Origin of the sequence: Micromonospora sp. NPDC051141, from assembly GCF_044455765.1 — a bacterium.
Lineage (GTDB): Bacteria > Actinomycetota > Actinomycetes > Mycobacteriales > Micromonosporaceae > Micromonospora.
Genome location: NZ_JBITFD010000004.1, coordinates 438,975 through 493,806 on the forward strand (window position 1 = coordinate 438,975; position 54,832 = coordinate 493,806).

At 73.6% G+C, this 54,832-nt stretch carries 58 protein-coding genes and 1 pseudogene; 22 read left to right on the top strand and 37 right to left on the bottom strand.

Going from position 1 to position 54,832, the window contains the following annotated elements; translation table 11 throughout:
* Positions 1–628 precede the first annotated feature (628 nt).
* The 4 genes from moaC to ACIA6B_RS10390 are packed head-to-tail and all read left to right on the top strand — an operon-like array spanning position 629 to position 3,309.
* Positions 629–1,120 carry a cyclic pyranopterin monophosphate synthase MoaC gene (moaC, locus tag ACIA6B_RS10375; RefSeq protein WP_107156418.1) on the top strand — a complete coding sequence of 164 codons (492 nt, stop codon included), beginning with the start codon at positions 629–631 and terminating at the stop codon, positions 1,118–1,120.
* Positions 1,117–1,587: a molybdenum cofactor biosynthesis protein B gene (locus ACIA6B_RS10380; RefSeq protein ID WP_396772432.1), complete on the top strand. Its 471-nt coding sequence runs from the start codon at positions 1,117–1,119 to the stop codon at positions 1,585–1,587. Before moaC ends, ACIA6B_RS10380 begins: the two co-directional genes overlap by 4 nt.
* A 37-nt stretch (positions 1,588–1,624) precedes the next feature.
* Complete coding sequence (locus ACIA6B_RS10385; RefSeq protein WP_396772433.1) at positions 1,625–2,881, top strand: molybdopterin molybdotransferase MoeA; 1,257 nt, start codon at positions 1,625–1,627, stop codon at positions 2,879–2,881.
* 8 nt (positions 2,882–2,889) lie between these two features.
* Positions 2,890–3,309, top strand: a complete 420-nt coding sequence (locus ACIA6B_RS10390) for a molybdenum cofactor biosynthesis protein MoaE (protein ID WP_396772574.1) — start codon at positions 2,890–2,892, stop codon at positions 3,307–3,309.
* Between the two features lie 9 nt (positions 3,310–3,318).
* On the opposite strand, the gene ACIA6B_RS10395 is transcribed toward ACIA6B_RS10390, so the two are convergent.
* On the bottom strand, positions 3,319–4,755 hold the full coding sequence (locus tag ACIA6B_RS10395) for a glycosyltransferase 87 family protein (protein ID WP_396772434.1): 1,437 nt from the start codon (positions 4,753–4,755) through the stop codon (positions 3,319–3,321).
* Positions 4,756–4,958: 203 nt separating this feature from the next.
* A complete protein-coding gene (locus ACIA6B_RS10400) occupies positions 4,959–5,504 on the bottom strand; it encodes a DoxX family protein (protein WP_396772435.1) in 546 nt (181 codons plus the stop codon).
* A gap of 126 nt (positions 5,505–5,630) precedes the next feature.
* Here ACIA6B_RS10400 and ACIA6B_RS10405 point away from each other — a divergent pair, with 126 nt between their 5' ends.
* Positions 5,631–6,176, top strand: coding sequence for a GNAT family N-acetyltransferase (locus ACIA6B_RS10405; protein WP_396772436.1), 546 nt, complete (start codon positions 5,631–5,633; stop codon positions 6,174–6,176).
* A gap of 81 nt (positions 6,177–6,257) precedes the next feature.
* Here the strand turns inward: ACIA6B_RS10405 and ACIA6B_RS10410 are convergent, their stop codons facing one another.
* Positions 6,258–7,493: an ATP-binding protein gene (locus ACIA6B_RS10410; protein ID WP_396772437.1), complete on the bottom strand. Its 1,236-nt coding sequence runs from the start codon at positions 7,491–7,493 to the stop codon at positions 6,258–6,260.
* A gap of 130 nt (positions 7,494–7,623) precedes the next feature.
* Positions 7,624–8,541 carry a flagellar basal body protein FliL gene (locus ACIA6B_RS10415; protein WP_396772438.1) on the bottom strand — a complete coding sequence of 306 codons (918 nt, stop codon included), beginning with the start codon at positions 8,539–8,541 and terminating at the stop codon, positions 7,624–7,626.
* Positions 8,542–8,625: 84 nt separating this feature from the next.
* On the opposite strand from ACIA6B_RS10415, the gene ACIA6B_RS10420 reads away from it, so the two are divergent.
* Complete coding sequence (locus ACIA6B_RS10420) at positions 8,626–9,705, top strand: EamA family transporter (RefSeq protein ID WP_396772439.1); 1,080 nt, start codon at positions 8,626–8,628, stop codon at positions 9,703–9,705.
* Positions 9,706–9,716: 11 nt separating this feature from the next.
* Complete coding sequence (locus tag ACIA6B_RS10425; RefSeq protein ID WP_396772440.1) at positions 9,717–10,397, top strand: prepilin peptidase; 681 nt, start codon at positions 9,717–9,719, stop codon at positions 10,395–10,397.
* Positions 10,398–10,458: 61 nt separating this feature from the next.
* Here the strand turns inward: ACIA6B_RS10425 and ACIA6B_RS10430 are convergent, their stop codons facing one another.
* The 5 genes from ACIA6B_RS10430 to ACIA6B_RS10450 form a co-directional block, all read right to left on the bottom strand.
* A complete protein-coding gene (locus tag ACIA6B_RS10430) occupies positions 10,459–13,647 on the bottom strand; it encodes a UvrD-helicase domain-containing protein (protein WP_396772441.1) in 3,189 nt (1,062 codons plus the stop codon).
* 94 nt (positions 13,648–13,741) lie between these two features.
* Positions 13,742–15,124 (bottom strand): metallophosphoesterase, encoded by a 1,383-nt coding sequence (locus tag ACIA6B_RS10435; protein WP_396772442.1) that lies wholly within the window; start codon positions 15,122–15,124, stop codon positions 13,742–13,744.
* Between the two features lie 11 nt (positions 15,125–15,135).
* Complete coding sequence (locus ACIA6B_RS10440; RefSeq protein WP_396772443.1) at positions 15,136–15,381, bottom strand: MoaD/ThiS family protein; 246 nt, start codon at positions 15,379–15,381, stop codon at positions 15,136–15,138.
* Between the two features lie 2 nt (positions 15,382–15,383).
* Entirely contained in the window at positions 15,384–16,400 is a 1,017-nt protein-coding gene (gene moaA, locus ACIA6B_RS10445; RefSeq protein ID WP_396772444.1) for a GTP 3',8-cyclase MoaA, read from the bottom strand.
* A complete protein-coding gene (locus ACIA6B_RS10450) occupies positions 16,397–17,311 on the bottom strand; it encodes a fructosamine kinase family protein (protein ID WP_396772445.1) in 915 nt (304 codons plus the stop codon). The genes moaA and ACIA6B_RS10450 overlap by 4 nt, the downstream gene beginning before the upstream one ends.
* Positions 17,312–17,483: 172 nt before the next feature.
* Between ACIA6B_RS10450 and ACIA6B_RS10455 the strand changes: the two genes are divergently transcribed.
* A complete protein-coding gene (locus ACIA6B_RS10455; protein ID WP_396772446.1) occupies positions 17,484–18,725 on the top strand; it encodes a DUF4192 domain-containing protein in 1,242 nt (413 codons plus the stop codon).
* Positions 18,726–18,890: 165 nt separating this feature from the next.
* Here the strand turns inward: ACIA6B_RS10455 and fdhD are convergent, their stop codons facing one another.
* Positions 18,891–19,745 (bottom strand): formate dehydrogenase accessory sulfurtransferase FdhD, encoded by an 855-nt coding sequence (gene fdhD, locus ACIA6B_RS10460; RefSeq protein ID WP_396772447.1) that lies wholly within the window; start codon positions 19,743–19,745, stop codon positions 18,891–18,893.
* A gap of 117 nt (positions 19,746–19,862) precedes the next feature.
* On the opposite strand from fdhD, the gene ACIA6B_RS10465 reads away from it, so the two are divergent.
* The 3 genes from ACIA6B_RS10465 to ACIA6B_RS10475 all read left to right on the top strand — a co-directional run bounded on the left by ACIA6B_RS10465 (position 19,863) and on the right by ACIA6B_RS10475 (position 21,893).
* Positions 19,863–20,462, top strand: coding sequence for a molybdenum cofactor guanylyltransferase (locus ACIA6B_RS10465; RefSeq protein ID WP_396772448.1), 600 nt, complete (start codon positions 19,863–19,865; stop codon positions 20,460–20,462).
* Positions 20,459–20,716 carry a DUF6457 domain-containing protein gene (locus tag ACIA6B_RS10470; RefSeq protein WP_396772449.1) on the top strand — a complete coding sequence of 86 codons (258 nt, stop codon included), beginning with the start codon at positions 20,459–20,461 and terminating at the stop codon, positions 20,714–20,716. Before ACIA6B_RS10465 ends, ACIA6B_RS10470 begins: the two co-directional genes overlap by 4 nt.
* Positions 20,717–20,795: 79 nt before the next feature.
* Positions 20,796–21,893: a T3SS (YopN, CesT) and YbjN peptide-binding chaperone 1 gene (locus tag ACIA6B_RS10475; protein ID WP_396772450.1), complete on the top strand. Its 1,098-nt coding sequence runs from the start codon at positions 20,796–20,798 to the stop codon at positions 21,891–21,893.
* Positions 21,894–21,915: 22 nt separating this feature from the next.
* Here the strand turns inward: ACIA6B_RS10475 and ACIA6B_RS10480 are convergent, their stop codons facing one another.
* Positions 21,916–22,374, bottom strand: coding sequence for an Lrp/AsnC family transcriptional regulator (locus ACIA6B_RS10480; RefSeq protein WP_396772451.1), 459 nt, complete (start codon positions 22,372–22,374; stop codon positions 21,916–21,918).
* Between the two features lie 59 nt (positions 22,375–22,433).
* Between ACIA6B_RS10480 and ddaH the strand changes: the two genes are divergently transcribed.
* A complete protein-coding gene (ddaH, locus tag ACIA6B_RS10485) occupies positions 22,434–23,267 on the top strand; it encodes a dimethylargininase (protein ID WP_396772452.1) in 834 nt (277 codons plus the stop codon).
* Between the two features lie 108 nt (positions 23,268–23,375).
* On the opposite strand, the gene ACIA6B_RS10490 is transcribed toward ddaH, so the two are convergent.
* Together ACIA6B_RS10490 and ACIA6B_RS10495 are read right to left on the bottom strand one after the other, a co-directional pair.
* Positions 23,376–24,596, bottom strand: a complete 1,221-nt coding sequence (locus ACIA6B_RS10490) for an ABC transporter substrate-binding protein (RefSeq protein ID WP_396772453.1) — start codon at positions 24,594–24,596, stop codon at positions 23,376–23,378.
* A gap of 48 nt (positions 24,597–24,644) precedes the next feature.
* Positions 24,645–25,472, bottom strand: coding sequence for an alpha/beta hydrolase family protein (locus ACIA6B_RS10495; protein WP_396772454.1), 828 nt, complete (start codon positions 25,470–25,472; stop codon positions 24,645–24,647).
* Positions 25,473–25,528: 56 nt separating this feature from the next.
* Between ACIA6B_RS10495 and ACIA6B_RS10500 the strand changes: the two genes are divergently transcribed.
* Positions 25,529–26,119 (top strand): bacterial proteasome activator family protein, encoded by a 591-nt coding sequence (locus ACIA6B_RS10500; RefSeq protein WP_281934029.1) that lies wholly within the window; start codon positions 25,529–25,531, stop codon positions 26,117–26,119.
* 37 nt (positions 26,120–26,156) lie between these two features.
* On the opposite strand, the gene ACIA6B_RS10505 is transcribed toward ACIA6B_RS10500, so the two are convergent.
* From ACIA6B_RS10505 to ACIA6B_RS10515, 3 genes are all read right to left on the bottom strand, one after another.
* Positions 26,157–26,969, bottom strand: coding sequence for an HAD family hydrolase (locus tag ACIA6B_RS10505; RefSeq protein WP_396772455.1), 813 nt, complete (start codon positions 26,967–26,969; stop codon positions 26,157–26,159).
* Complete coding sequence (locus ACIA6B_RS10510) at positions 26,969–27,790, bottom strand: HAD family hydrolase (protein ID WP_396772456.1); 822 nt, start codon at positions 27,788–27,790, stop codon at positions 26,969–26,971. Before ACIA6B_RS10510 ends, ACIA6B_RS10505 begins: the two co-directional genes overlap by 1 nt.
* Before the next feature lie 210 nt (positions 27,791–28,000).
* Complete coding sequence (locus tag ACIA6B_RS10515; RefSeq protein WP_396772457.1) at positions 28,001–28,735, bottom strand: hypothetical protein; 735 nt, start codon at positions 28,733–28,735, stop codon at positions 28,001–28,003.
* A gap of 126 nt (positions 28,736–28,861) precedes the next feature.
* On the opposite strand from ACIA6B_RS10515, the gene ACIA6B_RS10520 reads away from it, so the two are divergent.
* The 3 genes from ACIA6B_RS10520 to ACIA6B_RS10530 all read left to right on the top strand — a co-directional run bounded on the left by ACIA6B_RS10520 (position 28,862) and on the right by ACIA6B_RS10530 (position 30,538).
* Entirely contained in the window at positions 28,862–29,290 is a 429-nt protein-coding gene (locus tag ACIA6B_RS10520) for an OsmC family protein (protein WP_396772458.1), read from the top strand.
* An 85-nt stretch (positions 29,291–29,375) separates the two neighbouring features.
* Complete coding sequence (locus ACIA6B_RS10525; RefSeq protein WP_199199675.1) at positions 29,376–29,720, top strand: metallopeptidase family protein; 345 nt, start codon at positions 29,376–29,378, stop codon at positions 29,718–29,720.
* A 95-nt stretch (positions 29,721–29,815) separates the two neighbouring features.
* Positions 29,816–30,538, top strand: coding sequence for an AIM24 family protein (locus ACIA6B_RS10530; RefSeq protein ID WP_107156446.1), 723 nt, complete (start codon positions 29,816–29,818; stop codon positions 30,536–30,538).
* Between the two features lie 44 nt (positions 30,539–30,582).
* On the opposite strand, the gene pheA is transcribed toward ACIA6B_RS10530, so the two are convergent.
* The 4 genes from pheA to ACIA6B_RS10550 form a co-directional block, all read right to left on the bottom strand.
* Positions 30,583–31,539 (bottom strand): prephenate dehydratase, encoded by a 957-nt coding sequence (pheA, locus tag ACIA6B_RS10535; RefSeq protein WP_396772459.1) that lies wholly within the window; start codon positions 31,537–31,539, stop codon positions 30,583–30,585.
* Positions 31,540–31,549: 10 nt separating this feature from the next.
* Positions 31,550–32,077, bottom strand: a complete 528-nt coding sequence (locus ACIA6B_RS10540) for a hypothetical protein (protein ID WP_396772460.1) — start codon at positions 32,075–32,077, stop codon at positions 31,550–31,552.
* Positions 32,078–32,107: 30 nt separating this feature from the next.
* On the bottom strand, positions 32,108–32,563 hold the full coding sequence (locus tag ACIA6B_RS10545; protein WP_107156449.1) for a hypothetical protein: 456 nt from the start codon (positions 32,561–32,563) through the stop codon (positions 32,108–32,110).
* Between the two features lie 231 nt (positions 32,564–32,794).
* On the bottom strand, positions 32,795–33,529 hold the full coding sequence (locus ACIA6B_RS10550; protein WP_396772461.1) for a hypothetical protein: 735 nt from the start codon (positions 33,527–33,529) through the stop codon (positions 32,795–32,797).
* Positions 33,530–33,691: 162 nt separating this feature from the next.
* Here ACIA6B_RS10550 and ACIA6B_RS10555 point away from each other — a divergent pair, with 162 nt between their 5' ends.
* Positions 33,692–34,918, top strand: a complete 1,227-nt coding sequence (locus tag ACIA6B_RS10555) for an arginine deiminase (RefSeq protein WP_396772462.1) — start codon at positions 33,692–33,694, stop codon at positions 34,916–34,918.
* A gap of 58 nt (positions 34,919–34,976) precedes the next feature.
* Here the strand turns inward: ACIA6B_RS10555 and ACIA6B_RS10560 are convergent, their stop codons facing one another.
* The 11 genes from ACIA6B_RS10560 to ACIA6B_RS10610 form a co-directional block, all read right to left on the bottom strand.
* Positions 34,977–35,861, bottom strand: a complete 885-nt coding sequence (locus ACIA6B_RS10560; protein WP_396772463.1) for a DUF5926 family protein — start codon at positions 35,859–35,861, stop codon at positions 34,977–34,979.
* Positions 35,862–35,909: 48 nt separating this feature from the next.
* Positions 35,910–36,326, bottom strand: a complete 417-nt coding sequence (locus ACIA6B_RS10565; RefSeq protein ID WP_396772575.1) for an ATP-binding protein — start codon at positions 36,324–36,326, stop codon at positions 35,910–35,912.
* Between the two features lie 64 nt (positions 36,327–36,390).
* The gene (locus tag ACIA6B_RS10570) at positions 36,391–37,845 is read right to left on the bottom strand and encodes an ATP-binding protein (RefSeq protein WP_396772464.1); all 1,455 of its coding nucleotides are present in this window, start codon (positions 37,843–37,845) and stop codon (positions 36,391–36,393) included.
* A gap of 76 nt (positions 37,846–37,921) precedes the next feature.
* Positions 37,922–38,713, bottom strand: coding sequence for a glycerophosphodiester phosphodiesterase (locus ACIA6B_RS10575; RefSeq protein WP_396772465.1), 792 nt, complete (start codon positions 38,711–38,713; stop codon positions 37,922–37,924).
* A 13-nt stretch (positions 38,714–38,726) separates the two neighbouring features.
* On the bottom strand, positions 38,727–39,062 hold the full coding sequence (locus ACIA6B_RS10580) for a rhodanese-like domain-containing protein (RefSeq protein ID WP_281934052.1): 336 nt from the start codon (positions 39,060–39,062) through the stop codon (positions 38,727–38,729).
* 28 nt (positions 39,063–39,090) lie between these two features.
* Positions 39,091–40,008, bottom strand: coding sequence for an LCP family protein (locus tag ACIA6B_RS10585; RefSeq protein ID WP_396772466.1), 918 nt, complete (start codon positions 40,006–40,008; stop codon positions 39,091–39,093).
* A gap of 185 nt (positions 40,009–40,193) precedes the next feature.
* A complete protein-coding gene (locus ACIA6B_RS10590) occupies positions 40,194–41,411 on the bottom strand; it encodes an LCP family protein (protein WP_396772467.1) in 1,218 nt (405 codons plus the stop codon).
* A 140-nt stretch (positions 41,412–41,551) separates the two neighbouring features.
* Positions 41,552–42,796: an LCP family protein gene (locus ACIA6B_RS10595; protein WP_396772468.1), complete on the bottom strand. Its 1,245-nt coding sequence runs from the start codon at positions 42,794–42,796 to the stop codon at positions 41,552–41,554.
* A 74-nt stretch (positions 42,797–42,870) separates the two neighbouring features.
* Positions 42,871–43,851, bottom strand: coding sequence for an NAD-dependent epimerase/dehydratase family protein (locus tag ACIA6B_RS10600; protein ID WP_396772469.1), 981 nt, complete (start codon positions 43,849–43,851; stop codon positions 42,871–42,873).
* An 81-nt stretch (positions 43,852–43,932) separates the two neighbouring features.
* A complete protein-coding gene (locus ACIA6B_RS10605; protein ID WP_396772470.1) occupies positions 43,933–45,606 on the bottom strand; it encodes a cation acetate symporter in 1,674 nt (557 codons plus the stop codon).
* Positions 45,584–45,952, bottom strand: a complete 369-nt coding sequence (locus ACIA6B_RS10610) for a DUF485 domain-containing protein (protein WP_181570913.1) — start codon at positions 45,950–45,952, stop codon at positions 45,584–45,586. The genes ACIA6B_RS10605 and ACIA6B_RS10610 overlap by 23 nt, the downstream gene beginning before the upstream one ends.
* A 224-nt stretch (positions 45,953–46,176) precedes the next feature.
* On the opposite strand from ACIA6B_RS10610, the gene ACIA6B_RS10615 reads away from it, so the two are divergent.
* Complete coding sequence (locus tag ACIA6B_RS10615) at positions 46,177–47,160, top strand: hypothetical protein (RefSeq protein WP_396772471.1); 984 nt, start codon at positions 46,177–46,179, stop codon at positions 47,158–47,160.
* Positions 47,161–47,204: 44 nt separating this feature from the next.
* On the opposite strand, the gene ACIA6B_RS10620 is transcribed toward ACIA6B_RS10615, so the two are convergent.
* Positions 47,205–47,948 carry a flavin reductase family protein gene (locus tag ACIA6B_RS10620; protein ID WP_396772576.1) on the bottom strand — a complete coding sequence of 248 codons (744 nt, stop codon included), beginning with the start codon at positions 47,946–47,948 and terminating at the stop codon, positions 47,205–47,207.
* A gap of 251 nt (positions 47,949–48,199) precedes the next feature.
* On the opposite strand from ACIA6B_RS10620, the pseudogene ACIA6B_RS10625 reads away from it, so the two are divergent.
* The 4 genes and pseudogenes from ACIA6B_RS10625 to ACIA6B_RS10640 all read left to right on the top strand — a co-directional run.
* Positions 48,200–48,328, top strand: a pseudogene (locus ACIA6B_RS10625) (helix-turn-helix domain-containing protein); the annotation flags it as partial.
* A gap of 157 nt (positions 48,329–48,485) precedes the next feature.
* The gene (locus ACIA6B_RS10630; protein WP_396772577.1) at positions 48,486–48,974 is read left to right on the top strand and encodes a DUF5753 domain-containing protein; all 489 of its coding nucleotides are present in this window, start codon (positions 48,486–48,488) and stop codon (positions 48,972–48,974) included.
* Positions 48,971–49,159: a DUF397 domain-containing protein gene (locus tag ACIA6B_RS10635; RefSeq protein WP_396772578.1), complete on the top strand. Its 189-nt coding sequence runs from the start codon at positions 48,971–48,973 to the stop codon at positions 49,157–49,159. Before ACIA6B_RS10630 ends, ACIA6B_RS10635 begins: the two co-directional genes overlap by 4 nt.
* A gap of 18 nt (positions 49,160–49,177) precedes the next feature.
* On the top strand, positions 49,178–49,435 hold the full coding sequence (locus ACIA6B_RS10640) for a hypothetical protein (protein ID WP_396772472.1): 258 nt from the start codon (positions 49,178–49,180) through the stop codon (positions 49,433–49,435).
* Positions 49,436–49,666: 231 nt separating this feature from the next.
* On the opposite strand, the gene ACIA6B_RS10645 is transcribed toward ACIA6B_RS10640, so the two are convergent.
* From ACIA6B_RS10645 to ACIA6B_RS10665, 5 genes are all read right to left on the bottom strand, one after another.
* The gene (locus ACIA6B_RS10645) at positions 49,667–50,155 is read right to left on the bottom strand and encodes a type II toxin-antitoxin system RatA family toxin (protein ID WP_396772473.1); all 489 of its coding nucleotides are present in this window, start codon (positions 50,153–50,155) and stop codon (positions 49,667–49,669) included.
* Complete coding sequence (locus ACIA6B_RS10650; protein WP_396772474.1) at positions 50,155–51,849, bottom strand: ABC transporter permease; 1,695 nt, start codon at positions 51,847–51,849, stop codon at positions 50,155–50,157. The genes ACIA6B_RS10645 and ACIA6B_RS10650 overlap by 1 nt, the downstream gene beginning before the upstream one ends.
* Positions 51,834–52,598: an ABC transporter ATP-binding protein gene (locus ACIA6B_RS10655; RefSeq protein ID WP_107156465.1), complete on the bottom strand. Its 765-nt coding sequence runs from the start codon at positions 52,596–52,598 to the stop codon at positions 51,834–51,836. Before ACIA6B_RS10655 ends, ACIA6B_RS10650 begins: the two co-directional genes overlap by 16 nt.
* Positions 52,599–52,676: 78 nt before the next feature.
* Positions 52,677–54,317 (bottom strand): cation acetate symporter, encoded by a 1,641-nt coding sequence (locus ACIA6B_RS10660; protein ID WP_396772475.1) that lies wholly within the window; start codon positions 54,315–54,317, stop codon positions 52,677–52,679.
* On the bottom strand, positions 54,317–54,754 hold the full coding sequence (locus ACIA6B_RS10665) for a hypothetical protein (protein ID WP_396772476.1): 438 nt from the start codon (positions 54,752–54,754) through the stop codon (positions 54,317–54,319). Before ACIA6B_RS10665 ends, ACIA6B_RS10660 begins: the two co-directional genes overlap by 1 nt.
* Positions 54,755–54,832: the final 78 nt, after the last annotated feature.

Here is a 54,832-nt window from a genome sequence, read left to right on the forward strand (position 1 = left end):
ATTGGCACGACCCGCCGCAGACATCGCCTGTGCGTGTATCCGCGCCTTGTTGACTGGAAGGAAGGTTAGAGGGAGGAAGGGGCAGTAAGGAAGAATTAATGTCGGTATGCGCAATATAAGCAACTCTCGTCGCTTAAATGACGTTCTGTCCACAAGTTATGTGCGGAGCGGAGCCGACCTTCTGCCTCGCGTACTCACGTGGTCGCTCAGTGCCATCCAGAATGTTTCGGCGCGAGCGGCAGTTGTAGCGTCGTCTCGGCCGAGGAACATTACAACCGGACTCGGCCGGCTTGACCAGTCGGGTCGGACCGTTCGGGTGGACGGCTTGCGCCGCCGGACACCGCCGGGAGAACGATTTTGTGATAACTGGATTAAGCTGGCGTTTCGACTTGACCAGCGTCAACCGGGGCTGGAACAGCAGCGCGGAAATCCGAGTAGTCGGGGTCTTACGGTCCGGCGGGGAAAGGCCGATCTCCCGTCGGTAACGCCAAAGCGGCAGATGGTGTTCGCGCTACTCGCCGTTCGGGTCAACCGACTCGTAACCGCGTCGTCGGCAGCCGCCGTGTCGTCCCCTCCCACCGACGGCTCAGGCGCGTCGGGCGTCGTACCCGGCGGATAGGCTCGGGCGGTGACCGAACCCGCGCAGCTCACCCACGTCGATCCGGCTGGCGCCGCCCGGATGGTCGACGTCTCCGCCAAGCCGGTCTCCGGCCGGCTCGCGGTGGCCGCCGGCCGGCTCCGCACCACCGCCGAGGTGGTGGAGCTGCTCCGCCGCGACGACCTGCCCAAGGGCGACGCGCTCGCGGTCGGCCGACTCGCCGGGATCATGGGGGCCAAGCGGACCCCCGACCTGATCCCGCTCTGCCACCCGATCGCCCTGCACGGCGTCACCGTCGACCTGCGCCTCACCGCCGACACCGTGGAGATCACCGCCACCGCGCGGACGGCCGACCGCACCGGCGTGGAGATGGAGGCGCTCACCGCGGTGGCGGTCGCCGGGCTCGCCCTGGTCGACATGGTGAAGGCGGTCGACCCGGCCGCGTCGGTGGACGCCGTCCGGGTGCTCCGGAAAGAGGGCGGGAAGACCGGCGAGTGGGTCCGGCCGGAGGACCGGTCGTGATCCGGGCCCGGGTGATCGTGGCCTCCAACCGGGCCGCCGCCGGGGTCTACACCGACACCAGCGGCCCCCTGCTCGTCGCCGGCCTGCGGGAGCTGGGCTGCACGGTCGACGCGCCGGTGGTGGTGCCCGACGGCGACCCGGTCGGCGACGCGCTGCGCGCCGCCCGCGACGAGGGCGTCGACGTGGTGCTGACCAGTGGCGGCACCGGCATCACCCCGACCGACCGCACGCCCGAGGTGACCGGCGCGCTGCTCGACTACGAGATCCCCGGCATCGCCGAGGCGATCCGCGCGCACAGCCGCGACGCGGTGCCCACGGCCGCGCTGTCCCGGGGCCGGGCCGGCGTCACCGGCCGGACGCTGGTGGTGAACCTGCCGGGCTCGCGCGGAGGCGCGCGGGACGGCCTGGCCGTGCTCGGGCCGATCCTGCGGCACGCGGTCGACCAGCTCCGCGGCGGCGACCACTGAGCCCGCGGGCCGCGCACACCGGCGCTAGGCTCGCCGGATGAGCACGGAAACCGAAGCCGCCGCCGTCGAGGTGGGCACGCCTCCGCCGGCCGGGTGGGAGGAGGCCCGCTCCCGGGTGTACGCGGTCGGGCTCTCCGCCGCGCTTCCCGCGGTCAACCGGCCGCTGGCCGACACCGACGGGCACACCCTGGCCGAGCCGCTGACCACCCGCACCGACCTGCCGGCGTTCCCCACCTCCAGCGTGGACGGCTGGGCGGTGCGCGGCCCGGGGCCGTGGCGGGTGGTGGGCCGGCTGCTGGCCGGGCACACCGCGTCGCCGCTGGACGCCGACGGCACCACCGTGGAGATCGCCACCGGCGCGATGGTGCCGGCGGGCACCACTGCGATCCTCCGGATCGAGGATTCGACCCGGGCGGTGGACGGTCGGGTGACCGGCACGCCCCGGCCGCAGCCGGAGTGGCGCGAGCCGGGCGAGGAGGCGCACCGTGGGGAGGAGTTGCTGCCCGCCGGCACGCCGGTGGACCCGGCGGTGATCGGTCTGGCCGCCTCCTGCGGGCACGACACGCTGCGGGTCCGCCGCGCGCCGCGGGCCGCGCTGCTGGTCTTCGGCGACGAGCTGCTCACCTCCGGCCCGCCCGGCGCCGGCCGGGTGCGGGACGCGCTCGGCCCCTCGGTGCCGGCCTGGCTGCGCCGCTACGGCTGCCAGGTGCGGGGCGGCGACGTCGTCGGGCCGGTCGCCGACACGCTGCCCGCGCACGTCGCGGCCCTGCGCGGTGCGCTCGCCAACGCCGATCTGGTCTGCACGACCGGTGGCACCATGCACGGCCCGGTGGACCACCTGCACCCGACGCTGGAGGCGCTCGGCGCCGACTACGTGGTCAACACCGTGGCGGTGCGCCCCGGCTTCCCGATGCTGCTCGCCCGGCTGGTCGACGGCGACGGCCGGGTGCGCTTCGTGGCCGGCCTGCCGGGCAATCCGCAGTCCGCGGTGGTGGCGCTGGTCTCGCTCGTCGCTCCCCTGCTCGCCGGTCTCACCGGCCGGCCGATGCCGGTGCTGCCGCAGGTCACCCTCGCCGAGCCGGTGCCCGGGCGCGGGGACCACACCCACCTGGCGCTGGCCCGCTGGGACCGGGTCGCCGGCACCGCGCACCCGGTGCGGCACGTCGGCTCGGCGATGCTGCGCGGGCTGGCCGGCGCGGACGGCTTCGCGGTGATCCGGCCCGGCACCAGCGGCGCCGCCGGTGATCGGGTTCCGCTCGTGCCGCTGCCCCTGACTCCGGGAGAACGCTCTTGAGCACGGAGATGCGGGTGGTGCTCGGCGCGGTGACGGACCAACCGCTCGACCTGGCCGCGCACGAGGCGGCGGTCGCCGACCGGCGGGCCGGTGCGGTGGTCTCCTTCCAGGGCGTGGTCCGTGACCACGACCACGGGCGGACGGTCACCCGGCTGGAGTACGAGGGTCACCCCACCGCCGAGGCGGTGCTGCGCGAGGTGGCGGCCGACATCGCCGCCGACCCGGCGGTGCACGCGGTGGCGGTCTCGCACCGGATCGGCCCGCTGGACATCGGTGACGTCGCGCTGGTCGCCGCCGTCAGCACCGCGCACCGCGCGGCGGCGTTCGCGGCGTGCGCCCGGCTGGTCGACGAGGTGAAGGCGCGGCTGCCGATCTGGAAGCGACAGGTCTTCGACGACGGCACCGAGGAGTGGGTGAACTGCCCCTGAGCCGGCCGGTCAACGCCGGGCGGTGAGCGGGGCCGGACGACCCAACCGGTCGTGGTAGAACGCCGGCTCGGCACCGGGCCGCCAGGGCAGCGCCGCGACCAGCACGATCAACGCGATGGCCAGCGAGTTCTCCATCAGCGCGCCGAACAGACCGTCCTGGTAGTGGGAGACCTCGGGGAGCTGGTGCTCGTACGGCCAGATCGGTGAGATCAGGAACAGGAGATAGAGGCCGAGCGCGCCGGCCGCGTGCCGGAACCCGGTCAACGTCGGGTACCAGATCGGCGGGCGCAGCGCGGGCACGCCGGTCGCCGGGGTCGGCCCGTTGTTCCGCGGCGGCAGCCCGCGGCTGGCCTCGCGGCGGCGTACCGCGGCGTCGGCCAGCACCACGATCGCCGGGATGACCCAGACCAGGTGGTGCGACCAGGAGATCGGGCTGATCACGTTGGCGGTGAGCCCGACAAGCGTGAACGCGGTCAGCTCGTCGCCGTCGGTGCGGGCGCTGATCGCCCGGGACAACCCCAGCGCCAGCACCAGCACCGAGAACGCGAGCCAGAGCAGCCCGGGCGTCTCGATCGAGTCGTAGAGCCGGGCCAGCAGCCCGGCGAGGGACTGGTTGGCGGTCATGTCGGCCGCCCCGACCCGCTCGGTCTGCCACAGCACGCTGGTGAAGTACGCGCGGGACTCCTCGCCGACCGCACCGAACGTCGCGAGCGTCACCCCGATCGTGGTGCCGACCGCGATCCAGGCGGCCCGCCACTGCCGGGTGAGCATCAGGTAGCCGATGAACAGCGCCGGGGTGAGCTTGACGGCGGTGGCGAGCCCGATGCCGACGCCGGCCCAGGCGCCGCCGTAGAGGAAGCGGGCCAGCGGCGACTCGGCGGTCTCGTGGTGGGTGCCCCGCCTGGCGCGCCACCGCAGGCCCACCAGATCCGCCATGATCAGCGCGAAGAGCAGCAGGTTGACCTGGCCGTAGCCGAGCGTCTCGCGGGACGGCTCGATCGCCACGGCGAGCGGGGTGGCGATGCCGACGGTGAACCAGAGCGACCAGCCGAGCCGGTCCACGATGGGACGCAGCAACGCCGCCAGCACCACCGCGAGCGCAGCGATGCTGGCCAGCGCGTTGACGAACCCGGCGGCGTCCACCGGCAGCCAGGACATCGGCAGCATGACCAGGCCGGCGAAGGGTGGATAGGTGAAGCCGAGGGTCGTCGAAGGGGCGACGAAGTCGTACAGCTCGTTGCCGTTGGCCCACCACAGCACCGCGCCGTGGTAGATCTTCATGTCGAAGAAGTTGTACGGCCGGCCGAAGGCCCCGATCGCGAGCCAGGCCGCGTACGAGACGGCGGCCACGATGCCGAGGCGCACCACGAGCCGCTGGTCGACCCCGAGGACGACGCGGGGCGCCGGTGGGAGGCGGTTGGTCCGTCTACCGACTGTCGTCGGCATGGCGTGGCCACCCCCGTACCAAGGTCGTCGTGCCCGTCCAGGTCCAGAACGGAGCCTAGAACGGTGCCTCACGATGATGCCTCCCGCGTTACGCGACCGTGTCCGATCCCACACGTGTTTGCGACATTTCCACCGCGTTAACGGGTGTCGGACGGTTCAGGTGATTGGTGGCCTTGCGGGGGTGGGGGCCGTGTGGATGCAGGTCAGCCGGGCATCCGGCGAGCGGTCGCCGCGGAGCGTACGGCGATCTTCGCCTCCCGGCGGGCGGTGCGGACCGCGCGCTTCACCGACCGGCGTGAGTGGTCGATCCGGTGGCCGGCGCGCCAGCGCAGGCCCGGCCTGCCCTCGGTGTCCGCGGCGGCGAGCAGGAGCCCACCGAGCAGCCCGAGGTTCTTCAGGAAGTGGACCTGGTTGTTGTTGCGCGCCTCCGGGTCGTCGTTGTTCCAGAAGGGATGACCGGCGGCGGTCGTCGGGAGCAGCGTGCCGGCCAGGACGAGCGCGGCCGGGCGGGTGAACCGGCCGGTGGCCAGCATCAGACCGCCGACCAGTTGGGTGGCGGCGTTGGCCCGGATCAGCGTCTCGGTGTCGGTCGGGATGCGCGGGTGCAGGCTCTGGATCAGCGGGGCGACCCGGTCGGTGACCGGCTGCGCGGCGGGCACCAGCCGTTCCACGTTGCGCAGGTTGCGGGCGCCGCTGACCACGAAGATGCCGCTCAACATGACTCGGGCGAGGGAGCGCACGGGCTTCATGGTTTCAGTCTTACCCCGTCCGGGAGCCGGTCACCCCTGCAACACACGAAAGGTATCGACGTCCGTCCGGTATCGATTTCAGCGACCGTCGCGGATGGACCGGCTGCGTTCGGTAAGGTCGCGCGGGTGACGACGCTGCGACTGCGCCCGGAGGACCCGGCCGACGAAGCGCCGGTGGCCCGGGTGCTCGCCGCCGCGTTCGCCCGACCCGACGTGGCCACCCCGCCCGAGGTCGGCCTGGTCGAGGAGTTGCGGCACAGCGCCGCGTGGATCCCGGAACTGGCCATGGTCGCCGAGTACGGCGGCGAGGTGGTGGGCTTCGCGCTGCTCACCCGCGTGCGGGTCCGCGCCGACGGCGGCGGCTGGCCGGCGCTGGCGCTCGGTCCGGTGGCGGTGGCCCCGCACCGGCAGCGCGTCGGGCACGGCACGGCGGTGGTGCAGGCGGCGCTCGACGCCGCCACCGAGCTGGGGGAACGGCTCGTGGTGGTGCTGGGCGACCCGGCGTACTACCGGCGCTTCGGGTTCGGCCCGGCGGACCGGTTGGGGTTGACCAGCCCGTGGTCCGGGCTGGGGGAGCCGTGGCAGGCGCTGGTGCTGCCGCCGTCCACCGGCGAGGAGCCGCCACCACCGGCCGGCGAGGTGGTCTTCCCGTCGCCCTGGTCACGGGTCTGACCGGCCACGCGAGGAGTGAGCTTGCGAGCCCCGCGGTCGTGGCCGAGGTGGGCACCGCTCACCCGCCGGCCCGGCCGCCGCTCAGGCCGGCTGGGTGCGCAGGTAGCGGCCGAAGTGCGGGACGGTGAACGCGACCGTTCCCCGCTCACCTGAGTAGATGAGCCCCTTCTTGATCAGCGCGTCCCGGGCCGGGGAGAGGCTGGCCGGCTTGCGGCCGAGCGATCGGGCGATCTCCGCGGTGGGCACCGCGGCGTCCATGTCGTCCCGGGCGCCCTCCTCGCCGTCCACCAGCGCCAGCGTGGCCATGGCCCGCATGTACTCCCGTTCGGCCGGGGTGGCCCGCTCGAACCGGGAGCCGAAGAAGCCCACCGCCAGTTCCGCCTCCGCCTCGGGCGCGGCGACCCGCACGTCGGCGGCGGTGATCGGCGAGCGGGGCGCGTGGTCCCAGGTCGCCTTCCCGTACGCCTGGACGAAGTAGGGGTAGCCGCCGGACTTCTCGTAGAGCAGGTCGAGCGCCTTCTGCTCGTACTCGACCTCCTCCCGCTCGGCCGGCGCGCAGAGCGCCTGGTCGGCGGCGATCCGGTCCAGCCGGTCGATCCGCTGGTAGCGGTAGAGCCGTTCGGAGTACGACTTGGCGGCGCTGAGCACGGCCGGCAGGTGCGGCAGCCCGGCGCCCACCACGATGAGCGGCGCGCCGAGCTGGGACAGCTCGTGGCAGGCGGCGCAGAGCGCGGAGACGTCATCGGCGCCCACGTCCTGCATCTCGTCGATGAAGATCGCGATGCCGGTGCCCACGTCGGTGGCGACCGCCGCCGCGTCGCTGAGCAGCTCGACCAGGTCGATCTCGATGTCGCCCGAGTCGGCCCGGCCGCTACTGGCCGGCACGTCGATGCCCGGTTGCCACCTGTCGCGCAGCTTCGGCGCCGCGCCGCCCCGCCCGGCCGGCGCGGACCGTTGCGCGAACGCCTTGAGCACGCCGAGGAAGCCGTCGATCCGGTCCGGCGCGCGGTGCCGGGGAGCCAGCTCGCGGACCGCCATGTGCAGCGCGGCGGCGATTGGCCGGCGCAGCGACTGGTCCGGCCGGGCCTCGATCTTGCCGGTGCCCCAGAGATGGTTGATCGCTTCCGACCGGAGCGTGTTGAGCAGCACCGTCTTGCCGACCCCGCGCAGGCCGGTGAGCATCAGGCTGCGTTCCGGCCGACCCCGGGCGATGCGTTCCAGCACCACGTCGAAGACGTCCAGCTCCCGCCCCCGGCCGGCGAGTTCGGGCGGGCGCTGACCGGCGCCGGGAGCGTACGGGTTGCGGACCGGATCCACGCTCGCACAGTATCCGGTCGTCTAGTGACCAGGCTAGACGCGCGTAGAGGCGGCTACCGCGTGTCGGCGTCGAGTTGAATCTAGGTCTGTCTAGCGTCCACCCCAGACAGCCCTAGAGTCGGTTAGCGGCCTATCGACGCTTCAGGCAGAGCACGAAGTCGAGCGTGTCCAGCTCGCTGTCGAAGAAGTACCAGTCGGTGTAGCCGGCCACCTTGCCGCACTTGGCCTCGGCGTCCTTCTTCCCGCTGGTGGCGCCGTCGATCCGGCGCAGCACCTCGTACGTCTTCGGGGCGCAGTCGGCGATCACCAGCTTCGGCTGGGCGCCGCCGCCCTGGTTGGCGACGCACTGACCCGCCTTCACGAACCGCGGGTCGGTCGAGGAGGCCGGGGCCGCCGTGGTGGGCGCCGCCTCCGCCGGATCGCTCGGCGCCGCCGAGGTGGCCGCCGGTGCCGGCGCGGTGGAGGCCGTCGTCCCGACCGTCGGCTCGTCCGCGTCCCGGCCGAGCAGCCAGTACGCCCCGCCGCCGCCCAGCAGCAGCACCGCCAGCACGATCACCACCACCAGCAACGGGCCCCTGCCCCGCTTCGGTGGCGTCGGCTCGTCGTAGGGCTGTTGTCCCGCGCCGTACGGCGGTGGCCCGCCGGCGTAGGGCTGCCCCGCACCGTACGACGGCTGCCCGCCGGCGTAGGGCTGCTGCCCCGGATAGGGCACCTGGCCGGGGTAACCGGGGCCGGCCGGATAGCCGGGCCGGGGCGCGGCACCCGGGCCGTACTGCTCCTGCGGTGGCCCGTACTGCTCGGCGGGCGGCCCGTACTGCTCGGGCGGTGGCCCGTACTGGTGGGCGGGCGGGCCGTACTGCTCGGGCGGTGGCCCGTACTGCTGGGGCGGGCCGTACTGCTCCGGCGGTGGGCCGTACTGCGCGGGCGGACCGTACTGCGGGCCGCCGGGCCCCGGGTCGTGGTGCGGATCGGGGGCGTAGCCGTCGTCCGGGCGTCGCCCCCGCCACGGCTCGGGTGCGCCGCCGCCGGGCGGTCCGAAGTTCGACATGAACGCCTCCTGTGTAGCCGGTGCTGAGAGGCCGGCCACCAACACGGGACGCCGACGCCGTGGCCACCGTAGCGTGGTCCCACGATGAGCTCACGCCCCCCGAGTACGACGGACGCCTCCGGCTCCCCGGCGCCGCCGGTCCGCGCCGCCCTGGTCTGGACCGCATTGGCGCTGGTCTACCTGCTGTGGGGCTCGACCTACCTGGGCATCCGGATCGCCGTCGAATCCCTGCCGCCACTCACCTCCGCCGCGATGCGGTTCGCCGCCGCCGCCGTGGTGCTCGCGCTCGTGCTGCGGCTCCGTCGCGGGCCCGGGGCGCTTCGCGTGTCACCGCGTCGTCTCGGCTCGGCCGCGCTGGTCGGGGTGCTGCTGCTGGCCGGTGGCAACGGGCTGGTGGTGCTCGCCGAGTCCGGCCCGGCCGGCGACGCGGTGCCCTCCGGGGTCGCCGCCCTGCTGATCGCCACCGTGCCGCTGCTGGTGGTGGTGCTGCGTACGGCCGGCGGGGACCGGCCCCGCCCGTGGACGTTCGCCGGTGTCGCGCTGGGCTTCGGCGGGCTCGTCCTGCTCGTCCTGCCCCGCGACGGCGTGGACGGGGTGCCGCTGGCGGGCGCGCTGACCGTGGTCGCCGCCGCCGCGAGCTGGTCGATCGGTTCCTTTCTGTCCGGGCGGATCCGGATGCCGGCCGACCCGTTCGTGGCGACCGTCTACGAGATGGTGGCCGGCGCGCTGGCGCTCCTGCTGATCGGGGCCGGACGCGGCGAGCTGGCCGACTTCGACCCCGCCGAGGTGACCGGACGGTCCTGGGCGGCGTTGGCGTACCTGATGGTGGCCGGCTCGCTGGTCGCCTTCACCGCGTACGTCTGGTTGCTCGCCCACGCGCCGATCTCGCTGGTCTCCACGTACGCGTACGTGAACCCGGCGGTCGCGGTGGCGCTCGGCGCGCTGCTCGCCGCCGAGCCGGTCACCACGCAGGTGCTGCTCGGCGGCGCGGTGCTCGTGGCCGGCGTCGCCGTGGTGGTGAGCACCGAGCGGCCGAGCCGCACCCGGCCGGCTGCCGGCGGCGACGGGAGGGTCCGGACCCCGCCGGCTGCCGGCGGCGACGGGGCGGTCCGGACCCCGCCGGCTGCCGGCGACGGGGCGGCCCGGAGACGCGCCGGTCGGTAGCGTCCCGGCCCGTGTCGGCGGCAACGGTGGCGGGAACGGCGGTGCTCGGCGCGTTGGCCGGTCTGGCCGCGGTGCCGGTCGGCCGCCGCGCCGTCGGTGTCGGCCGCGCCGCACCAAGCCGGTCCACCGGGGTCGGGGCGGTGGGGTGCGGCGGTCCGCCCGTCGGGCCACGGCGGTGCACCGTGGCCGTGGCCGGGGCGGTGGTGTACGGCACCCTGGCCGTCACGCGCGGGGACGAGCGCACGTTGCCGGCGCTGCTGCTGGTCGCCGCCGTCGGGCTGGTGCTCGCGGTGACCGACCTGAGCGCGTTGCGGCTGCCCGACCCGCTGGTCGGCGCGGTGGCGCTCGGCGGTGGGCTCGGCCTGCCGGCGACCGCGTCGGTGGCCGGCGAGCCGGGGCGCCTGCCGACCGCCCTGCTCGGGGTCGGTCTCTCCCTGGGCGGCTATCTGCTGCTCGCCCTGCTGCCCGGCGCCCGGCTCGGCTTCGGCGACGTGAAGCTGGCCGCCGCGCTCGGGTTCCCCCTGGGGTGGCTCGGCTGGCCGGCGCTCCGGCTCGGGCTGCTCCTCCCGCACCTGCTCGCCGGCGTGGTCGTCCTCGTCCTGCTCGCCGCCGGCCGGATCCGCCGGGACACACCGCTGCCGTTCGGCCCGGCGATCCTGGCCGGCGCCTGGCTCGCCGCCGTGCTCACCTGACCGTCGGTTGTTGAGAAGGGGCCCCTTCTCTACCGGAGGCGTTAAGAAGGGGCCCGGCCTTTCAGATCAGGCGGAGTTGGTGGTCCTTGGGGCGGCGGGGCTCCGCCACGCCCAGCCGGTCGAACAGCGCCGGGTCGATCGCGTCGAGGAACGGGGTCGGGCGGGCGTCCCGCTCCGCACCGTGCCGGGTACGCCGGGCCGCGTGACTCACGTAGAGCCGGTCCTGCGCCCGGGTCAGGCCGACGAAGAAGAGCCGGCGCTCCTCGGCGACCGCGTCGTCGTCCGGCTCGGTGCCCGGCCACCGCAGCGGCAGCAGGCGGTCCTCGGCGCCGACCAGGAACACCACCGGGAACTCCAGGCCCTTGGCCGCGTGCAGCGTGAGCAGCGTGACCGCCTCGGCGCGCGGGTCGAGCGCGTCCACCTCCGCGCCGGTGGCGAGCTGGCTGAGGAAGAGCCCGAGGTCGTCGTCGCAGCGTTGGGCCAGCGGCGTGAGCAGGTCCACGGCACTGCGGACGTCGTCGGGGCGTACCGCGCCGGAACCGTCGAGCGTGGGTACGGCGAAGCGCTCGGCCACCAGCCGGCCGGCCTCGCGTACCCGGGCGGTCAGGGAGCCGTCCAGGCCGGCGTGCCGCAGCTCGCGGGCGATGGCCGCCACGCCCGGACGATCCCGCAGCCGGTTGTGTGAGCGCTTCTGCACCGGGATGTTCGCCCGGGTCAACGCGTCCACGATCGGCGCCGCCTGCGAGTCGGTGCGGTACAGCACGGCGATGTCGGAGAAGGAGAGCGTGGTCGTCCGCCCGTCGATCCGCCCCGAGTCGAGCGACCGGTGGGACAGGCCGCCGACCAGCTCGTCGACGGTGCGGGCCACGAAGTCGGCCTCGTCGGCCACCGAGGTCGCGGCGTACCGGCCGACCAGCGGCGCCTCCGGGTCGAGCCGGGCCGGGTCGAGCCGACGGCCCCGGACCAGCGACGACGGCGCGATGGCCTGCACGGCGGCGGCCAGGATCGGCGCGGAGGACCGGTAGTTGCGGTTCAGCCGCACCAGCCGGGCGTCGGTGAAGTCCTGCGAGAAGCGCAGGAAGTAGCCCACGTCGGCGCCCCGGAACGAGTAGATCGCCTGGTCCGGGTCGCCGATCGCGCACAGGTTGCCGTCCGCCGGGCTGAGTAGCCGTAACAGCTCGTACTGCACGGCGTCGACGTCCTGGTACTCGTCGACGAAGATCCACTTCCACCGTTCGCGGTACTCCCGGACCAGCTTCCGGTCACCCTTCAGCACCGCGACCGGCAACGTGAGCAGCTCGTCCAGGTCGACCAGGTCCCGCTTGCGCAGCAGCGCGACGTACCGCTCGTCGTCCTCGCCGGCCTCCGCCCGGGCCGCCGTCCGGTCCGCGTCGTCGGCGATCCGGAAGTCCGCCGGCAGGCCGGCCGCCGCCGCGTTCTCCCGCAGGATGGTCAGCCCGAGCGCGTGGAACGTGCCCACCGTGACGTCCTCGGCGACCGGTCCGAGTAGCGCGTCGAGGCGGTGCCGCAGCTCCTCGGCCGCCCGGCGGGTGAACGTGATCGCCAGGCACTGGTCCGGGAAGACGTTCAGCTCCGCGCAGAGGTAGGCGATCCGGTGGGTCAGCGTGCGCGTCTTGCCGGTGCCCGGACCGGCCACGATCAGCAGCGGGCCACCCGGCGCGGAGGCGGCCACCCGCTGCATCGCGTCCAGCCGGTCCAGCAGGCCGGTGCCGACCTCCTCCATGCCGGCGAGCATCGGCTCGAACGGCTCGTGCGGGGAGGGCGGCGGCGCCAGCGGTGGCGCGGGCGGTTTGCGCTTCGGCTCCGGGCGGGCCGCCGCCGGGCGCTTGGCCTTCGGCTTCGGCGCCGGCTCCGCGGGCCGCCGCTGCGCGGGCACGGGTACGGGTACGTCGAAGAGCGTCTCCTGCCCGGCCCCGCCGCCCGGAGCGCCCAGTTCCGCCGGGTCGAAGAGCGTGATCACGCCGTACTCGCCGTCGTAGCCCGGCACCCGGCGGACCTCGCCGCGACGCAGCCGGCCGATGCCCTCCGCGAGCAGTTCGCCGCCGACCCGGCCGATCTCCTCCACCGGGGTACGCGTCAGGATCTCCAACTCCGGGCCGAGCGCCGCGACCAGCTCGTTGAGCTTGCCCTCGACCTTCTTCGACCGGGCGCCCACCTTGTTGATCTCGCCCAGGATCTCGGCCAACGGCACCAGGTGGGCCACCTCGCGGGCGTGCGCCGGCCGGTGCCCCGCCGGCCGGTCGGCCAACGCCTCCACGCGGCTGAGCACACCCACGGTCAGCGGCTTGCCGCACTCCGGGCAGCGTCCGCCCGCCTCGCGGGTCCGCTCCGGCGACCAGTTCACGCCGCAGAGCCGGTGCCCGTCGGCGTGGTACTTGCCCTCCTCCGGGAAGAACTCGACGGTGCCGGCCAGCCCGTCCCCGGTGCGCAGCGCCTCCCGGATCGCGAAGTAGTCGCGGTCGGCGGTCAGGACGGTGGCCTCCCGGGCCAGCGCCGGCGGCGAGTGGGCGTCCGAGTTGGACACCAACTGGTAGCGGTCCAGGCTGCCGACCCGCCAGTTCATCTCCGGGTCGGACGACAGCCCGGTCTCCACCGCGAAGATGTGCTCGGCCAGGTCGGCGTAGCAGTCGGCGATCGCGTCGAAGCCGGACTTCGAGCCGAGCGCGGAGAACCAGGGCGTCCAGATGTGCGCCGGCACCAGGAAGCCGTCTCCGCTGGCCTCCAGCGTGATCTCCAGCAGGTCGCGGGAGTCCAGCCCGAGGATCGGCCGGCCGTCCGAGCCGAGGTTGCCGATCCGGCCCAGCGCGGTGTTGAACCGGCCCACCGCGTCCAGGTCCGGCAGGTAGATCAGGTGGTGCACCTTACGGGTCCGGTCGTCCCGCTTGTAGATCGTGGAGATCTCCACGCTCAGCATGAACCGGACCGGGTCCGCCTCCGCCTCGCTGGCCAGCCGGGGCGGCAGCCGCCGGGCGATGTCCCGCTCCGCCTCCGGCGACAGCCGGTAGAGGCCGGGCTCGGCCGGGTGCAGGGTCTCGCGCAGGTGGTCGTACCAGGCGGGATGGGTGAAGTCACCGGTGCCGAGCACCCCGATGCCCTTGCGTCGGGCCCACCAACCGAGGTTGGGCAGGGTCAGGTCACGGCTGCACGCGCGGGAGTACTTCGAGTGGATGTGCAGATCCGCGACGTAGGGCGGGAGGCCACCGGGGGGTGCGGCACTGAACGGAGGCACGCCGCATCCTGTCACGTCCGCTTGCCTACCCGCCCGCCGCCACGCGTACGCGTGACCTGAGCAATGCGGTGCTGGACGACGCGCCCCCGACCCGCTAGGGGGCACGCAGCTCGACGAGCGTCACCTGCGGCGGGGCGCCGACCCGCGCCGGCGGCCCCCAGAAGCCGGCCCCGTTGGTGACGTAGACCTTGGTGCCGTCCACCTCGCCCAGACCGGAGACCACCGGCTGCTGGAGCTTCACCGCCAGGTTGAACGGCACCATCTGACCGCCGTGGGTGTGCCCGGAGAGCTGGAGGTCGACGCCGAACTTCGCCGCCTCGTGCGCGGCCACCGGCTGGTGCGCCAGCAGCACCACCGGGCGGCTCGGGTCACGGTCGCCGAGCGCGGCGGCGTAGTCGGCGGGCGCGGCCAGCCCGGTGCCGTCGGCCGTCACGTCGTTGACGCCGGCCAGGTCCAGCACGCCACCCCGGGCCCGGATCTCCTGCCGTTCGTTCTGCAGCACCCGCAGGCCCAGCCGGTCCACCTCGCGGACCCACTCCTCCACGCCGGAGTAGTACTCGTGGTTGCCGGTCACGAAGAAGCTGCCGTAACGGGAGCGCAGGTCACGCAGCGGCTCGGCCGCCCGGCCCAGCTCGGCCACCGAGCCGTCGACCAGGTCGCCGACCACGGCCACCAGGTCGGCGTCCAGTCGGTTGATCATGGCGACGATGCGCTCGGTGTGCGCCCGGCCGCGCAGCGGCCCGAGATGGATGTCGGAGACGGTGGCGATCCGCAGCCCGTCCATGCTCCGCGGCAGCTTCGCCAGCGGGATGCGTACCCGGTCGAGCCGGGGCGGCCCCATCGCGGTGCGGACGCCGTACCCGGTGACGCCGGCGGCGGTGAGCCCGGCGAAGATCGCCGCGCCACGCGCGAGCAGCAGCCGGCGGGACGGGTCGTGGTCGGCGGGCGCGCCGCCGGCGACCGGTCGGCCGGTCGCCCCGGGCGAAGTGTCACCGGGATGGCCGGGCGGAGTGTCACCGGGCTGGCCGGGCGAAGTGTCACCCGGCTGGCCGGGCGGGGTGTCACCGGCGTCGCCGACCGGCGGCGGGTCACCGGCCTCGGTGGGCGCCGCGGTGGAGGTGCCGGCGCCGACCAGCGCCGGCTCGGCCGCCGGCCCCGGGGACGGGACCGACCGGGCCCGGCGGCGCAGGACGAGCCGCGTCACCGCGGTCGGCACCTCCAGCACCAGCAGCAGCACCAGCAGGTAGAACATCAGGGCCAACCACACGTAGCCCGGCCAGGCCAGCCAGTAGAAGCCGCTCTGGGTGCCGGCCATGGTGGCCGGCACGAGCAGCGCGAGCAGGACCGCCACCGCCGCCCCGACCCGGCGGGCCCGCCCCGGACGGGTGGTGTCCCGGACCAGTCGCCGCCACAGGTAGTAGTGGATCAGCCCGATCACGAGCACGACGAAACCCACGAATGTCGCCATCGCCAGCACGTCGGCCTCCCTCAGCCGCCCGCGAAGGGTGGCAGCACGTCCACCGTGACCCCGGCCGGCAACGGTGCCTGACGATCATGACAGGCGACGCCGTCGACCAGGAAACTCGCCGCCTTGAGCACCACGGCCAGTCGGTCACCGTGGCGGACGGAGAGGTCGTCGAGGAGTTCGTCGAGCGACCGGCCGGCGGATGCGGTCTCCTCGGCCCGGCCGGCGGCGGCCCGTGCGCCGGCGAAATAACGGACGGTCAACTCCACCGTCAACCCCCGATCGCGGACATCGGCCGGACCGGCTGGAGGAAGGTCGGATCGTCGATGCCGTGCCCGGCCCGCTTGCCCCACATCGCGGCCCGCCAGCGCCGGGCCAACTCCTCGTCGTCGGCGCCGGCCCGCAGCGCGGCCCGCAGATCCGACTCGTCGGTGGCGAAGAGGCAGTTGCGCACCTGACCGTCGGCGGTGAGCCGGGTGCGGTCGCAGTCGCCACAGAACGGCCGGGTCACACTGGCGATCACCCCGACCTTGGCCGGGCCGTCGTCCACCAGCCAGGTCTCGGCCGGCGCGGCGCCCCGCTCGGTCGGGTCGGGCCGCAACGCGAACTCGGCGCGCAGGGCGGCCAGGATCTCGTCGGCGGTGACCATGGTCGACCGGTCCCAGCCGTGCTGGGCATCCAGCGGCATCTGCTCGATGAACCGCAGCTCGTAGCCGTGCGCCAGGGCGAACCGGAGCAGTGCCGGGGCCTCGTCGTCGTTGACGCCGCGCATCAGCACCGCATTGATCTTGACGGGGGTCAGCCCGGCCTCCGCCGCGCCGGCCAACCCGGCGAGCACGTCGGCGTGCCGGTCGCGCCGGGTCAACGCGGCGAACCGGGCCGGGTCGAGCGTGTCGAGCGAGACGTTGACCCGGTCCAGCCCGGCCGCGCGCAGTGCCGGCGCGAGTCGGGCCAGACCGATGCCGTTGGTGGTCAGCGAGATGCGCGGCCGGGGCGACAGCGCGGCCACGGCCGCCACGATGCCGGGCAGGCCGGGCCGGATGAGCGGCTCACCGCCGGTGAAGCGCACCTCGGTGACGCCGAGCCGGCGCACCGCGACTCCGACCAGCCGGACGATCTCGTCGTCGGTGAGCAGTTGCGGGCCGGCCAGCCAGGTCAGCCCCTCGGCCGGCATGCAGTAGGTGCAGCGCAGGTTGCACTTGTCGGTCAGCGAGACCCGCAGGTCCCGGGCGACCCGGCCGAACCGGTCGGTGAGGACCCCGTCTGCCGTCGTCCGGGGGGCGGTCATCCGTCGACCGTAGCGCGTCGGACGCCGCCGAGCGCGGCACGGGCGGCGGAGACCACCGACTCCGCGTACGCCGCCCCGAACAGCGCGGTGTGCACCAGCAGCAGGTGTAGTTGGTGCAGCGGCACCCGCTCCCGCCAGCCGTCGGCCAACGGCCAGGACTCCTGGTAGGCGGACAGGATCCGCTCGAACTGCGGCGGACCACCGAAGAGCGCGAGCTGCGCCAGGTCGGTCTCGCGGTGGCCGCCGTGCGCGGCCGGGTCGACCAGCCAGACCCGGCCGTCGGCGCCCCAGAGCAGGTTGCCGGGCCAGAGGTCGCCGTGCAGCCGGGCCGGCGGCTCGTCACCGCCCCACTCGCCGACCCGGTCGACGACCTGCTCGACAAGCGCCGCCGCGGCGCCGGTGAGCGCGCCCCCGTCGACCGACATTCGAAGGTACGGCAGCAGCCGGCACCGGGCGAACCACTCCGGCCACGGCCCCGGGTCGGGCGTGTTGTCCTGCGGCAGCGCGCCGATGAACCCGGTCCACTCTGCGCCGAACGCGGGCGCGCCGGCCCGGTGCAGCCCGGCCAGCCCGTGGCCGAACGCCTCCGCCGCCTCCGGGCCCGGCTCGCCCGGCTCCACCCAGTCCAGCGCCAGCAGCCCTGGCAGCGCGACCAGCACCTCCGGCACCGGAACCGCGTCGGCCTCGCGCAGCCACCGCAGACCGGCCGCCTCGGTGGCGAAGAAGCCCTCCGGCGCCGGCCGCGTCGCCCGCTCCGGCCAGGTCTTCGCGAAGACGGAGTGGCCGTCGTCGAGCGTGAGTCGCGAGGCGGCGCAGATGTCACCGCCGGAGACCGGCGTCTCCCGGATCCGCTGGTGGGTCAGGAAGGTCGGCAGGTGCTCCGGGTGTGCCCGCAGGTACGCCAGGTCCATGAGCGCAAGGTAGCCGGTACCTGGGACAGGCGTCGGCCCTGTCGTACCGTGGCGGGTGGCGGACGCCGCCCACCTGGGCCGATACGTTCGGTGGTTGTGGATGAGCCGCGTGTCGTCAACAGGGCGCGGCGCGGGCCTGTCGCGGCGGCGGCACCCCCCGCACGCTCCCGGCATGAACTCCACCGAGCCTCCCCGCCTCTCCGTCCGCTCCCCGGCCGACCTCGTCGCCGCCGTGCCCTACCTGCTCGGCTTCCACCCGGAGGACAGCGTGGTGGTGGTCGCGGTGCGGGGCCGGCGGGTGGTCTTCGCGGCCCGCGGCGACCTCCCCGAGCCGGGTGTCGACCCCGGTCCGGCGGCCCGGCACCTGGCGCAGGTGGTGGCCCGGCAGGACGCCGACGCCGCGACGGTCATCGGCTTCGGTCCGGCCACCCGCGTCACCGGCGTGGTGGGCGCGGTGGGCGCGGCGCTGGACGACGTCGGGCTGACCGTCCTCGACGCGCTCCGGGTGGCGGACGGTCGCTGGTGGTCGTACCTCTGCGACGAGCCCACCTGCTGCCCGGTGGAGGGCACGCCGTACGACCCGGCCGCGAGCCGGGTCAGCGCGGCGGCCGTCTTCGCCGGTCAGGTCGCCCTGCCCGACCGCGCCGCCCTGGCCGCCCAGGTGTCGCCGTTCGGCGGTCCGGTCCGGCTCGCCATGCGCCAGGCCACCCTGCGGGCCCGCCGCCGGCTGGCCGCACTCACCGGGGAGCCGCCCGACGGCCAATCACCGGGCGGTGCGGGGCCCGGTGGTCCCTCGCCCGGCGGTGCGGGGCCCGGTGGTCCCTCGCCCGGCGGTGCGGAGTCCGGTGGCCTCCGGTCCGACGGGACGCGGGCCGGCGCCGCCCCGCCCGTGGACGTTCCGGTTGGCGACCGGGCCGTGGACGTTCCGGCGGGCTACCGGACCGCCGGCGGACCGGCCGGTCGGGGCGGGGCGACGCGGGCCGTGCGGGCGGCCGGCACGGCGGCGGTACGGGTCGCGTTCCGCCGGCAGCGGAACGGTGAGCGACTCACCGACGACGAGGTGGCCTGGCTGACCGTGCTCCTCACCCACCCGGTGGTGCGCGACCACGCCTGGTCCCGCACCGACGGCCGGGACACCGACATCAGCCTCTGGACCGACGTGCTCCGACGGGCCGAACCCGAACTGACCGCGGCCCCCGGAACGCTGCTCGCATTCGCCGCCTGGCGGTCCGGGCACGGCGCGCTGGCCGCCGTCGCCCTGGAGCGGGTGCTCGCGGCGGACCCCGCCTACTCCCTCGCGGTGCTCCTCGACGACGCGCTCCGCCGTGGCGTGGCCCCCTCCGAGCTGGACGGCTGGCCGGGTGTCGCCGGCCCGGCGGTCCTCCGCCGCCGCCGGCGTCGCCCGCGCCGCTGAACCGGAGGCAGCGGTGCCGTCCGCGCTCGTTGGGCCGGAGGCAGCCGGTTGGGCCGGAGGCAGCCGTTGGGCCGGAGGCAGCCGGTTGGGCCGGAGGCAGCCGGTTGGGCCGGAGGCAGCGGTGCCGTCCGCGCCGACGCGCGGCCGGGTCGCCGTGCCGCCGCCTCAGCGAGGCACGCGCTGCGCCCCGGTGTAGACGTTCATGGTCGGGCCGCGGAGGAATCCGACAAGCGTCATCCCGGCCTCCTCGGCCAGTTCGGCGGCGAGCGTGCTGGGCGCGGATACCGCCGCGAGCAGCGGCACCCCGGCCATCCACGCCTTCTGGGTGAGTTCGAAGCTGGCCCGGCCGGAGACCAGCAGGACGTGACCGGCCAGCGGCAGGCGGTCCGACCGGGTGGCCCAGCCGATCACCTTGTCCACCGCGTTGTGCCGGCCCACGTCCTCGCGGAGCGCCAGCAGTTCGCCGTCCGGGGTGAAGAGCCCGGCCGCGTGCAGGCCGCCGGTACGGTCGAAGGCGCGTTGCGCGGCGCGCAGCCGGTCGGGCAGCCCGGCCAGCAGTGCGGCGGTGACCTCCAGCGGGTCCTCCCGCACGGCGAACCGGGAGCGGGTGCGGACCGACTCGATGCTCGCCTTGCCGCACACCCCGCAGGAGCTGGTGGTGTAGAAGTTGCGTGCCGGGTCGGTGGCCGGTTCCGGCACGCCGGGAGAGAGCACCACGTCGACCACGTTGTAGGTGTTGGGGGTCTCCGCTCCGGAGCAGAGCTGCGCGGTGTGCACATCCTCCGCCGACCGGATCAGCCCCTCGGTCAGCAGGAAGCCGATGGCCAGGTCCAGGTCGTCGCCGGGCGTGCGCATGGTCACCGCGAGCGGCCGGCGACGACCGGGGCCGGCCGGCCCGACCCGGATCTCCAGCGGCTCCTCCACGGCCAGCGTGTCCTGCCGGCGGACCCGGTCCCGGCGGTCGCCCGCCGCCCCGAGGTCGATCCGCAGCACGCCCCGCCGGTCTGTCGCCCGTCCCATGCCGCCATCCTCTCCCGCACCCGGTCCCACCCGCACCTCAGCACCCCGCCCGACGCTCTCCTCCGAAGCGCCCGTTCGGCCCGTTGTTCCGGCGCGGGCCGTGGGTAGGTTGAGGCGGTGACCGGGTACGCGGCGATACTGCTCGCCGGCGGTGCGGCCCGCCGGATGGGTGGGGTGGACAAGCCGGCCCGTCCGGTCGGTGGCCGGCCGATGCTGCACCGGGTGCTGGCCGCGGTGGCCGACGCGGACGAGCGGATCGTGGTCGGTCCGTCCGGCCCGGTGCCCCCGGGGGTGCGGGTGACCCGCGAGGAGCCCGCTGGCGGTGGTCCGGTGGCGGCGACCGCGGCCGGGCTGGCCCTGCTGCGACCCGGTACGACCACGGTCGCCCTGCTCGCCGCCGACCTGCCGCTGCTCACCGCCGCCGCGGTGGCCGAGCTGCGGCGCGCGCTCGACGGGTCGACCGCCGGGCTGGCCTGCTACGTGGACGGCGACGGTCGCCGGCAGCAGCTCTGCGGCGTCTGGCGGCTGCCGGCGCTGCGCGCGGCGGTGGACCGGCTGGCGGCGGAGCGGGGCGGCACGGTCGACGGCGCGGCGGTGCGGGGTCTGCTGGCCGGTGCCACGGTTCGGGAGGTGGCCTGGTCCGGTGCCGGGCCGCCACCCTGGTTCGACTGCGACACTGACGAGGACGTACACCGGGCCGAGGAGTGGACGACATGACCGTGTTGGACGACTGGGTCACCGCGGCCTGCGCCGAGTTGGAGCTTGATCCGGCCGAGGTGCCGGTGTCGGCCGTGCTGGACGTGGCCCGGGACGTGGCGCATCAGGTGGTGCGGCCGGGTGCGCCGGTCAGCGCGTACCTCCTGGGGGTGGCGGTGGGGCGCGGCGCGGATCCGGCCGCGGTGGCGGCCCGGCTCAGCGCGCTGGCGGGGTCGTGGCCGGTGGAGCTGGACGGGACGACGCCGGTGGAGTAGCGACCTGTCCGATCCCGGTCGGCTGTGATTCGGCCCCCGCCGTCCGTGGGTAGGGTGGCGGGAACGGACGGAGGCGATCATGACGGCAGACCACCCCTCGCCGGTCGACAAGCCTTCCGGCGGTACGCCGGAGCAGCACGATTCGATCCTGCTCGACGAGCCGACCACGGCTGACCTGCGGGCCAAGGTGACCGAGGCGTGGCGGGAGTTCGCCCGGGCGCTGGCCGAGCGGCTGCGCGGGCTGCCGGCCGGTGGTCACCTGGAGGTCACGCTCGACCCGACCGCCTCGGGCACCGGGGATGCCGTCTACTCGGTCAGCGCGGACGCCGGCGAGGACGGCGCGCTGTCGGCTCGGGCGGTCGGCAACGCCACCCTGCCGGCGGGTTACCGGCTGGATCGGGCGGCGGTGGCCGACATGGTGGCGCTGGGCTGGTCGCCGCCCGGCGTGGTGGCGGGCTCCGGCGAGCAGTTCGGCCTGGACTGCGGCGTCGACGAGGCGACCCGGTTGTCCGCGGTGCTCTCCCGGACGCTGCGGGACGTCTACGGCGCCCCGCATCCCGCGTTCCTGGTCTACCTGGTGCACGACGCCGAGGGTGAGCCGCTGCCGGTGGAGCCGCTCGGCACCGCCCGCAGCGAGTTCGGCCCGGACCGCGACGTGGAGGCCGACCTGGAGGAGGCGCTGGCCGCCGCGGCGGCCGCCCAGTCGGGTGAGAACGACGTGCTGGCCCTGGAGGAGCGGGTCCGTACGGTCGTCTCGACGATGTTGAAGTCGAACTCCGACCAGGTGCAGGTCGACTCCGACGGTGACATCAACATCCGGGCCGGCTCGGCGATGGTCTTCGTGCGGGTCCGCGACAATCCGCCGCTTGTCGACGTCTTCTCCCCGGTGCTGACCGAGGTCGAGCCGACCGAGCGCCTCTACGTGAAGCTCTCCGAGCTGACCAACCGGATGCCGATCGGCCGGCTCTACTGCGCCGATGACACGGTGTGGGCGTCCATCCCGGTCTTCGGCCGCAACTTCCAGGCCACCCACCTGATGCTGGCCGTGCAGGTGATGACCGGTCTCGCCGACGAGTTGGACGACCGGCTGCACGGCGAGTTCGGCGGCAGGCGTTTCTTCGGCGAGGGCGACAAGCCGGCCCGGCCGCAGGAGCACCGCACCGGCATGTACCTCTGAGCGGTCCGGGGCGGTACCGGCGTCAACTCGTGGACGGGCCGACGCCGGGGGACTCGACGAGTCGGGACAGCACGATGGTGCTGCGGGACGAGGTGACGAACGACTCGGCGCGCAGCCGTTCCAGGGCCTCCTCCAGGTGGGCGATGTCGGCGGCGCGCAGGTGCACCAGCGCGTCCGCCTCGCCGGAGACGGTGTAGGCGCCGACCACCTCGGGGTGCCGGCGGGCGGCGACGCCGATCTGCGTGGGCGTGGTTCGGCCGGCGCAGAACAGCTCGACGAACGCCTCGGTGGTCCATCCCACGGCGGCCGGGTCGACGACCGCGGTGAAGCCGCGGATCACGCCGGTGGCGCGTAGCCGGTCGACCCGTCGCTTGACCGCGGGGGCGGAGAGTGACACCCGGGCACCGATGTCGGCGTACGAGGCGCGAGCGTCCGCCACGAGCAACGCAATGATTCGTTGGTCAACCGCGTCTATCTGCAACGTTCCGCCCCCGGGAAGCAATGGTTGTGGCTGTTACCAAAGTTCCAGCCTACCTACTCTTGGTGACCGTGAACCAGCAGCGAGTCTCGCGAAAGCGGACATATCTCATGTGCTCGCCGGAGCACTTCGCGGTCGAGTACGCGATCAACCCGTGGATGGACCTGGCCACGCCGGTCGACGCCGACCTGGCGGTCAAGCAGTGGGACCGGCTGCGCGAGACGTTGCTCGGGCTCGGCCACGACGTGCACCTGCTCACCCCCGAGGCCGGTCTGCCGGACATGGTCTTCGCCGCGAACGGGGCGTTCGTGGTGGACGGCACCGTCTACGGCGCCCGGTTCAAGCACGAGCAGCGTGCCGCCGAGGCCGCCGCCCACCGGGCGTTCTACGAGGCGCAGGGCTGGCACTTCATCGCGCCGAGCGAGACCAACGAGGGCGAGGGCGACTTCGCCTACCTGCCGGACGCGCACGGCGGCCTGGTCCTGGCCGGCCACGGCTTCCGTACCGAGCTGGCCGCGCACGCCGAGGCGCAGGAGGCGCTCGGCCGGCCGGTGATCTCGCTGCGCCTGGTCGACCCGCGCTTCTACCACCTCGACGTGGCGCTCGCCTCGATCGACGACGGGAACGTCGTCTACTACCCGGGCGCGTTCTCCGCGGCCAGCCAGAAGGTTCTGGCCCAGCTCTTCCCGGACGCGGTCGTCGCGGACGACGAGGACGCCCTGGCGTTCGGCCTGAACCTGGTCAGCGACGGGCTCAACGTGGTGTTGAACAGCGACTCCACCCGGCTGGCCGGCAAGCTGAAGGCGGCCGGCTACCACCCCGTGCCGGTGGAGCTGGCCGAGCTGAAGAAGGGCGGCGGCAGCGTGAAGTGCTGCATCGCCGAGCTGCGGCACTGAGCCGAGCTGCGGCACCGAGCCGAGCTGCGGCACCGAGCCGAGCTGCGGTCCCGAGCCGGACAGGCGCGAGGGCGGTCTCCCCCCGGGGAGGCCGCCCTCGTCGTCGCGTCAGCCGAGCGTGGCCAGCTCGTTGATCACCACGTTGGAGAGCATCCGGCCGTCGAGCTGCACCTTGCGCAGGTACCACTTCTGCTGCGGGGTACGCGGCTGGTTGAACTGCCAGGGACCCCGTGGGCTGTCCACCTGGCCGATCGTGCCGAGGGCGAGGTTGACCTGCTGCGGCGACACGTTCCCGCCGGTCGCCCGGATCGCCTTGTCCAGCACCAGCGCGGCGTCGTACGAGGCCATCGCGTACGTGGTCGGGGACGTGTTGAACGTCTTGCGGTACGCCGAGGCGAACACCCGGTTCGCGGTGTTGTTCAGGTCGGCCGAGTAGTTCAGCGCGGTCTCGATGCCGTACTTCTCGATCAGCGCCCGGTCCCGGCCCTTCTCGCCGTCGTCGAGCTGGTCGAGGACGGTGCCCTCGGTGAGGAACCCGGGTGCGTAGATCGGCCCCCGGTAGCCCTCGTCGTAGAGCTGCTTGACGAACTGCACCGCCTGCGCGCCGGTGTAGTGGCAGAAGACCGCGTCCGGCCGGCGTCCCAGCGCCTTGCGGATCGGCCCGGCGTACGCGCCCTTGCTGGGGTTGGCGTAGTCGGGCGTGTAGATCGGGTCCTCGGTGAGCCGGCGGCCCTGCTCGTAGCCGCGTCGCAGCCCGTTGACGACGTCCCGGCTGCCGGCGCCCTGGGTGCCGAAGATGGCGATCCGGCTGGACGGGTCCAGGTTCTGCCGCAGGTACTCGCCGAGGGCCACGCCCGGCTCGTCCAGCACGTACGAGGTGCGCCAGATGAAGACGACACCCTGGAGCGTGGCCGGGGAGGCGTTGGAGCCGATCAGCGGCACCCGGGCGTCCTCAACGGTGTCCCGGATGCCGGTCATGACGGCCGGGTTGACCACGCCGGTGAGCGCCAGCACGCCCTCCTTGAGCAGCCGGTCGACGGCGGCCTTGCCGGTCGCGACGCTGTCGCCCTCCTCGGCCGGCACCACGGTGACCGGGTGCCCGCCGAGCTGCTGCCCGTGCGTGGCGAGGAAGAGTTGGAAGCCGTTGGCGATCTCGTCCCCGATGACCTTGTTCGGGCCGCTGCCGGGAACGATCAGCCCGATCTTGACCGGGCTGCCCGGGGCGGCCTGGTCCGTGCCGTCGTCGCCGGGGCCGCAGCCGGCGGCGAGCCCGGTGGTGCCCAGTGCGGCCAGCAGTTGCAGGGCCCGCCTGCGGTTCATCTGTGCCACCGACTTCCTTCCCGCGGGGGCGGCCATCGTGCACACCCCTCCGGCGTTCTACCTGGTCGACGACGCTGCGTCAATGCCGGGTGGATCACCGAGCAGGGACCGCAACGCCGTCACCACCCGCGGCCACGCGGCCGAGTCGGGGGCGATCAGCCCGAAATGCTCGCATTCTGGCAGCTCAATGAGCGTGGCGGAGCCGCCCGCGGCCCGGTCGGCGGCCACCCACGAGCGGCTCATCGACACCGGAACCTGCCGGTCGAGAACCCCGTGTATGACTACTGTGCGTGTTTGAATCGGCACCAATGCCGATGGATCCGTGGTGGCGTACCGCTCCGGCACGTCGGCCGGGCCGCCGCCGATCAGCGCGGCCACCGCCCCGGCGTCCAGGTCCAGCCGGTACGCCTCGGCGAGGTCCGCCACCGGGGCCAACGCGAGCACCCCGCCGGTCGTTTCCGGGGCGTGGGCCGCCACGTACAGCGCCAGATGCCCACCGGCGGAGTGGCCGAGAAGGATCGGCGGCACCGGCGCCACCCGGCCGGGCCACGCGGCGGCGGCCAGCCCCGGCAGCGCGGCGACGCCGGCGAGCACGTCGGTCAGCGGGTCCGGCCAGCGGCTGTCCGGCCGACCGGTCCGGCGGTATTCGAGCTGGGCCACCGGATGACCGAGCGCGGCCAGCGCCGCCGCCATCGGGCCGGTGTGGGTCCGGTCGTACTCCGCCCGCCAGAAGCCGCCGTGCACCACGATCACCAGCGGCCGGGCGGGGCCGGCACCGGCCGGGCCGCGCAGGTCGGCGCACTGGTCCGGATGGTCGCCGTAGGCGACGGTGGCGTCCGGCGGCGGGGCCGGCCGGGTCAGCACCTCACGCGGGTCGCCGGTCATGCCGGGACGGTAGCCTGCCCGGTCCGGGCGCGTGCGCGTGGCCGGCGTGGGTAAAGATGGTTGCCATGACCGAAGCACACTCCGGTGGACACGACGACGAACAGGCCAACGACGGCATCCCCGGCACCGTGGTGGTGGTCGGCCCGGACGGTCGACCGGTCGGCACGGTGCAGACCGAGGAGGGCAAGGGCGAGGACCCGACCCGACTGGTCGAGCAGCCGGCCAAGGTGATGCGGATCGGCAGCATGATCAAGCAGCTGCTGGAGGAGGTGAAGGCCGCCCCGCTCGACGACGCCAGCCGGCACCGGATGCGCGAGATCCACGAACGCTCGATCGTCGAGCTGAAGGAGGGCCTCGCCCCCGAGCTCCGCGAGGAGCTGGAGCGGATCTCGCTGCCGTTCACCGAGCAGCAGGCACCCAGCGAGGGCGAGCTGCGCATCGCGCACGCCCAGCTCGTCGGCTGGCTGGAAGGGCTGTTCCACGGCATCCAGGCTGCGCTGGTCGCCCAGCAGATGGCCGCCCGCGTCCAGTTGGAGCAGATGCGCTCCGGCCGGCAGGCGCTGCCCAGCGGCCCCGGCGGGATGGTCCCGGGTATGCCCGGCATGCCCGGCGGCGCCGAGGGCCACGCGCCCGGCCAGTACCTCTGACCGGCACCGGCCGGGGCGCCTGACGCGCCCCGGCCGGTCAGTCCACCCCGAAGACCTTCTCCAGGTACGCGGCCACGCCGTCCTCGGTGTTCGCCCCGGTCACCTCGTCCGCGATCTCCCGGACGGCCGGGTGGGCGTTCGCCACCGCCACCGCCCGGCCGGCCCAGGTCAGCATCGGCACGTCGTTCGGCATGTCGCCGAACGCCAGCACGTCCCGCTCGTCGATGCCCAGCCGGGCCGCGTACCAGGCCAGGCCGGCGGCCTTGGTCACCCCGGCGGCGGAGACCTCGATCAGGCCGCTGTACGACGAGTGCGTCGCCTCGGCCAACCCTTCGAGCGCGCCGGCGACCACTCGGACGAACACGTCCGGGTCCTGCTCCCCGGCCCGGACCAGCAGCTTCACCGCCGGCGCGGCGAGCAGCTCCTCCGGCGACTCGACGGCGCGGATCGCGTCCGCGTCGGCGTCCCAGCGCAGCGGGTAGTGCGACTCGTGCCGCATCTGCCGGCTGTCCACGATCTCCACCGCGAAGCTCACCCCGGGCACCTCGGCCCGCAGCCGCCGGGCCACCTCGGCGAGCAGTTCCGGGGCGAGCGGGTCGGCGCGCAGCACCTCGTCGGCGGCCGGGTCGTACACCACCGCGCCGTTGGCGCAGATGGCCGGCAGCGGTGCGGCGAGCTGGTCGTACACGAGTTTGAGCCAGCGGATCGGACGGCCGGTGACCAGCACGACCGGCGTGCCCGCGGCGGCGATCCGGTCCAGCACCCGCGCGGTACGCGGGCTGAGCGTGCGGTCGTCCCGGAGCAGCGTGCCGTCGATGTCGCTGGCGACGAGGCGGGGTGGTTCTCCCATCACCGGGAGAGTAGTCGGTCCAGGTAGACCGCGACGCCGTCGTCGTCGTTGCGCAGGGTGATCTCGTCCGCGGCGGCGCGCACCTCCGGGTGGGCGTTCGCCACCGCCACCCGGGCCCAGCCGGCCCAGCCGAACATCGGCAGGTCGTTGGGCTGGTCGCCGAAGACCAGCACGTCCGCCGGGTCCACCCCGAGCCGCTCGGCGACCACGCTCAGCCCGGACGCCTTGTCCACCCCGGGCGGGCAGATCTCGACGAAGCCGAGCCCGGCCTGGGTGAGCGAGGCGACCTCCGTGGGCACGATCCGGCGGGCCACCGCCAGCAGCTCGTCGACGTGGTGGTCCTCGGTCCGCGCGAACGCCTTGACCACGTCGCAGGAGAGGCATTCCGCCCGGCTGCGCGCCTCGAACCGGTCCGGGTAGGGCCAGCTCGGGTGGTAGTCGCCCCACAGCGGCGTGTCGTCCTCGCCGGACGCCTCCACCATCACGGTGAGCGGGCCGACCGCGGCCTCCAGGTCGGCGATCAGCCGGGCGAGCACCTCGCCCCGGAGGCGCTCGTCGCGCAGCACCAGCGGGCCGGCCGGGTCGCTCTGGTCGACCACCCACCCGCCGCCGGCCATCACCAGGAAGTCCGCGGCGCGGATGTCGTTGCGGCTCAGTTCGGCCAGCCGGGGTCCGCGTCCGGTGGCGCCGACCACCGGGATCCCGGCGGCCCGCACCCGGTCCAGCACCCCGTGGGTGTACGCGGAGACGGTGTCGTCGCTGCGGACGAGCGTGCCGTCGAGGTCGGTGGCGATCAACTTGGGCAGGCCCGGGCGGGTCATGGCTCCTCCTTCGGCCCCGCCGCCGTCACGCCGGCCGGCCCGGTTCTCGTGCCGGGACCGTCGCACGGCGGGCAGCAACCGTATCTCGCGCGGCAGGGGGCGACCATGGCGTTCCGGCGAATCCGCCGCGAATCCACGGCGGCCATCCGGTGGCCGCCGCACCGACGAATCGGCAGGCCAGCGGACCGGCGGGTAGGTGGGTCGGCCCGCTCAGCGGGAGCGTTCGGGACCGGCGAACGGCAGGGTCGGCTCCACCGTGAGGTCGGCCGGCGCCGGCGGCGCCTCGTCGTCCCGGGGCCGGCGGCGTCGCCGGAACGGCCGGTCGTCCGGCGTCTCGTCGTCCGGCGCCGCCTCGACGCCCGCCCGGTCGGTGGCCCGCCCGGCCAGGTGCAGCGCGACCGCCAGCAACGCCACCGCGAGGAACGCGGTGACCAGGCCGCGCCCGTGCTCCACCTGGATGTCCCGTTCCACCGGGAAGAAGAGGATGCGCCGGGCGAGCGGCTGGAGCGAGGAAGCGGTCGCGACCAGCACGCCGAGCAGCGTCGCCGCGAGGCCCAGCCCGGCGATCCGGGCGTGCTGCCGCACCGCCGGGGCGCCGCGCAGCGCCAACGCCACCGCGACCGACAGCCCGAGCAACCCCACGAGGTACGCCGCCCCGAAGCCGCCGATCTCGGCGACGCCACTGGGCAGCCGGAACGTCGTGTTCCCGTCCTCCCCCTCGTCGGGCACCGTGATCACCAGCCACTCGCCGATCAGCGAGGCGAGCGCGGCGACCGCGCCGAGCCCGGCGAGCACCGGCGGCAGGCGGTGGTCCCGGCCCAGACCGGCCAGCGCCCGACCGAACCGGCCGGACGGAACCGCCCCGGTGTCGGCGTCGCCCCACTCGACCACCGTGGTGCCGTCGGCGCGGTTGTCCTGCCTGGGAACCGGGGGATCCTGCGACATCGGTTACCCTTCTCCGGTACGCGGGTCTGCGTCGAATCATGGCACAGCCGGCCCCCGGTCACCCGGACCGCGAGGTGAGCAGGACAGGCGGTGCGGGACGGCCCGCTTTCGGTTAGCGTCGGTGCCATGCCTATCCGTACCGCTTCCGCTCGTTGGCAGGGCAACCTCGCCGAGGGGTCCGGCACCGTCCGCACCGGCAAGGGCGGCCTGTCCGGCAACTACTCCTTCAAGTCCCGGTTCGAGGAGGGTGAGGGCACGAACCCCGAGGAGTTGATCGGCGCCGCGCACGCGAGCTGCTTCTCGATGGCGCTCTCCAAGCAGCTCGCCGACGCGGGCGTCACCGACACGTCGGTGGAGACCACCGCCAAGGTGCACTTCGACAAGACCGACGCCGGCATGACCGTGACCCGCATCGACCTGGAGACCGTCGGCCAGGGTGCGGGCCTCGACGAGGCCGGCTTCACCAAGCTGGCCGAGGCCGCCAAGGAGGGCTGCCCGATCTCCCGGCTGCTCTCCCCGGGCGCCGAGATCACCCTGACCGCCCGCCTGGCCTGACCCGTCCGACGCGGTGGGGGCGCCCTCGCGGGCGTCCTCGCCGTGCCGCGTGCCGACCGTGAGGGAGTGACCGGGCCGCGTGGCCGTGGAGATGAGCCGGGACCGGTTCGAGGAGCTGGTCGGCGAGGCGCTCGACGAGGTGCCCGAGGAGCTGCTCGGGCTGATGAGCAACGTGGTCATCCTGGTGGAGGACGACCCACCGCCCGGCGAGAACCTGCTCGGGCTCTACGAGGGGCACGCGCTCACGGCGCGCGGCTGGGACTACTCCGGCGTGCTGCCGGACCGCATCCTGATCTACCGGAACCCGATCCTGGCGATCTGCGACACCGACGACGACGTCGTCGACGAGGTCGCGGTGACGGTGGTGCACGAGATCGCCCACCACTTCGGCATCGACGACGAGCGCCTGCACGCCCTCGGCTGGGGCTGACCGGGTCCCGCCCGACCCCCGCTCGGCCGATCCCCGCGGTTGCGCCCGTCCCCTAACCTGCGGATCAGGCACATCCCGATGCAGGAGGAAACCCGATGCGCAGCGAGCTGTTCTCCGCGGAGAACCTGGAGAAGGAGTCCCAGCAGCCGGGCATGCGGCTGCAGAACTCCAAGATGCTCAAGATCGAGCTGAACGGCGAAGCGATGGCCCGGGTCGGGTCGATGGTCGCGTACCAGGGCCAGGTGCAGTTCCAGGCGCTCGGCTCCGGCGGCATCGGCAAGTTCATCAAGCAGCGGCTCACCGGCGAGGGCGTCCCGCTGATGAAGCTCTCCGGTCGCGGCGACGTCTTCCTCGCCGAGGCCGCCAAGGACGTGCACATCATCGACCTGGAGCCGGGCGACGCGCTCTCCATCAACGGCTCCAGCGTGCTGGCGTTCGACTCCAGCCTCCAGTACGACATCAAGATGGTCAGCGGCATGGGCATGGCCTCCTCGGCCGGCCTGTTCAACTGCGTCTTCACCGGGCACGGCCGGATCGCCATCACCACCAAGGGCACCCCGGTGGTGCTGAACGTGGACGCGCCGACGTACGTCGACCCGCAGGCGGCGGTCTGCTGGTCGGCCAGCCTCCAGACCGGTTACCACCGGGCCGAGCAGCTCGGCCTGGGCACGCTGCTCGGCCGCAGCACCGGCGAGGCGTTCACGATGAGCTTCGCCGGTCACGGCTTCGTCGTGGTCCAGCCGTCGGAGGAGCCGCCGGTGGCCGGCAGCGGCGCCCAGCAGCAGCAGGGCGGCCTGCTCGGCGGCCTGTTGCAGTGAGGTCTCCGGGCCGGGTGCGACCCTGGGGGGCGCACCCGGCCCGGTCAGCTCAGCTCGCCGGCGCGCAGCCGGGCCAGCCAGGCCGCCGCGTCGGCGTAGTCGGCGTCGGAGAGCCCGGCCGGCGCGGGCGTCGGCCGGTCGCCCGCCGCCGTGCTCCAGCGGTGCCGGGGGTACGACCCGAGAAAGCGCACGCCGGCGCAGACCCGGTGCAGCCCCTGCAACGCCTCGCCGAGGCGGACGTCGGCGACGTGCCCGGTGCAGTCCAGGAAGAACACGTAGCGTCCCAGTGCCTCACCGGTCGGGCGGGACTCGATGCGGGTCAGGTTCACGCCGCGGACGGCCAGCTCCATGAGCACGGACAGCAGCGCGCCCACCCGGTCGTGCGCGATGTAGACCGCCAGTGAGGTGAGGTCGTCACCGGTCGGTGGCGGGGGCGTCCCGGGGCGGGACAGCAGCGCGAACCGGGTCACCGCGTCGGGATGGTCGGCGATCTTGTCGGCGAGCACGGTCAGCCGGTGCCGGGCGGCGCCGATCGGGGCGCAGATCGCGGCGTCGTACCCGCCGGTCGCCGCGCCGGCCGCGGCGGCGCCGTTGGAGAGCACGTCGACCACGGTGGCGTCGGGCAGGTGGTCCCGGAGCCAGCCCCGGCACTGGGTGGACGCCTGCGGATGGGCCGCGACGCTGCGCACCCCGGCCGGCGTCACCCCGGGCCGGCCGGCGAGCACGAACTCGACCGGCAGCACCACCTCCCGGGTGATCACCAACGGGTCGCCCTCGGCCAACTCGTCGAGCGTCACCCCGACCGCGCCGCCGATGGAGTTCTCCAGCGGCACCAGGGCGGCATCCGCCTCCCCGGCCCGTACGGCGTCCAGCGCCTCGCCCACGCTGCGGGCCGGCGTGCGGCTCCCCCGCTCGGCGGCGGGCACGGTGCGCAGCGCCTGTTCGGCGAAGGTGCCCTCGGGACCGAGGTAGACGAAGCGGGTCGGCGGTGTTCCGGGCATGGCGACCAGCCTACGCACCCGGGGGACTGTCGCAGGCCAGGGTGCGGATGCCGGTGGGCGCGGTGGCGCGTACCTCGACGCCGCACACGTCCGTCCCGGCGGTCACCAGCCTGGGCGTGCCGGACCGGCCGCGCGTGACCACCTGGAGTTCCTCGTGCCCGGAGACCGCCAGCACGGTGTACTGCCAGCCCTCCGCGCACAGCGGCCCGGTCCGTACGGTTATCCGGACGTTGCGGGGCAGCACCCCGGCGGAGCCGCGCAGCATCGCCACGATCCGCTCGCCGGACGGCGTGCCCCGGCAGGGCACGGCGACCGGGTCGGGGGCCGGTGGAGTCCGCGCCGGCAGGGACGGGACGGCCGGCACGATCGGGGTCGCGCTCGGTGTGGGAGTCGGCGTGGCCGACGCCGAGGCGCGGGGAGCGCCGGTCGGGCTGGGCGGCGGGTCACGCAGCTCGGGCGGCGTGCCGCAGGCGGTCAGCGCGAGCAGCGCGAGCAACGTCACCGGGGCATGCCGACGGGCGGACGGGGTAGCGGGCACGGGGGATGGTCCTCGACCTCGGGCGAGCGGTCAGAGCACGGAGAAGAACGTGAGCGAGCCGGCCACCGCGGCGCCGGTGAGCACCGGCGTGGAGATGGCGTCCACTGTCGTCCCGGCGTCGGAGCCGGGCCCCTGGACCCGGAGCAGGCCACGGGCGAGCCGGCCGGAGAGCAGCGCGAGCAGCGGCGGGATCTTGTCGGTCTCCTGCTCGGTCAGCTCGCTCGGGCTGGCGGTGAAGTCGACCAGGCGCAGGCCGCCTTCGAGCAGAGGTCGACCGACCACGTCCGCCGGGGCGCCCAGGCAGAGCAGGTCGCAGCCGGAGGAGGAGATCGCCACCACGGTCGTGTCGACGTCGATCAACAGGCATGGCTCGGCGGCCCGGGAGACCGTCCCGCACCACTGCGCGAAGTTGTCGGACTCCTGCTCGGTGCATGCCTCCGCCGGGGACGTGAACACTTCCGAGAGTGAGAGCTCGACGTGGGCCACCGCGCCTCCTATGTACACCGACGGTCCGTCCACGCTAGCCGGTCGGCACGGCGACCGTCCGGCCGCGCTGCGCTCTCCGGCCGCCGGTGCCGCCCGTGGGGCCGGGGTGGCTCAGGTGCCGGGGACATGCGTCGGTGCGGCGGGAGCCCCGGGGGGTGGGCGGCCGGCGACGACGCGGACCGACGAACCGGTCGGGGCGGTGCCGCGGACCGCGTGGCGTCGCCGGAGACGTTACCGGCGGGCGGCCCGCTTGTCAGCGGCCGTTCGGCCCTCGTCATACCACCGGTAGTCGGCGGATGGACGGTACGTGCCGTTCAGCCACGTCGAGGGCGCCTGGGCGACCCGCGACAATTTCTCGGCGGTGGCCGGGCTGATCCGGTTGCCGGCGGCCACGAGCAGCCGGTCCAGCTCCCGGTGGGTGGCCATGAGGCAGTCCTTCGGGAGGCCGTAGACGCTGATCACGCCGGAACCGACGAACGTCAGCACCGGCGTCACCGGGATCGGCAGCCCGACCGCGTCGGAGAGCGCCTTGCTGGCCCGCTTGGCGTCCCGGCGCGCTTCGGCCACATAGGGCGGACGCTTGCCGTTGATCTGCACGACGTCGCCGGCGACCAGCACCCGGGCCCGGCCGTGGTCGGCGACGGTGACCGCGAAGAGGCCGCTCGGCCCGATCGCGAGGAACCCGGCCCGGTCGGAATCGCCCTGGTCGAACAGCGCGTCGGCCGGGTCCGTCCGGGGCCACTCGATGACGTGCCAGGCGGGACCGAGGTGGTCGAGCTGCCCCAGGGCGCGGGCTCCGGCGGCCTCCAGCCGGCGGGCACCCCGCTCGGCACGGCGGCGGCGGGCCCACTCCAGGGGAGTCGGTCGAGCCGGCTCGAGCGCCGAGGCGGAATCGACCCGGGGATGTGCCGCGGGAGGCGGCAGGGCCCGGGTCGGCACGGCCCGGCGAGCGGGAAAGACAGTCATCGCGACCTCCGGCAAAAGGTCTCTCGAAGTTATGTCTCCACTACCCTACGTTGCACACCCCGGGGTTCGGCAAGTTGGACCGCCGGAGTGAGTGCGGATGAATGCCATATTCATTCACACTTCTTTTCCGGATGGTGCGGAAGCCTGCCCTAGGCTGCGGGGGTGACGCACTACGTGGACAGCGAAGTGGCTCGACTCGGGACGGTACTGCTGCACCGCCCGGGGCCGGAACTCGCCCGCCTCACCCCACGCAACAACGACTCCCTCCTCTTCGACGCTATCCCATGGGTGGGACGGGCGCAGGAGGAGCACGACGCGTTCGCGGCGGCCCTGCGCTCGCGCGGCGTGGAGGTGCTCTACCTGGCCGACCTGCTGGCCGAGACGCTCGCCGTGGCGGACGCCCGGGCCGAGCTGACCGAGCAGGTGCTCCGGTCCCCCCGACTCGGCGACACCCTCCGCGCCCGGGTCGCCGACCACCTGGCCTACCTCGACCCGGCGGCTCTCGCCGACGTGTTCATGGCCGGGCTCGCCCACGAGGAACTGCGGATCGGCGCGGAACGACCGGGCGGTCTGGTCTGGACGCTGATGGACCGGCACGACTTCGTCATCGACCCGCTGCCCAACCTGCTGTTCACCCGCGACTCGTCGGTGTGGATCGGCGACCGGGTGGGCGTGACCAGCCTGGCCATGCCGGCCCGGCGGCGGGAGACCACGCTCACCGACGCGATCTACCGCCACCACCCGCGCTTCGTCGGCACCGAGTTGGTCTACCACCCCGGGCTGGAGCACCTGGAGGGCGGCGACGTGCTGCTGCTCGCCCCGGGCGTGCTCGCCGTCGGCGTCGGCGAGCGCACCACCCCGGCCGGCGCGGAGCGGCTGGCCCGGCAGGTCTTCGCCGCCGGGCTGGCGCACACCATCCTGGTGGTGCCGATCGCCCAGGAACGCGCCACCATGCACCTGGACACGGTCTGCACCATGGTCGACGTGGACGCCGTGCTGATGTACCCGAACATCGCCAGCGAGCTGTCCGCGTACACCGTCGTCGCCGGCGCGGACGGCGAGCCCCGGGTCGACGGCCCGGCGCCGTTCCTGCGGGCCGCCGCCGACGCGATGGACCTCGACCAGCTCCGGGTGATCGACACCGGCCTCGACCCGGTGACCGCCGAGCGGGAGCAGTGGGACGACGGCAACAACACGCTCGCGCTCGCGCCGCGCCTGTGTGTGGGCTACGAACGCAACGTGGAGACCAACGCGCAACTGGAGCGGGCCGGCATCGAGGTGATCGCCATCGCCGGCTCCGAACTGGGCTCCGGCCGAGGCGGCCCCCGCTGCATGTCCTGCCCCCTGGTCCGCGAGAAAGGCGGGGGCCCCGCTCAACGCCTGCGGTAGAGAGGGGCCCCTTCTCACACGTGCGTGTTGAGCAGGGGCCCCTCCTCGCATCGGGCCGTCAGCGGAGGGTGAGCTGGCGGCCGAGCAGACCCTGCCGGGCCCGGCGACCGGCGGCGTCCAGCGGCGCCCCCTCGGCCAGCGCCTCGGCGTAGCGCTTGGCGAACTCGGCGACCGGGCCCTCCCACGCGGCGGCCGGGGTGTCCTCCGGCAGGTCCCAGACCGGCGCCAGCCGGCCGTGCGCCCGGAACATGCCGGCGAACTTCGTGTCGTCGCCGAGCGTCAGCGTGCCGGTCGCGCCCAGCCGGGACAGGGCGTCCAGCGCCGCGTCCTCGTCGTCCGGCAGCACCCAGCGCACGTGGGCCTTCTCCGGCACCTGGCACCAGTACGCCGCCCGGGCCGCGTCCAGCTTGACCGTCGGGTAGACCGCCGCGTTGGCCCGCTCCAGGGACGCCTGCACGGTCGGGTCGTCGGTGGCGCCCGGGTCGAGCCAGAACTCGAACCCGTCGTGCATGCTGATCTCCAGCGGCCCGTCCACCAGGATGTCCTGGAGGCGGGGGCCGGGCCCGGGCAGCGGCGGCACACTCACCTGACCGCCCGGCTCGGTCCGCAGCGCGCAGAGCAGCGCGTCGGCCAGGTCCCGGGAGACGTCGCCGGACTGCTGGTGCCGCTGGAGGCCGATCAGGACCCGGCCGTCCGCCTTGGCCACCGCCGGGGCGGCCATCGGCAGCACGGTGGCCAGGACGACCGGCCGGTCGCCGTACTCCTCGACCAGCTCGGGGGTCAACCGCAGCGGCGCGGACGCGGCGGGCACCAGCTCCCGCAGGGCGATCCACTCCGGCTCGTCGACCAGGCCCTCGAACGGTCGGGGCACGAAGATGTCGCGCACCTTCTCCCGCTTCGGGGTGGCTTCGGTGACCCGTTGGCTCTTTCGACGCTTGCTCACGGCCAGACAGCCTAGATGGCTCAGGTCCCGGCCGGGGGCCGGACCCGATCAGCCGGTGGCGACCAGGTCCGCCCGGTGCGACCCGGTCGGGTCGAACTCCGCCCACACGCTCTGGCCCAGGCCGTCCCGCTCGACACCCCAGCGGCTGGCCATCCCGGCGACGATGTGCAGCCCGCGCCCGTCGACCGCGTCGGGGGGCGCGACGCGCATCCGCGGGCCGGCGCCGGCACCGCCGTCGGTGACCCGGAGCAGGACGACCGGCCCCCGGTCGGTGGCCCGCAACCGCCAGGCCACCCGGACCACGCCGCCGGGCAGCGCCTCGGCGTGCCGGACCGCGTTGCCGACCAGCTCGGCCAGGACCGCCACCAGGTCCGCCAGCAACGCCGGGGGTACGACGCCGGTCAGCTCGTCGGCGAGCCGGTGCCGGGCCACGCGCGCGCCGGTCGCGTGGTGGGGCACCACCACGCACCACGACCGTTCCGCCGGTCCCGTCGACACGCCGTTCCTCTCCACCCGTGGACGCCCCGGATCAGCCCCGGGGCAGCCGCACCTCCGCGACCGTACCTCCGCCGGCCCTCGGCCGGAGGGACACCCAGCCGTTCTGCTGTTCCACGATCTGCCGGACGAGATAGAGGCCCAGGCCCGCGCCGGGGTAGCGCCGGCGGTCGCCGGACTCCCCCTGCCAGAACCGGTCGAAGGCCCGTTCCACGTGCTCCGGCCGGATGCCGATGCCCCGGTCGGCGACCCGGAACGAGACTGTCCGCTCGTTCGCGTCGGCGCCGATCTCGATCGGCGTGTCCGGCAGTGAGTACTTCCCCGCGTTGGTGCCCAGCTCGGTGAGGACGGTGGTCAGGCTGTGCCGGTCGCCGAGCGCCTTGGGCAGGTCGGCGGGCAGGTCGAGCACGATCCGGTGACGCAGGTCGGCGGGCAGGTCGAGCACCGCCGCCCGCAGCGCGTCGACCAGGTCGAACGGGGCGGCCGGTTCACCGCCGGGGCGGTTCTCGGTGGCGGCGGTGAGCAGTCGGTCGACCAACCGGGCCAGCTCGTTGGCGCGCTGGCCGATGATCCGGGCGGCCTGCCTCCGGTCGGTGTCGGTGAGCGACTCCCAGTGGTCGGTGAGCGTGTCCGCGTACCCCTTGATCACGGTGACCGGGGTGCGCAGCTCGTGGCTGGTCACCGCCACGAAGAGGTCCCGGTCGTGGTCGCGCCGCTGCTGGTCGGTGATGTCGCGGAAGGTGACCACCCGCAGCGCGGTGGGGCCAGGCAGCTCACCGGAGGTGATCCGCAGCCAGCGGCCGTCCGGCAGTCGATGGTCCAGCACCTGCCCGGGCGGGGGCAGCGGGAACGGCAGCGGCCGGCCCAGCGCCTCGTCCGCCGACCGGCCGGTCACCTGGGCGGCGGCCGGGTTCCAGAGCCGGACCCGCTGGTCGCGGTCGACCACGGCCAGGCCGTCGGCGAGCGCCGCCACGACCGGGCCGTCGCCGTGCACCGGCAGGCCGGTCTGGTCGCCGTACATGTGCGCGATGCAGGCGGCGACGTACCCGACGACGGCGCGCTGCGAGGCGTCCAGCGGCTCGCCGGTCCGGTAGAGGGCGTGCAGGCTGCCGACGGTCAGCCCGGCGATCTCGGCGCGGGCCACGATCATCCGGCGCAGCCCTCGGCCGACCACCTCGTCGGCGAGCGCGCCCGGGATCGCGTCGACCCGGACCTCCCGGACCGGCGGGCCGGCCAGCAGGCAGACGGTGGCCGGGTCGGTGGCCGGCAGCGGGCGGCCGATGACGAACTCGGCGCTGCCGGTCGCCGCGATCACCCGCCCGCCGGCCGGGGTGAACTCCACGAAGACCAGGCCCGCCGCGCCGAGCGCCGGTTCGACCTCGCGGAGCAGGCGGGTGAGCACGGAGAGGCCGGACTCGCCAGAATTGATCATGTGGATCGCGCTCGTGTGGCCGGCGATGAGGGTGGGGTAGTCGGTTCGCTCCGGCATGCCCCGAGTGTGCCGCGCCGGCCGCGCCGGGGACACCCCCTCACCGGGCGACCGGCCTCGGGCGGATCGACGGGGCTCACCGGCCCAACCGGGCCAACGCGCGGGCCGGCCGGTCGGTGATCACGCCGTCCACCCCGGCGGCCAGCACGAGTTCCAGGTCCTCCGGTTCGTTCACGGTCCAGACGTAGACCGCGTTGCCGGCGGCCCGCAGCGCCGGGACGAGCTGCGGCCGGGCCCGGACCAGTTCCACCCCCGGGCCGGCGATGCGACTGCCGAAGGGCAGCCGGCCCAGCCGCAGCCAGCGCGGCAGCACCTCCAGCAGCAGCACGGTGGGCAGCGCCGGCGCCAGCTCCCGGACCCGGCGTACGGCCAGCGGCGAGAAGGACATCACGGTCACCTGGACCGGGTCGTCCGGGCCGGGCTCGGCCAGCCCGTGCCGGCGCAGCAGCTCGACCAGCCGGCGCTCGACGTCGCCCCGGTAGCGCGAGGGGTGCTTCGTCTCGATCAGCAGCCGGACCGGCCGTCCGGCGGCCAGCACCGCGTCGAGGAGCCGGTCCAGCGTGAGCAGCCGGATGTGCGACTCGTCGAGCCGGGCCGCCGCGACCGCCTCCGCCGCGGCGGGGTGCCAGGAGCCGAAGTCGAGCGCCTCCAGCTCGGCGAGCGTACGCGCGCTGACCAGGCCGTGACCGTTGCTGGTCCGGTCGAGTCGACGGTCGTGCACGCAGACCAGGTGCCCGTCGCGGGTCAGCCGGACGTCGCACTCCAGCCCGTCCGCGCCCTCGTCCAGCGCGCGCAGGTAGGCGGCGAGCGTGTGCTCCGGCAGGTCGTACGAGGAGCCGCGGTGGGCGAAGACCAGCGGGTCGGTCATGGCCGGACGCGCCTCAGACGACCCGACCCGGCTGCCCGTCGTCGGTGACCACGGGACGGCCGGCGGCGGCCCAGTCGCCCATCCCGCCCTCGACGTTGCGGACCTGGTCCCACCCGTTGCGCAGCAGGTAGCCGACGACCTGCCCGGATCGGCCGCCGGACCGGCAGATCACCGCCACCTCGCGGTCGTCGGGGATCTCGGCGAGCCGGGCCGGCAGCTCGGTCATCGGCAGGTGGTGGGCGGCCGGCGCGTGGCCGGCGGCCCACTCGTCGTCCTCCCGGACGTCGAGCAGGTAGACGTCGTCGGGCACGGCCGACGCGGGCACGCTGGGAAGTTGGGCTCCGAACACGGATCAGAGCCTAGTCGCCCGGCGGCGTTCAGAGCCGGTTGACCCAGCGCGGGTTGGCGGCGGCCCACTCCGGCATCCGGGTGTCCTGCAACGCGGTGAACAGATCACCGCCGTCGGGGTCCAGCACCACGTACGACACCTGGTCGATGGTCTGCGGGTGGGAGGGCAGCCGGACGCCGCGCAGCGCGTCCGCCGGCAGCGCGCGGAGCGCGAACACCAGTTCGTCCAGGGGTACGCCGTTGGTGTCGACGGTCAACGCCCCGCCGACCGCGCGCAGCACCCGGTCCAGCTTCACCGGGTCGCCGCGCAGGTGCGTCTCGCCGGCCCGGTCGAGCACCGCCCGCAGCATCTGCTGCTGGTGCCGCTGCCGGTCGTAGTCGCCGTTCGGCAGGTCGTAGCGCTGCCGCACGTAGTCGAGCGTCCGGGCCCCGTCCATCTGGTGGCAGCCGGGTTCGAACCGGGTGCCGGTGTGGATCGACCGGACCGGCGTGTCCACGCACATCCGGATGCCGCCGAGCTGGTCGATGACCCGGGTGAAGCCGGAGAAGTCGACGAGCGCGGCGCCGTCGAAGCGGACGCCGGTCAGCCGGGTCAGGGTGGCGCTGAGCAGCCGCGCGCCGCCCTCGCCCCCGCCGCCGTGCTCGTACGCGGCGTTGACCTTGTCCTGGCCGCCGGGCCAGCCGGGCGCCGCCGGGACGGCGACCAGCAGGTCGCGCGGGACGGAGATCAGGTACGCCTGCCGCATGCCGGCCGGCACGTGCACGATCAGGATGGTGTCCGAGCGCTGGTCGGCGGCGTTCGCGCCGGCCCGGTGGTCGGAGCCGATCAGCAGGTAGTTGAGGGCGCCGTCCAGGTCCGTCCGCTTCTTCCGGGCGGTCGGGTCGAGCAGGTGCTCCTTGGCCACCGTGCGGTCGTACCGGTGGGTGAGCCAGTGCAGCCCGGCCACGCCGAGCGTGGCGAGCAGGACCAGGGCGAGGCCGCCGCCGAGCAGGAACCGGGGCCAGCGGGCCGGTCGAGGCCGCCCGCGTCGGTTCCGTGCTGGTCTGGACGTGACGATCCCCCCGTGGCGCCGACCTGAGACCCGCTCAGGTCAACGCTACGGGGGGACGGGCCGGCCGGTGCCGGCTTTCGTCACTTCCGGGTGGAGAGGACGGTCGGGTTGGCCACGATGAAGTCGGCCAGCTTGTCGTTCTTGACCGCCTGGAACATCTCCATGGTCGTCTCGTTGAACGTCTCCCGGCCGTTGCTGTTGCCGGCGAACGTCCCACCGTTGGTGCGCAGCGTGACCAGGTCGTTTCCGCTGAGGTTCTTGAGCGTGAAGATGAAGTCGGCGATCGGCACGCCGCCGGTGTCCAGCACGAACGCCTTCCCGGCGGCCTTCATCAGCGAGTTCAGCTTGATCGGGTTGGTCAGCATGCCGCCGTCGGTGGCCTTCTTGGCCATCGCCTTGATGAGCTGCTGCTGGTTCTGCTGCCGGTCGTAGTCGCTGTTGGGCAGGCCGTAACGCTGGCGGGAGTAGTCGAGCGCCTCCCAGCCCTCCATCTCCTTGCAGCCCTTCTTGTGCACCACCGGCTTGTAGGGCTTGCCGGTCTTCTTCGCGTCCGCGTTCCACATCGGCTTGCCCTCGACCATCGACATGTGGTGCGACGGGACCTCGTGGCTGACGCAGATCCGCACCGTGCCGAGCGCGTCGATGACGTTCTTGAAGCCGCCGAAGTTGATGATCGCGGCACCGTCGAAGCTGATGCCGGTCATTCCCTTGATCGTCTTGGCCATCAACTGGGCGCCGCCCTCCCAGCCGCCGCCGTTCTGCGCGCCGTGGAAGAACGCAGCGTTGATCTTGTCGGTGCCGCCCTTGTAGCCACTGTTCTTGAACGCCGGGATGCGCGCCTCGGTGTCCCGGGGGATCGAGATCAGGTACGCCTGGTCGTGGCTGGCCGGGATGTGCAGCACGATGATCGTGTCCGACCGGACGTCGTCGGCGGCCCAGCGGGCCCGGGCGTCCACGCCGAGCAGCAGCATGTCGATCGGGCCGTCCAGGCTGTTGCCGCCCTCGGCCTCGCTCTTGCCCGCCTCGCCGAGCAGGTTGCGCTGGGCGATGTTGTTGGTGGCCTGACCGATCACGGCCTTGCTGCCGACGATCGCCACGCCGCTGGTCACCATCAGCACTGCGCCGAGCACCAGGGTGAGCTTCGCCCAGAGCGGGTCCTTGCGCTTGGTGCGCTTCTTCTTCCCGCCGCCGCCGGGACCACGGCCGCCGGGACCGGGCTGTGTGGGGATGACCGGGGGAACCCGCCCGGATGACCCGGGTGCCGGTGACTGCGGGCGACGACTGGTCTGGACCGACATGCGTGCTCCAGCTCGGTGATCGGGGGCGGGACCACTTTACGTATCCGTTCCCGTTCTCGCGACCTCCTGAGGCGGGTATTCCCGTCAATCCCGGCCGATGGTGCCGAGATGTGGCCGAACGGGCGAGGCTGCGCGTCCGGTCAGCCGCCGGCGCTGTCGCCCGAATTCTTCTGGTTGGCCGCGACCCAGTCGGCCATCTTGTCCCCGGCGATGGCCTGGTACATCGCCAGCGCCTTCTCCCGGTCGGAGACCACCACCGACTGGCCGTCGACGGTCTGGCCCCCCAGGTTCGGGCTGGTGACGAACGTCAGGTTCTCGCCCCGCAGGCTGCGGAACTGCACCGCCATGTCGGTCAACGAGAAGCCCTGGTCGACCGTGACGGCGGCGGTGACCGACTTGAGGAAGTCGTTCAGCTTCTTCGGGTTGGTGAGCGTGCCTGTGCTCGCCGCCTTGTCCATCAGCGCCTTCAGGAAGTCCTGCTGGTGGCGCATGCGGGCGAAGTCGCCGTCCGGGAACTGCTTGCGCTGCCGGACCCAGTCCAGCGCCTCGGCGCCGTTCATGTGGTTCACGCCCTTGGTGAACGTCCGGTACGGCTTGTGGATCGAGGTGACGGTGCGCTCCACCTTCAGGTCGACGCCGCCCAGCGCGTCGGTGACGTCCTTGAACCCGGCGAAGTCGATGGCCATGACGTGGTCGATGCGTACGTCGGTGAAGCACTCCACGGTCTTCACCGCCAGCGGCAGGCCACCGAACGCGAACGCCGCGTTGATCTTGTTGCGCGAGCCGGAGTCGCAGGACGCGCCCGCGTTCTCCGGGATCGGCACGTACAGGTCACGCGGAACGGAGACCAGGTAGGCGCGCTTGTGGTCGGCCGGGATGTGCATGACGATCACGGTGTCCGCCCGCCACTTGCCGGCGCCGTCGACCGGGGCGTCCGGGTCCCGCGAGTCGCTGCCCACGAGCAGGATGTTGAACGCGCCGTCGACCTGCTTGGCCGGCCGCCCGCCGGTGATCTCCGAGAACGGATCGGTGCGGGCCAGGTCGTCGTCGAGGTTGCGGGCGTAGAACCAGGCCCCGATCCCACCGAGCAGCGCCAGCGCCAGCACCGCGACGCCGGCCACCAGACCGATGCGCCCCCAGCGCGGGCGGGGCCGACGCCCCGGCCCGCCGAAGCCGCCGCCGCCCGTGCCACCGGGCCCGCCCGGCCCGCCCGGACCAGCCGGGCCGCCCGAGCGGGGCGCCTCGTCGTGTGACGGGTACCAGCGGGTTTCCGTGGCGCGGGCGCGCGCGGTGGCGTCCCGGCCGGGGCCGGGGACCGAGGCGCGGCCCGCACCCCGGTTCAGGGGGCGGGGGAGAGGGGCGCCGGCAGACGAGGTCGCGGACATGTAACCGAGGGTAGGTCGGTCGTTCCACCACCGCCGTCAGGCGCGCGTGGCGCTCAGCCGGCGGACAGCCGGGCTCAGTACCCTAGCCGCCCGCGGAAGTACGCGATGGTGCGTCCGAGGCCGTCTTCGGGCGTCACGCTCGGCTCGTATCCGAGCAGCTCGCGGGCGAGCGTCAGGTCCGGGCGGCGCATCTCCGGGTCGTCCGAGGCGCGCGTGATGTAGCTCACCTCGGAGGTGCTGCCGGTGAGTGACACGATCGTCTCAGCCAGTTGCCGCATCGACATCTCGTGCTCGGTGCCGCAGTTGATCGGGCCGGTCTGCGTCGAGTCGAGCAGCAGCAGGATGCCCCGCACCAGATCGTCGACGTAGCAGATCGAGCGCGTCTGGTTGCCGGTCCCGTGCACCGTGATCGGCTCGCCGCGCAGCGCCTGGGAGATGAACGTCGGGATGGCCCGGCCGTCGTCCGGCCGCATCCGCGGGCCGTACGTGTTGAAGATCCGGACGATCGCGGTGTCCGTGCCCCGGCTGCGGTGGTACGCCATGGTGGCCGCCTCGGAGAAGCGCTTCGCCTCGTCGTAGACGCTCCGGATGCCGATCGGGTTGACGTTGCCCCAGTACGTCTCGCGCTGCGGGTGCTCCTTCGGGTCCCCGTACGCCTCGGAGGTGGAGGCCATCAGGAAGCGCGCGCCGTCGGCGGTGGCGCGCTCCAGCAGCGCCAGCGTGGCGACCGAGCCCACCCGGAGGATCTCCACCGGAAGCTTCTCGAAGTCGGTCGGGCTGGCCGGGGACGCCATGTGCAGGATCGCGTCGAACCGCTCGGTCATCGCCGGGTGGTCGGTCGGCAGGCCGTCGGAGATGTCCGCCTCGACAAGCGTGAACGTCGGCTTATCCAGCAGGTGGGACACGTTGTCCTTGGAGCCGGTGACGAAGTTGTCAAGCACCACCACCGTGCAACCGCGCTCGACGAGCCGGTCGACCAGGTGGGACGGGACGAAGCCGGCGCCGCCGGTGACGAGAATGCGGTGTCCGGCACCGAACCGATTAGCGACCTTCATGCTCAGCACCCTATACAGGTAAGGCGGGGCCCCCGCTCAACGCCTCCGGTAGAGGCGGGGGCCCCGCTCAACAACTACCCGTCAGTGCGCGCCCGCCCCGGTGAGCGAGCGCACCTCCAGCTCCGCGTACTTGTCGTCGTCGCGCTCCTTGGACAGGACCGTGCCGAGCCAGCCGCACAGGAAGCCGAACGGGATGGAGAGGATGCCCGGGTTCGACAGCGGGAACCAGTGCCAGTCGTGGTCGGGGAACATCGCCGTCGGCGCGCCGGAGACGACCGGGGAGAAGAAGACCAGCAGCACGGCGGCGAGCAGGCCGCCGTAGATCGACCACACCGCGCCCGAGGTGTTGAACCGCTTCCAGAACAGGCTGTAGAGGATCGCCGGCAGGTTGCCGGAGGCGGCCACCGCGAACGCCAACGCGACCAGGAACGCCACGTTGAGGTTCTGCGCGAAGATCGACAGTACGATCGAGACCGCGCCGATCACCAGCGCGGAGATCCGGGCGACGTTCACCTCCTGCCGCTCCGACGTCTGCCCCCTCTTGATGACGTTGGCGTAGAAGTCGTGCGCCAGGCTGGACGACGACGCCAGCGTCAGCCCGGCCACCACCGCGAGGATGGTGGCGAACGCGACCGCCGCGATGATCGCCAGCAGGGTCGCGCCGCCCAGGTTCCCGCCGAAGAAGTCCGCGCCGAGCGCCTCGGCGAGCTGCGGTGCGGCCGTGTTGCCGGCCTTGTCCTGCGCGGTGATCGCCTGCCCGCCGACGATCGCCGCCGCGCCGAAGCCGAGCGCCAGGGTGAGCAGGTAGAACGCGCCGATGATGCCGATCGCCCAGAGCACGCTCTTGCGGGCCGCCCGCGCGGTCGGCACGGTGTAGAAGCGGATCAGGATGTGCGGCAGGCCGGCCGTGCCGAGCACCAGCGCGATGCCCAGCGAGAGCAGGTCCATCTTGCTGTAGAACGTCTTCAACGCGTCACCGGGCGTCTCCACGCCGTACCTCAGCCCGGGTTCCAGGAACGCCGCGCCCTTGCCGGAGGCGTCGGCCGCGTCACCGAGCAGCGAGGACAGGTTGAACTTGTACTTCGCGAGCACCAGCAGCGTCATCACCAGCGCGCCGGTCATCAGCAGGAACGCCTTGACGATCTGGACGTACGTGGTGCCCTTCATGCCGCCGACCGTGACGTAGATGATCATCAGCGCGCCGACCAGCACGATGGTGGCCACCTTGGCGGTGTCCGCGTCCATGCCGAGGAAGGTGGTGCCCGGCTTGATGCCGAGCAGCAGCGCCACCAGCGCGCCGGCGCCGACCATCTGGGCCAGCAGATAGAAGATCGACACGGTGATGGTGGAGACCGCCGCCGCGGTCCGGACCGGCCGTTGCCGCATCCGGAACGCCAGCACGTCCGCCATCGTGTACCGGCCGGAGTTGCGCAGCAGTTCGGCGACGAGCAGCAGCGCCACCAGCCAGGCGACCAGGAAGCCGATCGAGTACAGGAAGCCGTCGTAGCCGTAGAGCGCGATGATGCCGGCGATGCCCAGGAAGGACGCGGCGGACATGTAGTCGCCGCCGATCGCCATGCCGTTCTGGAAGCCGGAGAAGGAGCGCCCACCGGCGTAGAAGTCGGTGGCGGTCTTGGTCTGCCGGCTGGCCCAGACCGTGATCGCCAGCGTGATCGCCACGAAGATCAGGAACAGCGTGATGGTGAGGTTCCGGGCGGTGGTGCCGCCCGCCTCAGCCGCGAGGACCGTGTTCATGGTGCACCTCCCCCATCTCGGCGCGGATCCGGTCGGCGACCGGGTCGATCCGCCGGTTGGCGAACCGCGAGTAGAGCCAGGCGATGACGAACGTGGAGACGAACTGGAGCAGGCCGAAGACCAGGGCGACGTTGATGTTGCCGACCAGCTTCGTGCCCATGAATCCCCGCGCGTACGCGGAGAGGATGACGTAGAGCGCGTACCACAGGAAGAACGCGACGGTCATCGGGAAGACGAAGCCGCGCAGCGCGCGCCGCAACCCGGCGAACTCGTCCGACCGCTGGACGGCTAGGTACCGTTCCGCCGTCGACTCGGAGGGTGCGGACGCGGGTGTGTCCGTGGACATCTGTGGATCACCACCTTCGCAGGCGTGGGGGATTTTCCGGGCACGCTAGAGAGCGCGCCTCCCGGCGCGGAAGGCTCAGCCTGGCCCCGGGCGAGGGCTGCGCCGAACGGTGCCCCCGCTGCGCCCAGTGACCCAGATCACTCCGCTAACCGGTCGGATCCGGGTCGACCGTGAACCCGGACGGCGCCCGGCCCGTCGTGGGGGGCACCTTCGGAAGGAGTGCCATGCCAGCGACGAGAGGGCACCTCTACCTGCCCTATGGCGACGACAGCAGCATCCAGGTCGACTACGTGCACAGCGGCCAGAACGCCAGCCGGACGACCGTGCTGGTGCCGTTCGCGGTGGACGACGCCTGGCGTACGCGGATCGAGGAGGCGGTCCGGGCGAGTCACCCCGAGCGCACGGACATCCAGATCAGCAACGCGGCGACCGGCGAGGTCAGGTACGTCGGCCGGCAGCCGACCGACTCGACCCCCTCCCCGGAACCGGATCAGGTGGTGCGCCCCACCCCGGAGCAGAACAACGACCGCGCCCGGAACATCGTCGGCAACTATCTGACCGGCAGCGACATGTACACCGACGAGCACCGTTCGGTGCTCGCGGACGACAGCCGGGTGCACCACCCCGGCTACAGCGAGTTCGTGTCGCAGGTGGCGGCCAACGACGCCGGCGCGCCCGGGCAGGCGTTCGGGCGCGCCGCGCACGTGGAGGGCATCACCACCCGGGGGCCGATCGGGGAACGCGACACCTACCTCAACCCGAACAACCACACCGTGTTCGCGCAGGCCCACGAGAACTTCCACCGCATCGAGCACCCCAGCCTCCAGGCGCCGGGCAGTCGTCTCACCGACTCCACCGTGGAGGGGATGACGGAATACATGACGCAGTCCGCGGCCGGGCTGGACTTCCGGACGGCGGGCCCGCCGGGGCAGCGCGGCTTCACCTATCCGGAGGAGACCCGGACGGTCCGCGACGCGGTACGCGACGGTGGGTACACGAGCCAGGACGTCCAGCGTGCCTACCTGCGGGGCAGCGAGAGCCCGACGGAACGGATCGCGCAGGTCCAGAACGGGGACAGGGCCGCGATCGCCCGGATGACCTCCACCGGTGACGCGGGCCGGACCGGTCCCCCGAGCGTCCGTCCGCCGAGCGGTGGCGCGTCCGGCCCGTCCACCGGCCAGCAGCGCGGTGGCGGGCTCGCCAAGTAGCCGGGTCGGGAACCTCCGGGCCGCTCGTGCCGGAGGTTCCCGACCTAGTCGGTCAGCTCCCGGTAGCGCCCCCGATAGTGCAGCAGCGGGGTGCTCTCGCCGGGGAGGTCGACCGCCTCGATGGTGGCCTCGACCAGCAGACCCCAGCCGTACTCGCGGGCGGCGTCGAGCCGGCAGCCGGCCCAGCCACCGGCATCCGCCGGCACCGGCCCGTACGGCGTCTCGGTCCAGGCGTCCAGCGCGAACAGGCCGCCGGGCGACGGGAAGAGGCCGGCGAAGCGGTCCGCGAGCTGCCGGTGGCGCGGGCTCAGCGGCGCGACCGCGAACCGCCCGGCGTCCTCGACCGCCGCCCACAGCTCCGACTCCGCGTCGACCAGGCCGAGCAGCCGGTCCGGCTCCCCTTCCGCGACCAGCGTGGAGGAGACGGTGAGCCCGGCCGGGCCGGGCGCGGTCCAGAGCGTCACCGGGGCGGCCAGCCGGCCACGCAGCCGGCGTACCGGCGAGCGCTGCCCGGCCGGCACGGCGAACGGATCGGTGTGGTGGATCTCGGCACCCGGCTGCTCATGATTCACGTGAAACATTGTGCCGCCCCGGGCCCGCGCCCAGCCGAGGAAGCGCCGGTGCAGGTCCGTGGCGTCGCTGAGGTGCGCGTTCGCCTCGGCGAGCAGCCCGCCGAGATGGAACAACAGCGCCGTCCGGTCGCCCCGGAACTCACGCAGCAGCCCGAGCCGGGCCGGCTGGCACGGCCAGGGCGCCCCGCACGCCCGGCACCGCCACACCGGACGCATCGGCACGTGCGCCGGCCCGGTCCCGACCGGGGAACGGTGACGAGGTACCCGTTCGTTGCGCATATGCGCCTCCCTGAGATGGGGTCGCCCCGACCGGGGATGGCCGGGGCGACCCGCCGCAGGACCGGCCGCCGGGTCGCGGCCTCCACCGGCCGGGCCGCGTGCCTCCACCCTGGACGTGTGACGGCCGGCAGGGCAGGATGCCAGGGGTTACTACGGAGCGAAGTCGCGTACTTACCGACGGGGTGAGGATGGACATCGAGGTGTGGATCCGGGCGCTGAAGGCCGCCCGCGCCGGAGCGGACGTCTCGCAGGAGGCGCTGGCGGCCACCATCAGATGGAGCCCGTCGACCGTGGCCGCCATCGAGACCGGCCGCCGCCGACCGACGATGGAGTTCGCCATCGCCGCCGACCAGGCGCTCGGCACCGGCGGCCTCCTGGCAAGCCTGCTGAGGGAGTACGACGGTATCGTGGTTCCTGCCCTGGCAGGGCTACGAAGATCAGGCGGTCCTGCTTCGCAACTTCGAGCCGTGCGCGATTCCCGGCCTCCTACAGACCGAGGAATACGCACGAGCCATCTTCGAGGCCGGCCGCCTGTACGGGAAGGACCGGGTGGACGAGCTGCTGGCGCTGCGTATGGCTCGCCAGCGGGTGCTCGCGAAGTCGGATGCGCCGGACTGCGTCTTCATCGTCGACGAGAGCGCGTTGCGGCGGTCCATCGGTGGGCCGGCGGTCATGGACGGCCAGTTCGGCCGGCTGCTCGAAGCGGCAGAACATCCACGGGTCCGCCTGCACGTCCTGCCCCTCGACATCGGTGCGCATCTCTCACTCGGCGGTGGCTTCGCCATCGCCGAACTGCCGGGCGGCGAGCACATGCTCTGCCTCGACAACCCGGCCCGAGGGCAGATCGCCGACCATCCGGAGTGGATTCGCCTCATGCTGCGCAAGTGGGAGATCCTGCTCGGGGAGGCACCGTCGGAACGTGCCTCGCTCGATCTCGTCCACAAGTTGAAGGTGACGCCGTGAACCAGCCCGCATGGCAGAAATCGTCGCGATCCGACAACGCCGGCAACTGTGTCGAGGTGGCGGGCAATCTGCCCGGTGTGGTGCTGGTCCGGGACAGCAAGGACCCGTGCGGCCCGGCTCTCACCTTCACACCGGACGCCTGGCGGTCCCTGCTGGCCGACCTCCACCGCGCGCCGCTCGACTGATCCGCCTACCCTCCGGGCATGGCTCTCGTTCCTCCGCAGAAGCTCGCCCAGGACCGCGTCATCACCGCCGAGGCCATCGTCGGCGGTCAGGTCGACCTGCGCGCCTACCCGCACCGGCACCTGATGATCATCGCCCGGCACAAGTGGGGCAGCAGCGGCTTCCCGCCGCTGATGGAGGCGGTCGAGCACCTGTCGAACTACGGCTGGGAGCTGGTCAACGTGCTCAGCGTCGGCGACGGTCACCACGTCTACGCCGCGATGCGCCGCACCATGTAGCGCCTCCCTCCGGCGACGCCCCCTCCACGGCCGGAACAATCGCCGGCTTTTTCCGTCATGACACACGGTCATATTTATGACACACGGTCATAGCGCCAAAAAGTAGATTGCCGCCGGGAGCCGGGAGCCGGGAGCCGGGAGCCGGGAGCCGGGAGCCGGGAGCCGGGAGCCGGGAGCCGTGAGCCGGGAGCCGAGCGCCGAGCGCCGAGCGCCGAGCGCCGAGCGCCGAGCCTAGGACGGCAACGTGCGGCGGGCGGCGGCCAGCACCTCGGGGTCGGCGCAGCCGGCCGCGTACCCGGCGATCCGGCGGCGGATGTCCCGGCCGAGCAGCCACCCGCCGATCCGCTCGGCCACCGGACGCAGGAACGCCGGCCGGCACCGGAAGTTGTACCGCCAGGTGGCGACCGTGGTGCCCGGCTCCGGGCCGGGTGCGAAGCGCCAGCCGCCGCCGAAGCGTTCGAAGAACCACGGGCCACTGACCATTTTCATGCCCACGTTGGTCGGCGGCGCCCAGGAGACGTACTCGCTGACCATGGCCAACCCGTGCCGGGAGCGGGTGAACGTGCGCACGCCCCGGCCGGGGCGGGTCGCGCCGTCGACGAAGTGCTGCTCGCGGACGAACGGGTCCCACCGGTAACGCACCGGGGCGACGGTCTGGGAGACCGCGAACGCCAGCTCCGGCGGGATCGGCACGGTGACGACCGCCTCGACGACCGGCATCAGCGCCTCGGCGTTACCGAGGCCAGCAGCTCCGGCTGCCGACGGTCCAACGCGTCCCCGGCCAGGTACGCGCCGAGCAGCGCCGCGCCCGCCCCGTACGCCAGGCCGGCCGGCAGCGCCAGCCAGAGCCAGACGTCGCCGAGCAGCCCGGCGGCCACCACGAACGGGATCGCCGCCGCCGCCGAGGACACCATGGACAGCAGCGTGAACAGGCTCTTCGCGATGCCCGCGCCGGTGTTCATGGCGAACGGGTTGCTGGTCTCCGGCAGCGAGTACGCGCCGAGCACCGAGATGAACCCGTTGATCGCCAGCCCGCAGCCGTACGCGGCGAACAACCCGCCGGCCATCACCCCCAGCCATTCCGGCCGCCCGAGCACGACGCCCAGCACCACCGCGACCACCAGCAGGATCGGCACCACGTAGAGCGAGAACGCCGCCATCCGGGCGCGCAGCTCCACCCGCCCCGGCACGCCGGCGACCACGTTCGCCGCGTACGCGCTGCCGTCGAAACCGAACTGGTTGGCCAGCGTCACCGAGGCGAGCACCCCGACGAAGACCATGGAGATGCTGACCAGCACCGGGGAGGAGTTGGCGCTGGCCTCGCCGAACGCGGCCCCGCCCTCGACCGCGAGCGACGCGCCACCCAGGTTGACCATCACCGGCACGAACACGCCCACCACGGCGATCGTGATCAGGTTGGCCCGCCGTCGGGCGTCCCGCCACCAGTAGCGGCACTCGCGGGCCACCAGTGCGCCGAACCGGTCCCGCCGGGCCCAGCCGACGGCGCGCGGGAAGAGCTGCGCGACCGCGCCGCCGACCACGCTGCGCGGGGCCCGCGCCGGCCCGGCGCTCGCCGCGCCGACCATCGCCGACTCCAACGACCGCGACCACCAGAGCAGGAGTACGCCGACCGTCGCGGCGGCGATCAGCAGCTTCACCACAGCCGCCCAGGCCCGGCCCTCGGCCACGTCGATGCCGGCCGTCCAGGGCGCGCCGAACGGCGTCCAGCCGACCACCCGGGCCACCCCGGTCAGCCGGTCCCAGTCGGCGCTGCGCACCGCGGCCATCACCAGCAACTGCAACGGCCCGAGCAGCGCGGCCAGCACCGCGAGCAGCACGGCGGCCAGGTCCCGGACCCGGCGGGACCGCAGCATGGTGGCGAACGCGCTGGTCAGCGCGCGGGCCCCGGCCACGCAGACCAGCAGCCCGGTGACCACGCCGACGGCCTCCACCAGCGCGGCCGACCAGCCGCCCAGCGCGCCCGCGGTGATCACCAGCCCGGCCACCGTGATCAGGGTGGCCAGCGCCGGCACGCTGACCAGCGCGGCGGCGAGCAGGCCGGTGACCAGGGTCCGGCGGGAGAGCGGCAGCAGCGCGAACCGGGCCGGGTCCAGCGTCTCGTCCACGCCGAAGAAGACCAGCGGCAGCAGCAGCCAGCCGAGCGTCAGCACGCCGCCGCCGAACGCGGCGGCCAGCAACGCGTACCGGGGTTCGTCGGCCATGCCGGGCGCGGCCAGCAGGAAGAACCCGGTCGCGGCGAACCAGAGCGCGAACAGCACACCCAGCACGAACAGCGCGATCCGCCACGCCTGGCCACGGAAGTTGTTGCCGAGCACCCGCAGCTTCAGCCGGACGAAGTGCCGGGGCGAGACGGCCCGCGCCGGGGGCTCGACGGCGGTCACCGGGACAGCCACGACAGCTCCTCGCCGGTCGCGGTCCGGCCGCCGACGACCTCGACGAAGACGTCCTCCAGCGACCGGTCGCCGCGCACCTCGGTCAGCGTGCCGACCCGCTTGATCGTGCCGTCGGCCAGGATCGCCACGTGCGAGCAGAGCCGCTCGACCACCTCCATCACGTGGCTGGAGAAGACCACCGTGCCGCCACCTGTCACGTACCGGTGCAGGATGTCCCGGATCAGCGCCGCCGAGACCGGGTCGACCGCCTCGAACGGCTCGTCGAGGACCAGCAGGCGCGGGCCGTGCAGCAGCGCGCAGGCCAGGCCGATCTTCTTCTTCATGCCGGCCGAGTAGTCGACCACCAGCGTGCGGCCGGCGTCGCCGAGCGCCAGCACGTCGAGCAGCTCCGCCGCCCGCTGGTCGACCACCGCCGGGTCCATGCCGCGCAGCAGACCGTGGTACGCCAGCAGCTCCGCCCCGCTCAGCCGGTCGAAGAGGCGTACGCCGTCCGGCATCACGCCGAGCAGGCTCTTCGCGCGGACCGGGTCGGCCCAGACGTCGTACCCGAGGACCCGGGCCTCGCCGGCGTCGGGCCGCAGCAGGCCGACGGCCATGGAGAGGGTGGTGGTCTTGCCGGCCCCGTTCGGGCCGAGCAGGCCGTAGAACGAGCCGGTCGGCACGGCCAGGTCGACTCCGGCCACCGCGACCTTCGTGTCGAAGCGCTTGGCCAGGCCACGGAGGTGCAGGGCCGGGTGCTGATCGGTCATGGTCCGACGGTAGCCCGCCTCGGCCAGCGCCCGCTCGGGCCGAAGGACGATCTTCCGTCATACCTGAGAGGTACGCGCCTACAGGCGCAGCGACTCCGGCGTGTGCAGGCGGAGCATGGTGGTGCCGACGTCGCGGGGCAGGCGTCGTCGGCTGGCCATGGAGACCACCACCATCACCGTGAACGCCAGCGGCACCGTCCACGCCGCCGGCTGGGTGGTGAGCGTCGCCGGCCAGCCGGTCAGCGGCGGGCCCAGCACGGTGAGCAGCACCGCGCCGATCGCCGCGCCGCCGCCCACCAGCACCCCGGCGGCGGCGCCCAGGTCGGTCAGGCCGCGCCACCAGATGCCGAGCACCAGCAGCGGGCAGAAGCTCGACGCGGCGACCGCGAACGCCAGCCCCACCACCTGCGAGACGTCCAGCCCGGAGACGTTCAACGCGAGCACCGCCGGCACCGCGCCGGCGATCACCGTGGCGAGCCGGAAACCGCGTACCGAGCCGCGGCCCAGCACATCCGTGGAGATCACCCCGGCCACGCTGGTGAGCAACCCGGACGAGGTGGAGAGGAACGCCGCGAACGCGCCGGCGGCGACCAGCGCGGCGAGCAGCCGGCCGGTGACGCCGTCGCCGAGCGCCGCGCCGGGCAAAAGCACCACCACCGCGTCGGTCTGGCCGCTGACCAGCAGTTGCGGCGTGTAGATCCGGCCCAGCACGCCGTAGATCGTGGGCAGCAGGTAGAAGACGCCGACCAGGGCCAGCACCACGAGTGTGGTGCGCCGGGCGGCGGCGCCGTCCGGGTTGGTGTAGAAGCGCACCAGCACGTGCGGCAGCCCCATGGTGCCCAGGAACGTGGCCAGGATCAGCGAGTACGTCGCGAACAGGCTGCGGTCGTCGTCGCCGGCGGTGTCCGGCAGCAGCCAGTCGGTGGCGGCGGTCGCCGCGCCGGACACCTCCGGCACCGGGTCACCGGCGGCGAAGTCGAGGCGGTCGCCGGGGCGTACCTCCCGCACGTCGCCGTCGGGCAGGGTGAGCGTCGCGCGGTGCTCGACCACCACGGTGGTCGCGGTCCGGAACGCCGGCCCGTCGGGTGGCGTCACCGCCGGGCGGGCGTCGGCCTGCCACTGCAACGCCAGGAAGATCGCCGGTACGGCGAGCGCGGTCAACTTGAGCCAGTACTGAAAGGCCTGCACGAACGTGATCGCCCGCATGCCGCCCAGCGCCACGTTCGCGGTCACCACCACGGCTACCAGCAGCGCCCCGAGCGGGTACGGCGAACCGGTCAGCGTGGCAAGCGTCAGCCCGGCGCCCTGCAACTGCGGCACCAGGTAGAGCCAACCGATGAAGATCACGAAGACGGTGGCGATGGTGCGGAGCCGACGCGACCCGAGCCGCACCTCGCAGAAGTCCGGCAGCGTGAACGCGCCGGAGCGGCGCAGCGGGGCGGCCACGAACAGCAGCAACGCCAGGTAGCCGGCGGCGAAACCGACCGGGTACCAGAGCACGTCCACGCCGTACTTGAGGATCAGCCCGGCCACGCCCAGGAAGCTGGCCGCCGACAAATACTCCCCGCCGATCGCGGCGGCGTTCCAGGTCGGGCTGACCGCCCGGGACGCCACCAGGAAGTCGGACGTGGTGCGGGCCAGCCGCAGGCCGTAGAAGCCGATGCCGACGGTGACCAGGGTGACCGCCACGATCGCGGGGACCACGTACCCGTTGGCCATCAGCGCTCCGGCCGCTGGACCAGGTCGACGAAGTCCTGCTCGTTGCGTTCCGCCAGCCGCACGTACGCCCAGCCGACCACGATCAGGAACGGGAACGCGGCCACCCCGAGCAGCACCCACGGCAGGTTCACGCCGAGCACGGTGACCCGCCCGACCGACGGCGCGATGGCGAACAGCCACGGCAGGCCGCCCAGCCCGATCACCACCAGCAGGCTGAGCCGCAACGCCAGCGAGAGCTGGGCACGCATCAGGCCCTGCACCAGCGTCTCGCCGACCCGGGTCTGCTGGGTCAACTCGGAGCGGGTGCGGTCGGCGCGGCTGCCGGTCCGGGAGACCTCGGCCAGCACGACCCGGGTCCGCTGCGGCACGCGTGGGTCGGGGACCGGGGCCGCCGCGACGGGCTGCCCCGCCGGCTGCTGGTCCTCGGCTGCGGTCATCCCCGGCAGTCTCGCCCGCTCAGCGTGAATGTCAAGCGCGGCGTGGACGGCCCTGTGCACAACCTGTGGATAACACCG

Bases quoted from the DNA above. Each gene is read 5' to 3' on its own strand.
- ACIA6B_RS10385 (WP_396772433.1), top strand. From the start codon at position 1,625: ATGAGCACGGAAACCGAAGCCGCCGCCGTCGAGGTGGGCACGCCTCCG.
- ACIA6B_RS10390 (WP_396772574.1), top strand. From the start codon at position 2,890: ATGCGGGTGGTGCTCGGCGCGGTGACGGACCAACCGCTCGACCTGGCC.
- ACIA6B_RS10395 (WP_396772434.1), bottom strand. From the start codon at position 4,755: ATGCCGACGACAGTCGGTAGACGGACCAACCGCCTCCCACCGGCGCCC.
- ACIA6B_RS10400 (WP_396772435.1), bottom strand. From the start codon at position 5,504: ATGAAGCCCGTGCGCTCCCTCGCCCGAGTCATGTTGAGCGGCATCTTC.
- ACIA6B_RS10415 (WP_396772438.1), bottom strand. From the start codon at position 8,541: ATGTCGAACTTCGGACCGCCCGGCGGCGGCGCACCCGAGCCGTGGCGG.
- ACIA6B_RS10420 (WP_396772439.1), top strand. From the start codon at position 8,626: ATGAGCTCACGCCCCCCGAGTACGACGGACGCCTCCGGCTCCCCGGCG.
- moaA (WP_396772444.1), bottom strand. From the start codon at position 16,400: ATGACCGCCCCCCGGACGACGGCAGACGGGGTCCTCACCGACCGGTTC.
- ACIA6B_RS10450 (WP_396772445.1), bottom strand. From the start codon at position 17,311: ATGGACCTGGCGTACCTGCGGGCACACCCGGAGCACCTGCCGACCTTC.
- ACIA6B_RS10455 (WP_396772446.1), top strand. From the start codon at position 17,484: ATGAACTCCACCGAGCCTCCCCGCCTCTCCGTCCGCTCCCCGGCCGAC.
- fdhD (WP_396772447.1), bottom strand. From the start codon at position 19,745: ATGGGACGGGCGACAGACCGGCGGGGCGTGCTGCGGATCGACCTCGGG.
- ACIA6B_RS10470 (WP_396772449.1), top strand. From the start codon at position 20,459: ATGACCGTGTTGGACGACTGGGTCACCGCGGCCTGCGCCGAGTTGGAG.
- ACIA6B_RS10475 (WP_396772450.1), top strand. From the start codon at position 20,796: ATGACGGCAGACCACCCCTCGCCGGTCGACAAGCCTTCCGGCGGTACG.
- ACIA6B_RS10495 (WP_396772454.1), bottom strand. From the start codon at position 25,472: ATGACCGGCGACCCGCGTGAGGTGCTGACCCGGCCGGCCCCGCCGCCG.
- ACIA6B_RS10500 (WP_281934029.1), top strand. From the start codon at position 25,529: ATGGTTGCCATGACCGAAGCACACTCCGGTGGACACGACGACGAACAG.
- ACIA6B_RS10505 (WP_396772455.1), bottom strand. From the start codon at position 26,969: ATGGGAGAACCACCCCGCCTCGTCGCCAGCGACATCGACGGCACGCTG.
- ACIA6B_RS10510 (WP_396772456.1), bottom strand. From the start codon at position 27,790: ATGACCCGCCCGGGCCTGCCCAAGTTGATCGCCACCGACCTCGACGGC.
- ACIA6B_RS10515 (WP_396772457.1), bottom strand. From the start codon at position 28,735: ATGTCGCAGGATCCCCCGGTTCCCAGGCAGGACAACCGCGCCGACGGC.
- ACIA6B_RS10520 (WP_396772458.1), top strand. From the start codon at position 28,862: ATGCCTATCCGTACCGCTTCCGCTCGTTGGCAGGGCAACCTCGCCGAG.
- ACIA6B_RS10530 (WP_107156446.1), top strand. From the start codon at position 29,816: ATGCGCAGCGAGCTGTTCTCCGCGGAGAACCTGGAGAAGGAGTCCCAG.
- pheA (WP_396772459.1), bottom strand. From the start codon at position 31,539: ATGCCCGGAACACCGCCGACCCGCTTCGTCTACCTCGGTCCCGAGGGC.
- ACIA6B_RS10550 (WP_396772461.1), bottom strand. From the start codon at position 33,529: ATGACTGTCTTTCCCGCTCGCCGGGCCGTGCCGACCCGGGCCCTGCCG.
- ACIA6B_RS10570 (WP_396772464.1), bottom strand. From the start codon at position 37,845: ATGCCGGAGCGAACCGACTACCCCACCCTCATCGCCGGCCACACGAGC.
- ACIA6B_RS10575 (WP_396772465.1), bottom strand. From the start codon at position 38,713: ATGACCGACCCGCTGGTCTTCGCCCACCGCGGCTCCTCGTACGACCTG.
- ACIA6B_RS10590 (WP_396772467.1), bottom strand. From the start codon at position 41,411: ATGTCGGTCCAGACCAGTCGTCGCCCGCAGTCACCGGCACCCGGGTCA.
- ACIA6B_RS10595 (WP_396772468.1), bottom strand. From the start codon at position 42,796: ATGTCCGCGACCTCGTCTGCCGGCGCCCCTCTCCCCCGCCCCCTGAAC.
- ACIA6B_RS10600 (WP_396772469.1), bottom strand. From the start codon at position 43,851: ATGAAGGTCGCTAATCGGTTCGGTGCCGGACACCGCATTCTCGTCACC.
- ACIA6B_RS10605 (WP_396772470.1), bottom strand. From the start codon at position 45,606: ATGAACACGGTCCTCGCGGCTGAGGCGGGCGGCACCACCGCCCGGAAC.
- ACIA6B_RS10610 (WP_181570913.1), bottom strand. From the start codon at position 45,952: ATGTCCACGGACACACCCGCGTCCGCACCCTCCGAGTCGACGGCGGAA.
- ACIA6B_RS10615 (WP_396772471.1), top strand. From the start codon at position 46,177: ATGCCAGCGACGAGAGGGCACCTCTACCTGCCCTATGGCGACGACAGC.
- ACIA6B_RS10620 (WP_396772576.1), bottom strand. From the start codon at position 47,948: ATGCGTCCGGTGTGGCGGTGCCGGGCGTGCGGGGCGCCCTGGCCGTGC.
- ACIA6B_RS10640 (WP_396772472.1), top strand. From the start codon at position 49,178: ATGGCTCTCGTTCCTCCGCAGAAGCTCGCCCAGGACCGCGTCATCACC.
- ACIA6B_RS10645 (WP_396772473.1), bottom strand. From the start codon at position 50,155: ATGCCGGTCGTCGAGGCGGTCGTCACCGTGCCGATCCCGCCGGAGCTG.
- ACIA6B_RS10655 (WP_107156465.1), bottom strand. From the start codon at position 52,598: ATGACCGATCAGCACCCGGCCCTGCACCTCCGTGGCCTGGCCAAGCGC.
- ACIA6B_RS10660 (WP_396772475.1), bottom strand. From the start codon at position 54,317: ATGGCCAACGGGTACGTGGTCCCCGCGATCGTGGCGGTCACCCTGGTC.
- ACIA6B_RS10665 (WP_396772476.1), bottom strand. From the start codon at position 54,754: ATGACCGCAGCCGAGGACCAGCAGCCGGCGGGGCAGCCCGTCGCGGCG.